The 57,671-nt window shown below is 43.0% G+C and carries 60 protein-coding genes and 1 pseudogene (2 of these 61 cut by a window edge); 7 read left to right on the top strand and 54 right to left on the bottom strand.

Annotated features, from left to right (window positions below):
* The 12 genes from mrdA to murA all read right to left on the bottom strand — a co-directional run.
* Positions 1 to 1,797, bottom strand: partial view of a penicillin-binding protein 2 gene (gene mrdA / locus COU90_04525; protein PJE64107.1) — the 5' portion only. Its footprint begins 165 nt before the window's first position; 1,797 of the gene's 1,962 nt are visible here — the first part of the coding sequence; its start codon is at positions 1,795 to 1,797; the stop codon falls past the left edge of the window.
* A 13-nt stretch (positions 1,798 to 1,810) separates the two neighbouring features.
* Positions 1,811 to 2,299: a hypothetical protein gene (locus tag COU90_04520; protein PJE64106.1), complete on the bottom strand. Its 489-nt coding sequence runs from the start codon at positions 2,297 to 2,299 to the stop codon at positions 1,811 to 1,813.
* 20 nt (positions 2,300 to 2,319) lie between these two features.
* Complete coding sequence (locus tag COU90_04515) at positions 2,320 to 3,081, bottom strand: hypothetical protein (GenBank protein PJE64105.1); 762 nt, start codon at positions 3,079 to 3,081, stop codon at positions 2,320 to 2,322.
* Positions 3,082 to 3,117: 36 nt separating this feature from the next.
* The gene (locus tag COU90_04510) at positions 3,118 to 4,170 is read right to left on the bottom strand and encodes a rod shape-determining protein (GenBank protein PJE64104.1); all 1,053 of its coding nucleotides are present in this window, start codon (positions 4,168 to 4,170) and stop codon (positions 3,118 to 3,120) included.
* Positions 4,171 to 4,187: 17 nt separating this feature from the next.
* Positions 4,188 to 5,432: a prolyl-tRNA synthetase gene (locus tag COU90_04505; GenBank protein PJE64103.1), complete on the bottom strand. Its 1,245-nt coding sequence runs from the start codon at positions 5,430 to 5,432 to the stop codon at positions 4,188 to 4,190.
* 69 nt (positions 5,433 to 5,501) lie between these two features.
* Positions 5,502 to 6,578 carry a hypothetical protein gene (locus tag COU90_04500; GenBank protein PJE64102.1) on the bottom strand — a complete coding sequence of 359 codons (1,077 nt, stop codon included), beginning with the start codon at positions 6,576 to 6,578 and terminating at the stop codon, positions 5,502 to 5,504.
* Positions 6,579 to 6,611: 33 nt separating this feature from the next.
* Positions 6,612 to 7,166, bottom strand: coding sequence for a ribosome recycling factor (locus COU90_04495; protein PJE64101.1), 555 nt, complete (start codon positions 7,164 to 7,166; stop codon positions 6,612 to 6,614).
* 16 nt (positions 7,167 to 7,182) lie between these two features.
* Positions 7,183 to 8,253, bottom strand: coding sequence for a hypothetical protein (locus COU90_04490; protein ID PJE64100.1), 1,071 nt, complete (start codon positions 8,251 to 8,253; stop codon positions 7,183 to 7,185).
* Positions 8,250 to 9,203, bottom strand: coding sequence for a hypothetical protein (locus COU90_04485; protein PJE64099.1), 954 nt, complete (start codon positions 9,201 to 9,203; stop codon positions 8,250 to 8,252). Before COU90_04485 ends, COU90_04490 begins: the two co-directional genes overlap by 4 nt.
* Positions 9,200 to 10,225, bottom strand: a complete 1,026-nt coding sequence (locus COU90_04480; protein ID PJE64098.1) for a rod shape-determining protein — start codon at positions 10,223 to 10,225, stop codon at positions 9,200 to 9,202. Before COU90_04480 ends, COU90_04485 begins: the two co-directional genes overlap by 4 nt.
* Before the next feature lie 96 nt (positions 10,226 to 10,321).
* On the bottom strand, positions 10,322 to 12,496 hold the full coding sequence (locus COU90_04475) for a hypothetical protein (GenBank protein ID PJE64097.1): 2,175 nt from the start codon (positions 12,494 to 12,496) through the stop codon (positions 10,322 to 10,324).
* Between the two features lie 228 nt (positions 12,497 to 12,724).
* A complete protein-coding gene (gene murA, locus COU90_04470) occupies positions 12,725 to 13,993 on the bottom strand; it encodes a UDP-N-acetylglucosamine 1-carboxyvinyltransferase (GenBank protein PJE64096.1) in 1,269 nt (422 codons plus the stop codon).
* 73 nt (positions 13,994 to 14,066) lie between these two features.
* Between murA and COU90_04465 the strand changes: the two genes are divergently transcribed.
* The gene (locus tag COU90_04465) at positions 14,067 to 15,464 is read left to right on the top strand and encodes a hypothetical protein (GenBank protein PJE64095.1); all 1,398 of its coding nucleotides are present in this window, start codon (positions 14,067 to 14,069) and stop codon (positions 15,462 to 15,464) included.
* Positions 15,465 to 15,485: 21 nt separating this feature from the next.
* Here COU90_04465 and COU90_04460 read toward each other — a convergent pair whose 3' ends face one another.
* Genes COU90_04460 through COU90_04450 form a run of 3 tightly spaced genes read right to left on the bottom strand, consistent with a single transcriptional unit; the run spans position 15,486 to position 17,738 of the window.
* Positions 15,486 to 16,760 (bottom strand): UDP-N-acetylmuramate--L-alanine ligase, encoded by a 1,275-nt coding sequence (locus COU90_04460; protein ID PJE64094.1) that lies wholly within the window; start codon positions 16,758 to 16,760, stop codon positions 15,486 to 15,488.
* The gene (gene def, locus COU90_04455) at positions 16,747 to 17,298 is read right to left on the bottom strand and encodes a peptide deformylase (protein ID PJE64093.1); all 552 of its coding nucleotides are present in this window, start codon (positions 17,296 to 17,298) and stop codon (positions 16,747 to 16,749) included. The genes COU90_04460 and def overlap by 14 nt, the downstream gene beginning before the upstream one ends.
* Positions 17,299 to 17,300: 2 nt before the next feature.
* Positions 17,301 to 17,738 (bottom strand): hypothetical protein, encoded by a 438-nt coding sequence (locus tag COU90_04450; protein PJE64092.1) that lies wholly within the window; start codon positions 17,736 to 17,738, stop codon positions 17,301 to 17,303.
* A 22-nt stretch (positions 17,739 to 17,760) separates the two neighbouring features.
* On the opposite strand from COU90_04450, the gene COU90_04445 reads away from it, so the two are divergent.
* Positions 17,761 to 18,726 (top strand): methionyl-tRNA formyltransferase, encoded by a 966-nt coding sequence (locus COU90_04445; GenBank protein PJE64091.1) that lies wholly within the window; start codon positions 17,761 to 17,763, stop codon positions 18,724 to 18,726.
* Here the strand turns inward: COU90_04445 and COU90_04440 are convergent.
* The 17 genes from COU90_04440 to COU90_04360 form a co-directional block, all read right to left on the bottom strand.
* Positions 18,686 to 19,126 (bottom strand): hypothetical protein, encoded by a 441-nt coding sequence (locus COU90_04440; protein PJE64090.1) that lies wholly within the window; start codon positions 19,124 to 19,126, stop codon positions 18,686 to 18,688. The two genes, COU90_04445 and COU90_04440, sit on opposite strands and share 41 nt — an antisense overlap.
* A 99-nt stretch (positions 19,127 to 19,225) precedes the next feature.
* On the bottom strand, positions 19,226 to 19,432 hold the full coding sequence (locus COU90_04435; protein ID PJE64089.1) for a hypothetical protein: 207 nt from the start codon (positions 19,430 to 19,432) through the stop codon (positions 19,226 to 19,228).
* Between the two features lie 363 nt (positions 19,433 to 19,795).
* Positions 19,796 to 21,049: a glycosyl transferase family 1 gene (locus COU90_04430; GenBank protein ID PJE64088.1), complete on the bottom strand. Its 1,254-nt coding sequence runs from the start codon at positions 21,047 to 21,049 to the stop codon at positions 19,796 to 19,798.
* A gap of 78 nt (positions 21,050 to 21,127) precedes the next feature.
* Positions 21,128 to 22,192 (bottom strand): hypothetical protein, encoded by a 1,065-nt coding sequence (locus COU90_04425; protein ID PJE64087.1) that lies wholly within the window; start codon positions 22,190 to 22,192, stop codon positions 21,128 to 21,130.
* Positions 22,193 to 22,220: 28 nt separating this feature from the next.
* Complete coding sequence (locus COU90_04420) at positions 22,221 to 22,736, bottom strand: hypothetical protein (GenBank protein ID PJE64086.1); 516 nt, start codon at positions 22,734 to 22,736, stop codon at positions 22,221 to 22,223.
* Between the two features lie 96 nt (positions 22,737 to 22,832).
* Positions 22,833 to 24,158, bottom strand: a complete 1,326-nt coding sequence (locus COU90_04415) for a hypothetical protein (protein PJE64085.1) — start codon at positions 24,156 to 24,158, stop codon at positions 22,833 to 22,835.
* 89 nt (positions 24,159 to 24,247) lie between these two features.
* A complete protein-coding gene (locus COU90_04410; protein ID PJE64084.1) occupies positions 24,248 to 27,388 on the bottom strand; it encodes a hypothetical protein in 3,141 nt (1,046 codons plus the stop codon).
* Positions 27,333 to 28,964 carry a hypothetical protein gene (locus COU90_04405; protein PJE64083.1) on the bottom strand — a complete coding sequence of 544 codons (1,632 nt, stop codon included), beginning with the start codon at positions 28,962 to 28,964 and terminating at the stop codon, positions 27,333 to 27,335. Before COU90_04405 ends, COU90_04410 begins: the two co-directional genes overlap by 56 nt.
* A 129-nt stretch (positions 28,965 to 29,093) precedes the next feature.
* Positions 29,094 to 29,798 (bottom strand): hypothetical protein, encoded by a 705-nt coding sequence (locus tag COU90_04400; GenBank protein ID PJE64082.1) that lies wholly within the window; start codon positions 29,796 to 29,798, stop codon positions 29,094 to 29,096.
* Positions 29,791 to 30,561 (bottom strand): hypothetical protein, encoded by a 771-nt coding sequence (locus tag COU90_04395; GenBank protein PJE64081.1) that lies wholly within the window; start codon positions 30,559 to 30,561, stop codon positions 29,791 to 29,793. The genes COU90_04400 and COU90_04395 overlap by 8 nt, the downstream gene beginning before the upstream one ends.
* 53 nt (positions 30,562 to 30,614) lie before the next feature.
* Positions 30,615 to 31,301, bottom strand: coding sequence for a hypothetical protein (locus tag COU90_04390; protein ID PJE64080.1), 687 nt, complete (start codon positions 31,299 to 31,301; stop codon positions 30,615 to 30,617).
* Positions 31,294 to 32,436, bottom strand: coding sequence for a hypothetical protein (locus COU90_04385; GenBank protein PJE64079.1), 1,143 nt, complete (start codon positions 32,434 to 32,436; stop codon positions 31,294 to 31,296). The genes COU90_04390 and COU90_04385 overlap by 8 nt, the downstream gene beginning before the upstream one ends.
* 19 nt (positions 32,437 to 32,455) lie before the next feature.
* On the bottom strand, positions 32,456 to 32,746 hold the full coding sequence (locus COU90_04380) for a hypothetical protein (GenBank protein ID PJE64078.1): 291 nt from the start codon (positions 32,744 to 32,746) through the stop codon (positions 32,456 to 32,458).
* A 211-nt stretch (positions 32,747 to 32,957) separates the two neighbouring features.
* Positions 32,958 to 33,392 (bottom strand): hypothetical protein, encoded by a 435-nt coding sequence (locus COU90_04375; protein ID PJE64077.1) that lies wholly within the window; start codon positions 33,390 to 33,392, stop codon positions 32,958 to 32,960.
* Positions 33,393 to 33,403: 11 nt separating this feature from the next.
* The gene (locus tag COU90_04370; protein ID PJE64164.1) at positions 33,404 to 33,817 is read right to left on the bottom strand and encodes a metal-dependent hydrolase; all 414 of its coding nucleotides are present in this window, start codon (positions 33,815 to 33,817) and stop codon (positions 33,404 to 33,406) included.
* 115 nt (positions 33,818 to 33,932) lie between these two features.
* On the bottom strand, positions 33,933 to 34,349 hold the full coding sequence (msrB, locus tag COU90_04365; protein ID PJE64076.1) for a peptide-methionine (R)-S-oxide reductase: 417 nt from the start codon (positions 34,347 to 34,349) through the stop codon (positions 33,933 to 33,935).
* Between the two features lie 96 nt (positions 34,350 to 34,445).
* Positions 34,446 to 34,718, bottom strand: coding sequence for a DUF378 domain-containing protein (locus COU90_04360; GenBank protein PJE64075.1), 273 nt, complete (start codon positions 34,716 to 34,718; stop codon positions 34,446 to 34,448).
* Positions 34,719 to 35,246: 528 nt separating this feature from the next.
* Between COU90_04360 and COU90_04355 the strand changes: the two genes are divergently transcribed.
* Genes COU90_04355 through COU90_04345 form a run of 3 tightly spaced genes read left to right on the top strand, consistent with a single transcriptional unit; the run spans position 35,247 to position 37,014 of the window.
* Positions 35,247 to 35,492, top strand: coding sequence for an NrdH-redoxin (locus COU90_04355; GenBank protein ID PJE64074.1), 246 nt, complete (start codon positions 35,247 to 35,249; stop codon positions 35,490 to 35,492).
* A gap of 11 nt (positions 35,493 to 35,503) precedes the next feature.
* Complete coding sequence (locus COU90_04350; GenBank protein PJE64073.1) at positions 35,504 to 36,223, top strand: hypothetical protein; 720 nt, start codon at positions 35,504 to 35,506, stop codon at positions 36,221 to 36,223.
* Positions 36,224 to 36,252: 29 nt separating this feature from the next.
* The gene (locus tag COU90_04345) at positions 36,253 to 37,014 is read left to right on the top strand and encodes a cytochrome C biogenesis protein (GenBank protein ID PJE64072.1); all 762 of its coding nucleotides are present in this window, start codon (positions 36,253 to 36,255) and stop codon (positions 37,012 to 37,014) included.
* A 5-nt stretch (positions 37,015 to 37,019) separates the two neighbouring features.
* Here the strand turns inward: COU90_04345 and COU90_04340 are convergent, their stop codons facing one another.
* Together COU90_04340 and COU90_04335 are read right to left on the bottom strand one after the other, a co-directional pair.
* Positions 37,020 to 37,415, bottom strand: a complete 396-nt coding sequence (locus tag COU90_04340) for a hypothetical protein (protein ID PJE64071.1) — start codon at positions 37,413 to 37,415, stop codon at positions 37,020 to 37,022.
* 117 nt (positions 37,416 to 37,532) lie between these two features.
* Positions 37,533 to 38,657 carry an AAA family ATPase gene (locus COU90_04335; protein ID PJE64070.1) on the bottom strand — a complete coding sequence of 375 codons (1,125 nt, stop codon included), beginning with the start codon at positions 38,655 to 38,657 and terminating at the stop codon, positions 37,533 to 37,535.
* A gap of 91 nt (positions 38,658 to 38,748) precedes the next feature.
* Here COU90_04335 and COU90_04330 point away from each other — a divergent pair, with 91 nt between their 5' ends.
* Positions 38,749 to 39,024 (top strand): hypothetical protein, encoded by a 276-nt coding sequence (locus COU90_04330; protein ID PJE64069.1) that lies wholly within the window; start codon positions 38,749 to 38,751, stop codon positions 39,022 to 39,024.
* Positions 39,025 to 39,031: 7 nt separating this feature from the next.
* Here COU90_04330 and COU90_04325 read toward each other — a convergent pair whose 3' ends face one another.
* From COU90_04325 to COU90_04265, 13 genes are all read right to left on the bottom strand, one after another.
* Complete coding sequence (locus COU90_04325; GenBank protein PJE64068.1) at positions 39,032 to 39,706, bottom strand: hypothetical protein; 675 nt, start codon at positions 39,704 to 39,706, stop codon at positions 39,032 to 39,034.
* Positions 39,707 to 39,710: 4 nt separating this feature from the next.
* Positions 39,711 to 40,109 (bottom strand): hypothetical protein, encoded by a 399-nt coding sequence (locus COU90_04320; GenBank protein ID PJE64067.1) that lies wholly within the window; start codon positions 40,107 to 40,109, stop codon positions 39,711 to 39,713.
* A gap of 35 nt (positions 40,110 to 40,144) precedes the next feature.
* Positions 40,145 to 40,777 (bottom strand): hypothetical protein, encoded by a 633-nt coding sequence (locus COU90_04315; GenBank protein PJE64066.1) that lies wholly within the window; start codon positions 40,775 to 40,777, stop codon positions 40,145 to 40,147.
* Between the two features lie 30 nt (positions 40,778 to 40,807).
* Entirely contained in the window at positions 40,808 to 41,407 is a 600-nt protein-coding gene (locus COU90_04310) for a hypothetical protein (protein PJE64065.1), read from the bottom strand.
* 20 nt (positions 41,408 to 41,427) lie between these two features.
* Positions 41,428 to 42,159 carry a hypothetical protein gene (locus COU90_04305; protein PJE64064.1) on the bottom strand — a complete coding sequence of 244 codons (732 nt, stop codon included), beginning with the start codon at positions 42,157 to 42,159 and terminating at the stop codon, positions 41,428 to 41,430.
* Between the two features lie 320 nt (positions 42,160 to 42,479).
* Positions 42,480 to 43,466, bottom strand: coding sequence for a GTPase ObgE (locus COU90_04300; protein ID PJE64063.1), 987 nt, complete (start codon positions 43,464 to 43,466; stop codon positions 42,480 to 42,482).
* A 256-nt stretch (positions 43,467 to 43,722) separates the two neighbouring features.
* The gene (locus COU90_04295; GenBank protein PJE64062.1) at positions 43,723 to 44,022 is read right to left on the bottom strand and encodes a hypothetical protein; all 300 of its coding nucleotides are present in this window, start codon (positions 44,020 to 44,022) and stop codon (positions 43,723 to 43,725) included.
* On the bottom strand, positions 44,019 to 44,516 hold the full coding sequence (locus COU90_04290) for a hypothetical protein (GenBank protein ID PJE64061.1): 498 nt from the start codon (positions 44,514 to 44,516) through the stop codon (positions 44,019 to 44,021). The genes COU90_04295 and COU90_04290 overlap by 4 nt, the downstream gene beginning before the upstream one ends.
* Before the next feature lie 34 nt (positions 44,517 to 44,550).
* Entirely contained in the window at positions 44,551 to 45,102 is a 552-nt protein-coding gene (locus COU90_04285) for a hypothetical protein (GenBank protein ID PJE64060.1), read from the bottom strand.
* Positions 45,103 to 45,294: 192 nt separating this feature from the next.
* The gene (locus COU90_04280; GenBank protein ID PJE64059.1) at positions 45,295 to 46,971 is read right to left on the bottom strand and encodes a helicase; all 1,677 of its coding nucleotides are present in this window, start codon (positions 46,969 to 46,971) and stop codon (positions 45,295 to 45,297) included.
* Positions 46,972 to 47,096: 125 nt separating this feature from the next.
* Positions 47,097 to 48,254 (bottom strand): cyclopropane-fatty-acyl-phospholipid synthase, encoded by a 1,158-nt coding sequence (locus COU90_04275; protein PJE64058.1) that lies wholly within the window; start codon positions 48,252 to 48,254, stop codon positions 47,097 to 47,099.
* A 113-nt stretch (positions 48,255 to 48,367) separates the two neighbouring features.
* Positions 48,368 to 48,601, bottom strand: a complete 234-nt coding sequence (locus COU90_04270) for a hypothetical protein (GenBank protein ID PJE64057.1) — start codon at positions 48,599 to 48,601, stop codon at positions 48,368 to 48,370.
* Positions 48,602 to 48,889: 288 nt separating this feature from the next.
* Positions 48,890 to 49,435 (bottom strand): peroxiredoxin, encoded by a 546-nt coding sequence (locus COU90_04265; protein ID PJE64163.1) that lies wholly within the window; start codon positions 49,433 to 49,435, stop codon positions 48,890 to 48,892.
* Between the two features lie 122 nt (positions 49,436 to 49,557).
* On the opposite strand from COU90_04265, the gene COU90_04260 reads away from it, so the two are divergent.
* The gene (locus tag COU90_04260; GenBank protein PJE64056.1) at positions 49,558 to 49,818 is read left to right on the top strand and encodes a hypothetical protein; all 261 of its coding nucleotides are present in this window, start codon (positions 49,558 to 49,560) and stop codon (positions 49,816 to 49,818) included.
* Between the two features lie 69 nt (positions 49,819 to 49,887).
* Here the strand turns inward: COU90_04260 and COU90_04255 are convergent, their stop codons facing one another.
* The 7 genes and pseudogenes from COU90_04255 to COU90_04225 form a co-directional block, all read right to left on the bottom strand.
* On the bottom strand, positions 49,888 to 50,874 hold the full coding sequence (locus tag COU90_04255) for a hypothetical protein (GenBank protein ID PJE64055.1): 987 nt from the start codon (positions 50,872 to 50,874) through the stop codon (positions 49,888 to 49,890).
* A complete protein-coding gene (locus COU90_04250) occupies positions 50,874 to 51,470 on the bottom strand; it encodes a hypothetical protein (protein ID PJE64054.1) in 597 nt (198 codons plus the stop codon). The genes COU90_04255 and COU90_04250 overlap by 1 nt, the downstream gene beginning before the upstream one ends.
* A gap of 75 nt (positions 51,471 to 51,545) precedes the next feature.
* Entirely contained in the window at positions 51,546 to 52,514 is a 969-nt protein-coding gene (locus COU90_04245; protein PJE64053.1) for a hypothetical protein, read from the bottom strand.
* A 182-nt stretch (positions 52,515 to 52,696) separates the two neighbouring features.
* Complete coding sequence (locus COU90_04240; protein PJE64052.1) at positions 52,697 to 54,106, bottom strand: hypothetical protein; 1,410 nt, start codon at positions 54,104 to 54,106, stop codon at positions 52,697 to 52,699.
* 4 nt (positions 54,107 to 54,110) lie between these two features.
* Positions 54,111 to 54,353, bottom strand: a complete 243-nt coding sequence (locus tag COU90_04235; protein PJE64162.1) for an endonuclease — start codon at positions 54,351 to 54,353, stop codon at positions 54,111 to 54,113.
* A 28-nt stretch (positions 54,354 to 54,381) separates the two neighbouring features.
* Positions 54,382 to 56,805 carry a hypothetical protein gene (locus tag COU90_04230; protein PJE64051.1) on the bottom strand — a complete coding sequence of 808 codons (2,424 nt, stop codon included), beginning with the start codon at positions 56,803 to 56,805 and terminating at the stop codon, positions 54,382 to 54,384.
* Positions 56,806 to 57,132: 327 nt separating this feature from the next.
* A pseudogene (locus COU90_04225) lies at positions 57,133 to 57,671 on the bottom strand (hypothetical protein) (it continues 127 nt past the right edge of the window).

Here is a 57,671-nt window from a genome sequence, read left to right as displayed (position 1 = left end):
CATAAACCATGAATGCACACGTCCGGTTTTTCCCAACTCGGCGGTACCGGTTTTTCCCGCCACCGTAATGGGAATCCCGCTCAAACCGCTTGCTGTCCCAATTCGGGCAGATTCTTCCATTCCCTCGTGCGCCACTCTAACCGCCTCCTCACTTACCAACGGAACAGTATTAATGTCTGGCGAAAGCGTATACTTAACGGTTTTTGTTTCTTTATCCGTTATAATACCGCGCAATAATTGCGGCTCTATGCTCGTGCCTCCCCGTGCAATGGTAGTTACGGCGCGCGCCATCTGAAGAGGCGTCACTAAAACACCTCCCTGTCCGATACTCATATTATATGTATCCCCCAAACGCCATGTAGGATCACTGGGATATCGTTCTTTCTTCCAGGCCTCATCAGGAATAATACCCTCCGTTTCCCCCGGTAATCCCGTATTCGTCTTTGTTCCGATACCAAACAAACGAAAATACTGCGCAATTCTTTCGCGTCCCAATCCTTCAATGTTTCCGAACCCACCTCCAACGACATAGAAATAAACATTTGATGAAAAAGCAATGGCCTCTCTCATGGCAATAGCGCCGTGATTACGCCAATCCTTAAAAATACTGGGGTTATCCGGATCATACGGATTAGGAACAACGAGCTGTCCCTCCGTTACAATACTATCTTCCGGACGAATAATATGTTCTTCAATAGCCGCCATGGCAAGAAATGGCTTTACCGTTGATGCCGGCGGATATAAGCCGGAAACCGTCCTGTTAAAGAGCGGATTTCTTTCGCTTTCAAATAAAGCGGCTATTGCTTCGACATCAATACCCTTCGTAAGAAGATTCATATCGAACCCCGGATAACTGACAAGACCAAGAATCTCTCCCGTATGAACATCAAGCGCTACGGCGGATCCTCCGGTAAACCCCCGTTCTTCCACCGTTTCTTTTATCGTCTCATATAATATATTTTGCAGTTCTGCGGAAATGGTAAGTACGATACTTTTTCCCTCCTCCGCTTTTTGAAAAATACCTTCCGATAACACTCGCCCCTCGGAATTTGTCTCGATAATGCGCGTTCCCAGCGTTCCCCGCAACATGCCATCATATGTTTTTTCAAGCCCTGATCGCCCTATTACCCCCCAATCCAAAGCTGTTTCGTTTTTCTCAATGTCGCTAGTATTGACACGCCCCATATAACCCACGATATGGGAAAGTGCCGGACTGTCATAATAAGAACGAATGGTTGTAGCATCAACCGTAACGCGGTCATCATCCCGGAATAGCGCAATGATATGATTCGCTGTATCCCAGTCATAGATCGTATCAATAAAAAGGTCCTTTTTGCTATGGTCGTTTATAAAATGTGTCAGCTCGTCTGTATTGCTCCCTACCGCTTTTGCTATTTCCTGCACTAGCATATCCTCTTCCGTAATTGTTCGGCCATCCATATGAATATAAACACGAAATCCAGGCACATTAAACGCAATGGGCGTTAAATTACGATCATATATAATGCCTCTTTCAGGAACCAATATACGATGACGTAAATGATTCCGATCCGATACGACTGCAAATGCATTACCATTAAAAAGAGTAAGGTATCCGGTACGGGCAATAAGCAATATTCCCACTGCACCAAATAATATACCGAGAATAATAAACAATCCGTGTCGAATGGGGTGCTCTATTGTGCCTTCAAAGCGATTATTATCAAACCCCGGTAGATTTTGAGTATCAAGAAATACTTCCTCCGGACTCACGGTGAACTGTTTTCGTATTGGTGTTTTTAAAAATGGAGTGTTCATTTTGGATATCTTATTAATACATCCTGTTTTTTTGTATACGGGTAAACACGCCCCCCGCTATCGCAAGTATACTTACCCCACATCCTTGCCACAGTAATTCGAAACCGCTTACGGAAACAACGTGCGCATCCACTTGCGGAAGACGTAACAAAAGTGCCGCACCCGCACTGACCGTCAACCCTATAAGAGCAAATAAAAATCGTATCCACCCCTCTTCCATACGTATATATATTCCCGCAATACCCATTATACCCGCGCCCACAAAAAAACTACCCGCATAAAATCCGAAAGGTACCGCGCTTATCACATCAAGCATGCTCCCAAATAGTACTGCAAGTATCATAGGATAAACACCTTTAACGCGTGATAATCCGTAGAATAAGAAGGCCGGAAAAAAGAATATACCTCCTTGCCCCATAGGAATAATGTACGGAGCAATAAGCTGTAGAAAAAATCCTGCAACAATAAAAAAGAATACTGATACCGACGGTCTATGTTTCATGAAAATAAAACGACGAATAATTAATTAAGGATCACAAACACATCTCGCACGTCTCGAACGGAAAAAGGCAATCCCATTTTTATAATTTGAAAAGGGCCTGATTCCACGCGTGACACTGCCTCCACAAATCCTAAAAAATAATCGCGTTGTCCGGCACTAAACACCGGCTCTCCTTTTGTAATGGCAATACTGTCCGGAACATGAAGAGTAATTACCCCCAACCCCTCTCCCTCGGCAACTGAAGACACCGAAGATTCGGGAAGATACACCTCCTGTCTTTCACCGATACGCGAAAAAAGACGGACGCGCGCACTATTATGCGTCACCTCCTCCACAAATCCGATATGTATTGCTCCCTCCGCCAAAACCGGAAACCCTGTCTCAATTCCTTCCGCCGATCCGATATCCAAAACGATAGAATCATCCAGTCCGTTGAACGAACGCCCTATAACGCGCGCCAACACATAGGATTCTTCTTCCGCTCCTCTTCCGGCCATAGAACGAAGAAGGATATTTTCCCGTTCCAAATCCTCTTTATAGGCAAGATCCGCACGCAGAGCGGCAACCTCCATACGCAATACACGTACTTCTTCGCTATTATAAGGAATGCGCGCTATCGTACTTGTAAAAGATCCTGCAAATTGTCCTGTCTTGTCTAACACTATAAGCAACGGACGTACCACACGCAGAGCGCCTGTCTCCACCGGCTTCAAAAAACCTCCTATGGCAGTGAGAAGAAAAAAAACAATAACAAAAGCACTGATGCCGTATTTTTTAAGCATATGTTTTTTTAAAAAAATCTTATGTACATAAAATAACTATTGCGGCACCACCTCGCGTTCATGTTCCAAAAGAACCTCTCGTAGCATATCCAAATCCTCCAAAATAACACCGGTGCCACGCACAACCGCTGTAAGCGGATCATCTGATAATCGTACCGGCATTTTGGTCGCTTTTTCAATAACTCTATCAAGTCCACGTAAAAGAGCTCCTCCTCCTACTAATATAATACCGCGATGCATAACATCCGCCACCAACTCGGGCGGCGTACTCTCGATAACTTCTTTGATAGAGGACACGATTGCTTTTATTGATTTATCAAGGGCATCCCGCGTATCCGTGCTCGTTATTACCACTTCACGCGGAAGTCCGGTAATAAGATCCCTTCCTCGCATGGTCGTTTCAACATCTTCATCTCCTTCCCACGCGGATCCCGCCGTTATTTTAATGTCTTCCGCCGTGCGCTCTCCTATGAGAATTTTAAATTCATCACGGGCAAATTGGATAATATCTTCATTGAGACGATCCCCGGCAACCTTTATATTACGGGAAGCTACAATACCGCCAAGAGAAATAACGGCAATATCCGTTGTTCCTCCTCCGATATCAACTACCATATTACCCACCGGCTCCTGTATCGGCATACGTATACCGACAGCCGCCGCCATGGGTTCTTCCACCAAATGAACCTCGCGCGCACCGGCATTAATAGCCGCATCCCGCACCGCCCGACGCTCCACCTCCGTTGTAGCGGATGGAATCCCAATAACAACCCGCGGACGCGCCAAAAGACCAAAACGCCCCTCCTGTACCTTTCCGATAAAATATTTCATCATCTCTTCCGTAATTTCAAAGTCAGAAATAACTCCCTCTACTAAAGGGCGGACGGCAACAATATGCCCGGGTGTGCGTCCCACCATGCGCTTTGCTTCATTTCCCACAGCAACCACATGTCCCGTTTTTTGGTTAATAGCAACAACGGACGGCTCGTTAATAAGAATACCCGATCCATTTACATAAACCAAAGTATTTGCCGTCCCTAAATCAATCCCAATATCCTTTGAGAAAAAACTAAAAAGTTTATCAAACATATATTATGCATTAGACATTACGAGGAACACTGCCGTATTATTTCTTCCATTTCTGCAATGTGCGCTTTCTCTTCATTGCGCCGTTTTATTTCATACCCGCCCTTTTCACTGGCCCGCTTGCTTACGACGATACGATACGGAATACCTATTAAATCAGCGTCGGCAAATTTTTCTCCGGCTGTCTTATGAGAACGATCATCATACAATACCTCTATACCGGCTTCCTCCAATAGAGACACGACTCGTTCCGCTTCCGCATTTTTATCATCCAGTACAATAACATGCGCCCGAAAAGGAGCCACTGCTTCCGGCCATATAATCCCCCTTTCATCTGCAAATTTTTCCACCAACACACCCATAAGACGCGTAATACCGATACCGTATGAACCAAGCCATACCGGAATTTTCTCGTCGTTCTTGGAAGAATACCATAAACCAAGATCTTCAGACTTTTTGGTTCCGAAATTAAAAATATTCCCTACCTCCGCTGTTTTTACCTTCTCAAGATCCCCACGCTCGATACCAAGACTTTTCAATGTTTGCTCGTTTAACACCTCCTCATTAATTGCAATATTCTTATGGCGGTTGATATAGATAACGTCCTCGCCCGCTTCAGTAATAGTCTGAAACTCATGACTGAATTTAGTGAATGCGCCGCCCGATGCAAACGTGACGAAAGTGTCTTCACCAATACCCACCCGCCTATATACATTTTTATACGCTTCTATTGCAGCATTATAAAATGCGTCATGATCTTCCTGACCAAGAGAAAATGAATACATGTCATTCATCACAAACTCTCGTCCCCGAATGATGCCGCTTTTTGCACGAAGCTCATTCCTCAATTTTGTTTGAAACTGATATACATACACCGGCAAGTCGCGAAAACTTTCAATATGATTTTTCATCATGGTCGCAATCGGCTCCTCATGCGACCAAGCAAACCCAACCTCACCACCCGCATGAAGTTTTGATTTAAACCAAACATCTACACTTTTATCATCCCATCGATCGGTTGTCTCCCATAGTTCTTTTCTCTGGAGTGATGTCATGATAAGCTCTTGCCCGCCCAACGCGTTCATTTCTTCGCGTACAATCTGTTCTATTTTTCTAAGGACACGAAAACCAAGCGGTAAATATGCATACACGCCGGCCATTTCTTTATATATAAAACCACCGCGGGCAAGAAGTTGTGCATTGACCGAGATATCATCATGAGGTGCCTCCCGTAGTGTTTTCGTAAATAATTCTGATTGCTTCACGTGCTTAGTATACGCGAAAACGGGCACAGAATCAAAGAGGCGCCAATATACTAAAGATACTCGCCTCTTTTAAAAAATGCGGACAATATCCTTATAGGTAATAATTATCATAAGAAGAATAAGGGCAATAAACCCCGTAGCATGGGCGCGTTGAGCAAAAAGAGCGCTTATAGGTCTGCCACGCAATTTTTCAATAATGAGAAATAACATACGTCCACCGTCCAATGCCGGAATAGGAAGTATGTTTAATATGGCGAGATTAATGGATAAAAGAGCGGTAAGCTGTAGAAGGTAGATAAATCCAAGCCGTCCCGCCTGCCCGGCAACTTGTGCGATACCCACGGGACCCGCCACTTCTCCCAAAACCTCGCCTGTATGAAATAAATTCGCAAAAAATGACCATAACCCTCCTGTAACGGCAGATGTGAGAGCGGCCGTTGTTTTAAGCCCCTCCCACGGAGCCCGGTACCACGGCACCGAAACGATACCTGTTTTCAGCATAGCGATACCAAGAGCACCTTCTCCTTCGGGCGGATGAGTACGCGGTGTTATTGAAAGCGTAATTTCTTCATCCCCTCGCATGAGACCAAGCGTTATCTGTTCTCCCAGGTGAGACGCTATACCGTCCTGCACATCTTCAATATTCTGAACAGAAATACGTTCTTCATTATATGCAAGATACGTAATAGTGTCTCCTGAAAGTACTCCCGCATCCGCCGCCGGTGATAGAGCCGCTACTTCAATAATCTGCACCTGCACATTACGCGCAAGCGTTTCATCATCAACGGCCGTAGGAAGTCCCGCAATATGTCCGATCGTGAACAGTACATAAGCAAGTAATATATTCATCATTACACCGGCGGCAATGACGATAAACTTACTTCCGGTTCCGTGAGCAATAAAATTACGCATATTGTCCGTTTCTTCCACTTCATCCTCTCCCCAAATTTTTACAAAGCCACCAAACGGAAATAGATTAAATGTGTATTCCGTTTCTCCCCATTTTTTACCGAAGATTTTTGGCGGAAATCCGAATCCGAATTCATCCACACGCATACCCCGCATCTTGGCCGCCATAAAATGCCCAAATTCATGGGATAACACGAGTATTGCTATAACGGCCAAAAATATTAAGACGGTAAACATGATTGTTATGTTTTATATTTGTAATCGCATGTATCAGACCTCCATAATCTCTTTTTCTTTCCTTGCGCGTACATCTTCCAGTACGGTATTAAATGCGTCTACCTGCTTTTGTACGTCATCTTTCGCACGAAATTTATCATCCTCGCCGATTTCTTTTGCTTTCTCGCTGTTTTGAATCTTTTTTAATATTTCATCGCGCCGCACTCGAGATCGCACGCGCGCATCCTCTGTTTTCGTATTTAAAATTTTTACCAAATCCCGCCGGCGCTCCTCCGTAAGAGGAGGAAGTGTAATACGAACCGCATTCGTATCACCCACAGGAGACAATTGTAGAGATGAGTGTTCAATAGCACGTATAATACCTTCCATGGCGCTTTTATCCCATGGCTGAATATAAATAGTACGGGCATCCGGCGTGGAAATGGAAGCAATGTGTTTTAAAGGTGTTTTTGTTTCATATTGATCAACTTCTATATCTTCCACTAAAGCGGGTGTGGCGCGTCCCGTACGCAGAGATGAAATTTCATTTCGAAACCATTCTATAATGGCATCAAGCTCCGTATTATATTGTTTTATGATATCTTGCATATTTTTAGATATAATATTATCTATCAAAACCAATAAGTATCCTATTCGAATCCCGCGGATCAATAGCAATGGCCTTAATTGTTCTTCGTCCACCAAAATCTCTTCCCTGCCATGAATCCCCGCCGTCCGTACTGGTATACAATTGCGCCTCTGCGGCAACATATATGCGTCGAACATCATTCGGATCCACGGCAAATGCCGTTATAGGCAATGAATCAGGTGGTACGATTAACGGAATTTCTTCCCATGTTACACCAGCATCAACAGATGTAAAGAGTCCCTCTTCCGATATCATATATAAACGATCTGTTTTATCAATAAAGATATTTTTTATTGAGTTTGCGCCACGAAATTGGCGAAAACGACTGTTTATGTTTTCCCATGTCACACCATAATCGGTACTATGAAAAAGTTCTCCCCGAGAAGTAATCGCCCAGAAAACACCCGTCCTCCGCGGATGTGCAAGTAAGTACTCCACCGGACGAGTAAACCGATGCACCACTCGCCATGTAGACCCCGCATCACGAGACTCAAAAAATCCGACATCAGATATAAAAAACAAACGACTATCATCCGCCGGATCAAGAGCAAGAGCTGATACCGCCGTTCGATTAAGCGGAGAAAAGTATATTTCCGTAAATCCTTCATCCTGCAAAGTAACAATACGTCCCTTATCGTCGGTAAATACAGCAACATATGCTTCGGGCGGTCTTGATGCGGGAAGCGCAATATCAAATATACTACTATGAGCATCAACTATGGTATTCTTATCTTCAACAAGCGAAAAAGCGCGTCCTCCATTTTCCGATTGCCAGAATCCGTCTCCATTAGTGCCCGTATACAGCACCCTGCCATCACTTGTAAACATAAACTTTTCAACAGAGAACCGAATATCTTCAACGCCCCGCCACTCCATTCCTCCATTCTCCGAAAGAAAAACGGTTGAATCGGGATCATGCGCAATCGGCTCTTTTATAATCTCTTCCTCGCTATTCCGGGAAAAAAATAAGAATGCCGCCAAAAATACAATGATAGCGGAAACAATAGCAATAGAAATAAGAATAATCGTTTTTATGCGCTGATTCATAATGTGTAATTTGTGAGAATATTCGCTTCCATACGCATCTTTTTTTGTATGTACGGAAGCTTAAGATCCGTCTGTTCCGCAAGCTCATTTCTTATCCATGCGGCAACGCGCCGGGCGGAAACACCGGTATATGAACGCCCGCAAAGACACTCCTCCAATGCACGCACGAGAGGTCCTATAGAATCAGTATACCACGCATCGTGCATCCCATCATGTTTAATACGGTCTTCCACGGCGGAAAACTGACGAGAAAGTGGCGTAGTGTGCCTCGCGGCATGTTCATTTTTTCTTTTTTCCCCCTCCGCCATAGCTATATTATTCTCATGAAAAAGACATACCATGCCCGGCCGTCCGTAAGCATATGCGCCCACACTGCGTGCTTTTTCCTCACTCCATCCATACTCATGCATGCTATAGCGTTCAATAGCAGAAGCAGAAACCGGCCAAAATGCCATATGCCAAACACGAGAAAAAATTGTCGGCAGTATTGTATCCTTGCTGGTTGTTATTAATATAAAGATTGTCTTTTCCGGAGGATCCTCCAATATCTTTAAAAATGCATTTGCCGCTTCGCGACCTAAAAAAGAAGCATCATCAATAAAAGCTATATTATACGCACCAAGAAGTGCAGTGCGTCCCATGTGTTTTCGCATATTTCGAATCGCATCCAGACTAATGTAATCGCGTGATCGTTCCTCTGTCATTGAAGATACGGTAAATATATCGGGGTGATTTTTGTTTTCTATAGCACGGCATGTCCGGCATAAACCACACGAAGCAAGAATGCCCGCCGGACGTTTTTCACACAACAATGATGCAACGAACATGCGCGCTATTGTTGCTTTTCCAACATGAGACATTCCCGAAAACAAATATGCGTGCGATATGGTATCACGCCTAATATGTGTGTCCAGTATGTTTACTTGCCGTTCGTGTCCAACAATAATCATACGTATTTTTTTGATACGATACTGCGTTTATATACATCCAGATGATCAAGAGCAACACCGGTTCCGCGTACAACACACAACTGGGCATCTTTTGCAATACGCGCCGGTACACCTGTTGAACGAAATACTAGTTCATCTATATTACGTAAAAGAGATCCGCCTCCCGTCATAATAATACCATGATCAATAACATCGGCTGCCAGTTCCGGCGGTGTTTCTTGAAGTACGGTCTTGGTGGCGCGCACCATTTCTTCCAATTTATCTCCTATAGCCTCCACCACATCGTTCGTTGTAATCTCCGCCGTTCGTGGAAGACCGGTTAAAAAATCCCGCCCACGGATTTCATATGTTATTTCTTCTTCTTGCGGAATAGCGGAACCCACCGCTATCTTAATCTCTTCAGCTGTTCTGTCCCCAATAGCCAGATTCATATGTTTTTTAATATAATCGGCAATAGCCTGATCTATTTTATTACCCGCTACCTTTACCGAAGTAGACGCCACAATGCCGCCAAGTGAAATAACGGCAACATCCGTAGTACCGCCCCCAATATCCACCACCATATGTCCGGTGGGCTCATAAATGGGAATACCGGCGCCAATAGCCGCCAATATCGGTTCTTTTACGACATAAGCGGCTTTGGCGCCCGCTTTAACGGCGGCTTCCACTACCGACCTTCGTTCCGTTGATGTAACGCCGGCAGGAACCGATATCATTACTTCCGGCTTTAATATCTGGAATCGTCCCAATGCCTTTGATATAAAATATCGCAACATCGCTTCCGTTACCCGATAATCCGCAATAGCGCCGTCCCGCATAGGTTGATACGCCGTAATCGCTTCGGGCGTTCGTCCAATCATTATCTTTGCCTCATTTCCCACGGCAAGAACCTTATTTTCAAGAGTAGAAACCGCCACTACGGAGGGCTCGTTTAACACAATACCCTTCCCCGGCACAAAAACAAGCGTATTCGCCGTTCCGAGATCAATGCCCAATTTTCGCGTAAATGAATTGAAAATCATAAAGAGAGTGTATATCCAATCTACACCGTTTACCCTTGAAAATCAAAAAAGCATGTATGAAAAAAGGAACAAGTGTTACTTGTTCCTAATATGGGTCTAGGTCTCATTTCTCATATTATTCCTTTCAAAATCATTATAGTCGTATTTTGCAGAATATAACGACTTTGTTCCATCGGTACCGTTAAGCAAAATACCGGGCACCTTAATCTTCATATGAGCAAGACTGCGTACAAGATTTTCAAAATCAGCATTCGTTATACGCCCGGAGCGTACAACGGGAAACACGTAATCCGTCTGCCGCGCCAATACATGCCAATCGGATAATAGTAATGGAGGTGCATCAATCAATACATACTCAAACTTATCCCGCAAACACCTAAGAAGTTCAACCATTCGCGAACACGCAAGGAGTGATGATGCGTCATGAACATACGTGCCGCAAGGAATAAAAAAGAATCGTATAGTATCCATTTCTCCTAAACAATCCTTAACGGGCATGCTTTCTTGCATAAGAATATCGCTTAATCCCTTACCTTGCTCATTAAACCCCAATATTTCACCGCATCGAGGATGATGAAGATCCGCACTTATAAATGCGATGCGCTTTTCCTGCAACAATAGGGCGTGTGCAAGATTTGCCAATAAAAACGTTTTTCCGGCGGCCGGTTCAACACTTGCAAAAAGAATGGATCCCGGCGGATCTATCTTTTGAAGAATATATGCGGCAAAACCTTTAATAGCCTCTGATGCAGGAGACTGGAAACCGTTTCCCACGATCAATTCATTATTGCTATCCTCCAGGGGAATATCAGCGAGAACGGAAAGATTCGTTACCGTCTCGACATCTTCTCTGCTCCATAAGTACTGTCGATCAAAATATTCCCGCACACATGCAAAAAATATGCCGAAAAGAAAACCCGCACACGTCCACAACACAATAATATTCATCTCGTTGGGAGACGAATAGTAAAAAGGAAATTCCGCCCTTTGCACCACGCGCATATAGGAAATAGGCATATGATACGCCATTTGCAATGTCTGTAATTTTTCCTGCAAACGGGAAAGTATACCTCCGTTAATTTCGATTTCTCTTTCTAGAAACGCAATCTTCGGACCAACCGTATTCGAGTTGGTTTCATATTCCTCCCTCTTCTTTTGTAATGCATCTCGCGCTTTTTCTTCTCGCGCTTTTGCAATAAGAACATCGGAAAGCGTTCTTTCCTTTATTTCCTTTTTTATGTTCTCCAGATAATTGCGCGCAGAAAGAACGGTTGCTTCTGCCTCTTTAAAGCGCGGATGTTCGCGCGTAAGCGAAGAGAGCAATTGATTTCTTACAGACTCCGCCGTGAGAAGATCCTGTTCCGCCTGCCGTATAGTGGGATTATTCATAAATACCGAATTATCCCTTGTTTCAAGCGCTGTATACGCCATCTCCAGAGAAATACGTGCTTCCCGCTCTTTTCCGTAAGAAGACTGCAAATTCCCCATTTCCCTTGTGGCAAGCGTTTCCTTATCGCCCACGAGAATGTCCCCGCTTCGTATACGCAATGCATTAACTTCTTTTTGATTGGCGGCTAGTCTCTCTTTTAACTCTTCCACTTTTTTTCCCAAAAAATTACGGGACGACTCACTCGATGCGAATTCCGTTTTCATGGCGCGATCCATAAAAGCATCGCTATGTGCCGCGGCGAGCAAAAAAGACAATACCGGATCTCCCGTAGTAAACGAGACTGCCACAATATCCGTGTCGGGTGATCCATACCGTTCAACATCCAAAAAACGTGCATACTTTTCCGTGTATGGTTTTTTTTTGCGTTCTTCATTTATTTGCTCATATGCATCATTATCTTGTGCAGTGCCTTCTTTCGGATATCGCTCATTTCCGGAATAATCCGTAAGCATAAACGGCAATGACCGAATATAATAAATGAGACTCTGAAACGGACTTTGGGATTCTTCCAGAAAAGATTCCTGGAGATCAGATAGCATTTCCCCATCAGTATAAAGCCCCTCACGCTGTATCACCTCCCACGCCAAATGAGGATCCTCAAGGAGAATCATTTGGGAAGTGTAAAATGTTTGCTCATTACCGCCCGGAAAAACTTTTTTATCCAAAAGCGAAGAGGTGTCTGCTTTGATCTGAATAAGCGCACGGGACGTGTACATCTTAGGGCTCATACGCGCCTCGAAAATACCGCACACGCATAAAAAACAAACCGTAAAAACAATGATGTGCCATTGTTTTTTAAGAATGCTTATCCATGTTTCCATCGTCCATGGACGCGGATCGTACCCATAAGAACCGTTCACTACGTAGCTCTCTGTACCATATACCGACACAGGATACTGATCCTGCCGATATTCACTACCGTTGTTCATGAGATTCTCCCTCCGGTTTCTGTTTTTAAAGAAATATGTTCATGCTATATGTCACATATTTTTATCTATTTGTCAATGAACATAGTCTTAACCCTTTCGTCCTTGAGTGTACGCGGATCTTTACACTCTCCGAATATCCGCACCGATGGCACGCAATCGTTCATCAAGTGCTTCATAACCACGGTCAATATGATATAAATTACCAATACGTGATTCCCCTTTTGCAATCAATGCCGCAATAACAAATGCAATACCCGCTCGTAAATCCGGACTTTCCATAACACGTCCGTGAAGCAAGGTGGGGCCAAACACAATAGCGCGATGTAAATCACATTGAATAATGTGCGCACCCATACGATTTACATCATTTGTATAAAAAAGACGTCCATCGAACACCGTCTCGTGCACCATAGACACACCGGTAGCCTGTGTAAGAAATACCGTAAACGGCGCCTGATGATCTGTAGCGAATCCGGGATATTCACGGGTACGCACATCCACCGGCATAATTTTTTTGGCACGCGATATTGTAAGAGAATTTTTTTTCTCCGTAATGGAAACACCCGCCGCACGCAAGTGAGCAATAAGAACGGATACATGTGCCGGATTACAATCGGTGATAGTGACAGAACGTCCGATAAGACCGGCTAAAATAGCAAAGCTTCCCGTTTCAATACGGTCCGGAATTATCTCCGTTTTTCCACCCGATAGCAATGTCCCGGCACGTCCTTCAATACTAAGTGTTGATGTTCCTGCGCCTTCAATACGCGCCCCGCAGGATATAAGAAATTCCGTAAGTGCCGTTACTTCCGGTTCAATGGATGCGTTTCTTAAAATCGTGCGTCCACGGGCAAGTATTGCCGTCATCATAAGCCCCTCGGTAGCTCCCACACTTACAAAACGAAATGTATAATCAATACCTTGAAGTCCTTCCTTAGGAGCGGTTATAGTTAATCCCTTTTTTGTCTCACGCACACGAGCACCCATCTTACACCACCCATCCAGGAAAAAATCAATGGGACGCTTTCCCAAGACACACCCCCCCGGAAAAGGAAATGCAACCTCCCCCGTTCGTGCAAGCAAAGGACCTACAAACGCAATAGATGCGCGAAACCGTTCGGCCACCAATGAATACAATTCTTTTTTGACAATTTTCTTTGGAGGATGTATAATATACTCACGCGTTCTTGTGTTTACAACGGAGAATCCCAGATCTTCCAGCAATTCTACTTCTCGTGCAATATCCTCAATATCCGGCACATTCGTAACCGTAAGGGCATCTTTACATAAAAGAGCAGCTGGAAAAACTTTCAAAGCATGGTTCTTGGCTCCTCGTACAGGGATTGTTCCCGTAAGCATTTTCTCCCCCTTTATAATAAATTCACTCATAATTCTACAACTGTATCATTCCCTTCTTGCAAGTGCAAAATAATTACCGCTCCCTTATTATTTATTTTACATCATGTCATTACGATTACGCAGAATACTCGTACTTATCAGTGTTATCCTGTTCATACTTGCATGGGGCCCTGTTTTGTTTTACACATTAGGATATCGATTTTCCTTTGCCGATAAATCAATTCGTACTACCGGAGGGTTATTTATAAACACAACACCCGTACGTACCACTGTTTATATTGATGAAGCGGAAAAAGTAACATCGTTTATCACGGGGGATATATTTGTGCAAAACTTAAAACCCGGATCCCATACCATTATTGTGGAAAAGGAGGGGTTTTATTCCTGGAAAAAGAATCTCATGATAGAACCGCATGCGGTGGAAGAAGCGCATATCGTTCTTGTCCCGGAGGAACCTACTTCGACCGTCATCAAAGAAGGGTTATTTTTTGATATATACGGCTCTCCTTCGGGAAGATATCTCATTCCCATTGAATCACGTCCGCAGGAACGTATGCGTCTTTCTGTTTTTGACACACAAACAAAAACATTCCTTGAGCCAACGCCTCACACAGACCCGTCTCTTCTTTCCTTTTCTTCTCAAGATTCCCCGTCTCTTACTTGGTACAACGGAGATACCTTTGCTCTCCTGGAGCTCGCGGATAATTGGCTTCTCCTAACTCCCAATCTTAATAATACGTTTGCCTTAACATCATTTTATAAAAAATCAAAACTGTCAGACGCTCTTCCTCAAAAACCGGATGATGTAATACCTCATCCATCGTATAACAATGCCTATTTTATTTTAAGCGGTACATCCCTCTATATTTGGCATGCCTCTACGGAAACACTACAGCCTCTTTTGGAAACAATTGCCGGTATTGCCGTTTATAATGACCGCTTGCTTTCTCTCGATGCCGCACATGGAACATTATATACATCCACTCTTTCCGCGGGGGATGCAAAAATTATAAGCACGTCCAGTATTTCTTTACCCGGACCTTCCCGCATTTATGAAACAGAAACAGCACACATCGCACATGCAAAAGAAGATGTATGGCTTCTCCCCAAAAACCAAGGAAATCCTGAACATATAGCGCATGATATTCCTCGGTCACAAGTCCGCACAAACGGATCAAATCTCGTATGGTGGCGTGATAATGAAATCTGGATTCGATGGACGCTTCCGGAAGAAGATCTTCCTTATTTTCAAGATGAATTTGAAAGCCGGCTGTATAAGGGGCAAAAACCCATTAAGCAGGTATTCTACTATCCGGAAGAACACTATATAATTTTTACGGGAGGTGCCGTCATTACCATACTTGAGATGGACGGTCGCTCGGGAAATCATAATATAGCGACTCTCTATGAAGGAATCGATCCCCGAATCTTTGTCCCTCAAAATAAAAAAGTCATCTATGGTACAGATAACGGCATGCTGTTTGAAATAGGACTGGAATAACTCTATGGGATATCCCTGGGGTTATTTTTTTTGGTAGTATGCCCGCACCTCCGCATCAAGATCCCCGGCACTCATATAAATAACAAGTGATGTTTTTTTCTTTTCTTCATTTATTATGTTTTGTACGTCTAAAAAATTCTTCGCGTAATAAACATATTCTTTTTTTATAGCATGTGCCAAATCTTCGGATGTTTTTTCCTCGGGTACTTCCCGCCCCGCCACCGCATAAATTGGCATAATAATTACCCGGTCAGCGGAAATAAATGCTTTCGTAAATTGTGAAAATAATCGATTAAGCCTGTCTTGCTGATGAGGCTGGAACACCGCCGTAATATGTTTTTGAGGATGCGCCTCACGAAGAGCGCCGAGTGTTGCCGCTATTTCCGTCGGATGATGGGCATAATCGGAATATATCCCCTTGGTTATTTGTTCAAGTCGGCGCCATGCACCCTTATATGCATAAAGCGCCGTTTCCGCCACAGATTTTTTCACACCCAAAAGATGTGCCGCTTGCCATGCCGCTTCAGCGTTTACTTGATTGAACCGTCCGGGTACCCGAAGAGTATGGTTTGGGAATGATTTTTTGTTGTACCAAACTATCTTTACTTTCGCGCCGCGAACAACATCCCGTACACCGGCATCTCCCCCGTTTGCCACAATATATCCTCCCGGCACTACACGTTTAAGATATGTTCGAAATCCAGTCTTCACCCCCGCCAACGTTTTATATATATCCAAATGATCCGCCTCTACATTGGTAAGGACGGCAATATATGGATGGTACTCATGGAACGACCGCGCATATTCATCGGCCTCCAATACCAAATATTCGCTTTTGCCTGCGCGCATATTCTTATCTCCCAACTCGCGAAGGCGCGTACCGACAATAATAGTGGGATCGAGACCGGCCTTTATAAGGATAAGGCCCAACATGGCGGTTGTCGTACTCTTTCCGTGTGTGCCGGAAACCGCAATTGTTTTATATACTTTAGTAAGCTCACCAATAGCCTCCGCATACGAAAATATAGGAATATGCTTTTTTTTTGCCGCAACCATTTCCGGATTATGCGCCAAAACCGCAGCCGAATATACGACCCGATCTGCGTCCGTCACATTTCCCGCATCATGCCGTATATATACCTTCATGCCTTCCGCCTGAAGCGCACCGGTAATATCCGAGCCACTGATATCAGAACCACTTACCGTGTGTCCCTTAGCCACATACAAGCGCGCCAAAGCAGACATACCTATGCCGCCAATACCGATAAAATGAATATGATCTTTATACTTCTCCATTATCCTTAATCTTTTGAATATCTTTTGCTTTTTCTATGAACAGCATGCCCTTCAGATGATCCGTCTCATGTTGCATTACACGTGCGTACAAACCGGACGTACCACGCATAAACTTTTTTCCCTGCTCATCATATGCCGTTATTGTTACTTTTTCATGTCGCCTCACCCGCCCATATATTCGCGGAACACTTAAACATCCTTCCATTTCATCCGTAGTTTTTTTTGACGTTCGTGTAATGATTGGATTGATAAATACATAATAATCCCATTTCTTCTTTTTTTTCCGATACTCTTCCTTTTCTTCTTCCTGCAAGCCGTCCCATACAAGCGCTTCTTCGGACGCCAAAAAAATGCGCCATGAATATCCGATTTGCGGTGCCGCAATACCAATACCGTCATCGGTAGAACGCAACGCCTGTTTCATTTCTTTAAGTACGCGTTTTATCTCCCCCGATGTAATATATTCAAGCGGCACATCCCGTGTTTCTCTATGAAGCACGGTGGCGGGTTCTATTACAATAGATTTTTTTTCCTCCATACTTATGTAAAACGCCGCATAATCTTTGCCACGTCCTCCTTCATAGTTGTTATGTCCTGATAAGAAAAAGGTTGCCACATACGCGGTGTTTCCATACGCGGATAATACTGATCCATTAAACTGTCGATCTCCTTCCAAAAACCCGGATGATTCATGTCTCGCATAAGCTCATCGAGCACCGTATGTGAAAGCATGGTACCGATAAGCGGTCGCAGTTTTTTCTTTTTTACAAGAAACCATACGGCAAGTGTTTCCAGCTTACCTACCGGAAATGTACGGAGCGCATACGAAACAAGCATGCCATCCTTGCCACGTACGACATTAGGTTTCTTCCCTAGTATTTTTTCTCCCGTTTTCACAAAAAAATCGATAAATCGATAAATATCCGGATTTGTCTTCTTTTGCACAGAAGACACTTTTTTGGTAGGTTTAGACGGCATGATGCTATACTAGCAATACAGTATGCAAAATAAAAGCATTGCCATAAAAATAGTATTTTTCGGTACACCGGATTTTTCGGTGCGTATATTAGCATCTCTCATACACCATAATCTGACGCCTGTTGCCGTCGTAACCGTACCGGACAAACCCGTCGGAAGAAAAAAGGAATACATGCCGTCTGCAATAAAAGCATATGCTACCGAAAATACTATCCCCGTACTTGAACCGGAAACATTAAGAGATCCTGTATTTTTGAAAGAATTACGCGGTTATCATGCGGATATCTTTACAGTAGCATCATTCGGGCGCTTGCTTCCGAAAACACTCCTGGACATCCCCTTAAAAGGCGTTATTAACGTACATCCTTCCCTGCTCCCCCGGCACCGCGGCGCATCCCCCATACAAACCGCTATTCTGAAGGGAGATGTTAAAACCGGCGTTACTCTTATGCTTACCGATGCCGAGATGGATCATGGACCTATTATAGCGAAAAGTAAACCGTATGACATACAAAATTTTGGTTATAAACAGCTGCATGATGAGCTCGCCAAACAGGGAGGCGATCTTTTAGCGGAAACACTGCCAAAATGGATTGCGGGAGAAATTACACCACAGGAACAGGATCACACAAAGGCAACGTTTACAAAATTATTCACAAAAGAGGATGGTCATATTAACTGGAACCGTTCGGTAAAAGAAATCGATAGACATATACGCGCATTTGAAGAATGGCCCGGTACCTATAGCTTTTATGAGGACGGGTCTCATAAAGTAAGACGCGTGAAAATTTTAAAGGGACACGCGTCCGATCAGCCTTCCCCCGGCAAACCCGGTACTGTGGTGCAAGAAAAAAACGGCTCACTTGCCGTTTGTACAAAAGATAACCTTTTTATTGTAGAGTTTATCCAGATGGAGGGTAAGCGCCCCGTAAGCGGTGACGATTTTCTTAATGGACAATCCCCGACTCTTCGGGATATTTTTCACTAGAAAAATATTTTTGAAACTGTGGCACCGTCACCACTTTCCCTAAAATGCGATATAGCTCTCTTCGTTGCTCAGAGATTCTCCATTCTTGAGGAGTCATGCTTGTGTTGATGTATCGATTACGCAGTTCTACTAGCCTATCCCAATCCTCTTGTCCAAGAACTTCCTTAACTTCTCCATCATGCTCTTCATCTTCCGTAAACGTTAAGACATCTCCAAAGAGACCGCCACGCTGTAAAAGGATTTCGAGCTGTGTTCCTCCCGGATACGGAGGACGCTTTTTGTTCCACTTAGCCAATTCCTTTTCTTCTCGGTCTCCTTCTTGTATTAAGCGTTTCACTACTTCAACCATAACTTTATCACCTCCCTCATTAAGCGGATCGTATATCCCCTTAGGATTCACATTTTCTTTACTATAGTACGAATAAGAATTTATGCAATACCTAATCCCATCACGCAAGGGGCAAAAAAATAAAGGTTCCCAAAGGAACCTTTTTTGTATCTATTCTTTTAAACGGATAACTTTTTTGGGGGGTTCAGCCCCCCGCGCTATATATTCTGCATTAACTCTAACATTTATCTCCCATACTTTTCTCTGACACCATATCTTAAAAGCCTTTTGCCACGAAACGGTCACAGTGTAGCGTTTTTCGCATAAGCCTCTTTGATATGTCCAAAGCATTCTCCACCCCCCCCTTTTATTACTCAAAAAGCTGTTCCGCCTGATTTTTTATGGCGGAATTATAACTATCTGCGGTATCGGCGGTCATTTTTACCATACCGCCAATCCCCCACACCAATATCATTAAAACTGCCATAATTACAAGAATAGTTGCAACTCTTTTACTCATAATACCCTCCTTTTATTTTAAAGAACCTATTCGTATGGGAATTATACATTAGTATTTATAAAAAGTCAATACCTTTGCTTCTATAATAAAACACCCGTGGCGGGTGTAAATTTTGGGAGCGGAGGAGAACAGGGGGTTGTCCTCCTCCGCCAGCGTAAAACGAGCCCGCAAAAGACTCGTCCTTACCGGCGCATAATACTATGAGCCGGTTACAATGTCAATCAATATAAACTGCTCCCCAAAAGATCATGGTATATATCCAGATGTCTGCGTAAGTGCATGGGCAACAAAAACTTTTCACGCACCGTACTGCGCCCATTTTCTCCCATACGTTTACAAAGCGATGCGCTTTCCATAAGATCCACGATGCGCTCCGCCGCTTGCTTTGGCGTATCAACTAAAAACCCATTCTCACCATTTTTAATCTGAAGCCGAAGTCCGCCCACATTGCCGGCAATTACCGGCGTTCCCTTCCACATAGCCTCGGTAGCAGTAAGACCAAATCCTTCCCGAAGTGATTTTTGTAAAATAATATCAACTCCCGTTTGTACAGCATTCACCAGTCTGTTATTGTGTTCCGATATAAGATGTATGTCGGGATCGGATGCCGCATCAGCTTTTATGTTTCGAAATACCTCCTCTGCTTCGGGGTCATCCTTTGCGCTCATACTGCCCAATAATAGAAGTTGGAGACCGGTCATTTCCCTTTTTGCCATACGATATGCCGCCACCACACCCAACGGATCTTTCCATATATCAAAGCGAGAAACCTGCGCTATTATCGGCCTTGCCGTATCTATCTTATAACTTCGAAGTATATCCTGCGCTTCTTTTTTTGACATAAAATTATTTTTTTCCGACAAAGGATCAATCGCCGGCGGATCTATAATCACCTTTTCGATATCAAGACCGTGAGGAACATATTCCTCCATACTGAACAGCACTTTATCATATGTTGCTAAAAATGGCATAAGAAACTCGAGAACATTCTTATCCGGCTTTGAGAGATCGATATGAATACGGCTTGCCCGCGGAATATCCGTAATATCACATCCGGCGAGAAGAGGCTGTGGATCATGAATAATAAGCACATCCGCCTGTACACTCTGCAATACAAGGCCAATATCCTTACTCACCTGTATATATAAATCTTTCTCGTGTGTCCGAAAAGAACTCTCCTTAAACATATGTCCTCCTCCCTGAAGAGCGTTATGTAAATGTTTTGTTACGGAAAAAAATGCGGCACTTCCCCGCAATACGCGCCACGAAGAATCGATTTCCAAACTGCGTTCAAGAGGAATGAGCGAATGCAATAATTCAGCAACTCCTCCCCCCGTATCGGTTGCACTTATATGTACAATGCGTTTTTTCCCGATATGGCGCGCGAGTGCCTGAAGTTCCTCCTCTTCGGAATGATGTAAAAATTTCCGATAATCATCAAAAGATTTTTTTTGCAAAGAAACATTAGTAAGCATATATTCAGTATATCAAAAAAGCGTGCACAAAACACACTTTCTAATATTCTTAAAGCTTATTTACCTTCTTTGCCTTCTTTACTTTTCCGTGCCGGTACTTTTTTCTTCCTTTTTCTCCGGTTTTACTGCATCCGCCACAATAACATCTTCTTCCCCTATAAGAGCCTCAAGATTAAGATCAATGGCAAAATCAGTTTTTGCCTCCGAAAACGTAGACACCGCATGCGCAATACGCAATGCTTTTTGATATGACGTAAACGCCTTTCCATATTCTCCCGCCAAAAGAAAAGCATCACCCGCATCAGCAAGGTCTTTCGCGGTTACCAAAAATGTTTCGGCTTTCCTGCGTAATGCATCATGAAATGAATCCGCTTTGACATGCTTCCATGCGGCAACAAGTGCGCCCTTCAGTTCTTTTGCCTTTTTTTCCACCTCCTCTTTTTGTATATCTCCTTCATCGGAAACATCCTCCGCAATTTCTTCCTCTAAACTTGTGCGTACTTTTGTTGTTTCCGTGACATCTTTTTTAATAACGGCGAGCATGCCTTTCATCGGACCGCTTATATCCATGCGGTCTTCCGTAATCTGCGTTAAAATTTGCCCGCGAAGACGAAGGGACGATTCCAAACGCGAACTGGTATTGGCAGCTGCCGTAATTTGTTTTTCTATCTGCAAATGAGCAATTGTTTCCGTTGCCTCTTCGGTATGCTTCTGCAGGCGTGATGTAAGATCCGCCTCCTTTTCTGAATCAAGTTTTCCCTGTACCGCAAGAAGTGCCGCTTCCTGTAACCGGCGATCAGCACGCGTAACATTCCAGGCACCATTTGCTTCATAGGAAATAGCTGTCCATGAACGTACTCGCTCGGTACCGCCCACTTTTATCGGATAAAGCACATCGCCCGGAAGCGACGATTCTGCCGCATATGAAATCCCACCGGCAATCAACACCATTCCCATTGCTGTACCAAGTGCGCCATAAAACGATCTAAAAAACATAAAAAATGCATGCCATCCAAAACGGTATGTATGTGCGGCGTACGTATTCAAAAAGTGCGCTAACCCGGCACGCATCTCACGGCGCTCTTTTGCGGAAAGAGTTACGCTCTCTATAGTATCAGTTCTGGGTTTGGATATATTCGGCATTACTTTTTTATTATGACCATATGTAATTCTACGCGTGCTCCTGCTGTAATAATAATCGCGCTTTCTCGATTGCCCGGTGAATACGAACAGAAACGACATTGGCGGATTCTCCCACAACAGCGGCAATTTCCTTCGGATGCATATCGTCCACATACCGCATAACTACAACTGCCCGATAAGGTTCTTCCAGCTTATGCAGTAATTCCACAATCTCACTGCTCTCCACTTTTGCATGCACATCCGCAACTGTTTCTCCCACTAGATCACGTCCTTGTTCCTGTAGAGCATCCAAAGATATCATGGGACGACGACGACGAACATGATCAATCACTAAATTATGCGTAATACGATATAAAAACGCCCTTATGTTTTCTACCTCTCCATCGGCAACCATATATTCCCACGTACGCATAAACGCCTCCTGAACAAGGTCCTTTGCTTGTTCGCGGTCGTATACCCGAAAATAACAGTGCCTAAAGAGCGGTTCCGCAAAGGCATCATGAGCTTCAAGAAGTTGTTGTTTCTTCTTTTCCACTGTTACTATATATGACGAATAATGTCTCTTTTCCTTACATACTCAATTGTATACCTCATCCCGTGCACATACCAGAATACCACAACCATCCCCTCGCCTGCTTACTTAAAGTTTGGAGATATCGCGAGGAAGGAAGAAATTAAGTATCCATTCCAGCGTTGTTCGCAGTTTCGCCCGCACGCCAACTATCTTCATCAAATAGGCGCCCCGGTACACAATCCAAGCAACCGTGCCGCCCCACCGCATACCAAATGCTTCCGCTAAAGCTCCTCCCTTTCCCAGAGAAACGATAAACCCCTTATCCCGCCATGAAAATTCTTCAAGAGGAGCTTCTTTTGTGATTATGTTTTTTATGTTTTTTGCCGCCACCACTCCCTCACGCACCGCAAATTGAGCACGCATAGGATATGGCTGTCCGGCCTCTTTATCCACAACATATGCCTGATCTCCTGCTACAAATACATTCGGATATGCCGGTATCTGCATGAATTCATTTACCTTAATACGATTTGACCGCTCATCGCGCAAGACGTCTTTCATAGCCGTTACAATGAGATCGCGTGCGCGTACACCGGCTGTCCATATAACAGTACCGGCCTCTATCTGTTCTTCTCCCACGGATACTCCCGTGCCATATATGTTAGTAATGCGCATATTATAAGAAATACTAACTTTTTTATCCGCAAGAATATCAGCCGCATGTTTTGCAAACCATTCATCAACGGCTCCCATAAGACGGCTTCCTCCCTCATATATACTGACGCGCGCCATATCACACAAACTGGGAAACGCATCTTTCATTTCTTTATTTATAAGATCCGCCATTTCACCGGCAAGCTCAACGCCGGTAGGCCCGCCTCCTACAATAATAAAATGAAGAAGACGTTTTTTTTCTTCCTCCGTTTTTGCAAGCTCGGCTTCCTCAAAACTTTCGATAATACGGTTTTTAAGCCGTTCCGCATCATCAATATCTTTTAATGTAAGGGCATACTCTGCGGCCCCCGGTGTTCCAAAAAAATTCACCTCGGACCCCAACGCACTTATAAGATAATCATAAGGAACTTCTTCCGTAGGTTCCGCGCCCTCGCTATTTTTTACTTCCGGTGCATATGGATTCATATGATGCACCGTGACGGTTTTAGTATCGCAATTAATACCACCGATAATTCCCTCCACAAAACGATATATACAGCATTGCGGGAGCGTACGCGCCGGTTGACGTAAGCTGGATGAAAGAAGCGTTCCGGTAGCCACTTCATGAATCATCGGCGTAAACATAAAATGATCCCGTTCGCTTATAATGGTAATGCGTACTTGTTTCTTTGCATGAAAAAGATTATGTAATTTCAGGTAGGCATACACACCGCCAAAACCTAAACCCATGATAACAATATGAGGAATGCTGTTTTTATTATCCATGTTACCTATCATATAAGAGTAAAAACCTATTGGCAAACAAATAACATCCTACTGATATGGTAGGATGTTATTTGTTTGCCAGAAATTCCCCCATCCGGGGATTATATTTTTCCCGGCCAGCGATCGTATAAAATAGGAATTAGAACAAGCGTTATAAGAACAGCGAAAGAAAGGCCGAACATAATGGCAAACGCCAAAGGAGCCCAAAGAGCCGATGCATACGTAAGCGGTACAATACCTATTACGGTTGTAAGAGTTGTCAGTAAAATGGGGCGCAAACGAGATGACGCTCCTTCCAGAACTACATCCCGTATAGGCATGGAAGGATGCGCAACGCGCAGACGATTCATCACGTCGATTAATATAATAGAGTTATTAACAACAATTCCTGCGAGCGCTATGAATCCCATAATGGACGGGAACGAAAGCGGCAACCGTGAAATTGCAAGACCGGCAAAAATACCGATAAGCGTAAACGGAACAACGCTTATAATATAAAAAGCATATCGAAATGAATTAAACTGAAGAACCAAGATGGCAAGAATAAGGACCATGCCCGCTATAAGGGCTACAAACATATCACGAAACGACTGATCTACATCTTCCGTCTCACCTCCTATATTCATAGTAACGCCAGTAGGAAGAAGAAGTTCATCCTTTTTTTCTTCAAATGCGCTTACAATGGAAGAGGCGACAATACCATCTTCCAATTCGCTCGTTACGGAAGCAACACGTTTTCTATCTTCATGACGAATATATGCCGTACTTTTTTCAACATATGTATCAAGAAATGACCCTAGCAATACCGGTCCGTTTTGCGTTTGCACTTCTATAAAACGAATCGCATCTGCCGTAGTACGTGTCGTATCATGAGGATCAAGATAATCTGCATTTACGTTCAGTTTAACCACAACATCAATATCTTCCCCGTTTTTTTGAATGGTGGTTGCTGTAGTTCCATGAACCGCGGTACGAAGAATACCCGCTATACTGCTCGGACTTTGCCCCGCTTCCGCCGCCTTCGCCCGATCAATGCGAAATACAAAATCAATACCGTCGGATCGTATACTTGAATCAACCTCTGTTGTTCCCGGGATTCCTTTCAATATATCTCGCGCACGTATTGCCACAGCCTCCAGTTCCACCGTATCATCTCCCAAAAATGTAACAAGAACGGGGGCGCCCGCCGGCGGTCCGCCGCTTGGCTGGAAAACGCGCACATCCGCATGAGGAATATTCCGCAAATCGGAACGCAGATCCGTTACTATTTCTAGACTTGTCTTTTTTCTGTCTTCGGACAAAATAAGTGTCATGTTTGCAAACCTACTGCCCGATGAGGATGATTCACTAAAAGAACTAGAGGCTCCCACCGTTGTGGTAAATGATGCAATAACATCATTTTGTATAAGAATATCTTCTACTGCACGTGCAAGTAAATCTGTTTCTCCCAACGTTGTTCCTTCCCTGCCCTCAATATCAACGAACAAAAAATCTTCATCCCCATCCGGAAAGAAAATAACATCTACAATCCCCGTAATGGGAAAAGCAATGCTTACAACTAGTAGTAGCATAATACCAACGATAAAATTTCGCTCTCGCTTTCGAACACCCAATACGGATAATAGTTTTTTCTTGTACCATGTCTGCAAACGCATAAAATAATATTCTTGCGCCGCAGAAAATGTACTTACTTGTCTGTCAGCTCGGAGCACTATGGATGCAAAAAGAGGAACTATTGCAAGTGCCACAAAAAGAGATGCCAGTAAAACAAAGATAATCGTGAATGGAATACTTGCTATAAATTCTCCGGTAACGCCTGATATAAAAAAGAGAGGGGCGAAAACGGCAACCGTCGTCATGGTGCCTGATGTAATAGGCCAATGAAATTCACGTAGCGTATTATATGCGGCGGTAACCTTATTGCCATCCTCTGCAACACGCTTATACATTCCTTCCGTTACCACAATAGCCGAATCTACCAAAATACCCACAGCCAGAATGAGAGAAAATAGGCTGACAAAATTAATAGTATTGCCGGACGCGGAAAGACCGATAAATGCAATCAGAAATGAAAGAGGAATGGCGGATCCGGCAACAAGTGACGCTCGCCACCCTATGGCGAGGAATAAAATAATCATAACAAGAATAATCGTCTGAAGCCCTGTAAAAGAAAGGGTTTTCAGATCATCCTTCACAAATTCCCCCGTATCGAATGAGGAAAGAACTTCAGAATCTATAAGAATAGTTTCCTGCAGATCAGAAAGACGCTCCCGCACAGCGGATGTAAGACGCGTAACATCTCCTCCATGCGTTTTAAAAACAGCAAATGAAACAGACTGTTCAGATAAACTTCCGCCAATACTCGTCCGCGAAAACGACGTTGCCTTACTTACTCCGTCCGAAACGAATGCTATGTCACGTATATATACGGGTCGGCCGTCACCGGTAGCAATAGCTATATCGGCTATTTCGGATGTATTCTCTATATCGCCTTCAAACCGCACAGCATACTCAATGCCGTCTACCTGAATATCTCCCACGGGTATGGAACTATTCGCAAGAGAAAGTGCGCGCACAACATCCGTTATTTGAATGCCGAAATTATTAAGAGCTTCCTTGGAAACAATAACCTGAACCTCTCTTTGAGGAATACCGCTTTTCACCACACGAGACACACCCGGAATCGCTTTTATCTCATCTTCCACCATATCCGCCAAACGAATAAGCTCGGTAATGGGAAGGTCGCTCGAAACAGAAAACAGCAAAACGGGCTGATCAACGAAATTAACCTCCGAAACAACCGGATCCTCCGCTTCTCCGGGAAGTTCCCTTTTAGCAATATCAACCTCATCTTTCACTTTCTGGATTGATTTTTCCAAATCCGCATCCGCATTAAACTCTACCACTATAGATGAAACGCTGTTTCCGGATGTTGATGTGATTTTTTTTACATCATCCAAACCGCTAGAGAGTCGCTCCTCTATAGTATTGGTAACAAGTTTTTCCATGTCATCGGCAGATCCTCCCGGCAGTACGGTAGTTACAATAGCAATAGGTATCTGCACTTCCGGTGCCGATTCTTTCGGGATGGCAATAACGGAAAATAAACCGGCAAAAACAAGAGAAATTACCAAAAGATACGTAAAGCTTTTTTTCTGAACGAAAAAACTCCAAATAGATAACATACTAATATGTTTTTTGAGAAATAATAACGTATTCGCCTTCTTCAATACCACGCGCATCAATCACGATTTCCATATCAGGCGTAAGTCCTTCCTTGATAATAATACTTCTCCCTACAAGAGAACCCTGACGAACGGGATGTGCCACCAAACGCCCGCTCTCATCAACAGTAAAAACGACAACGTCTTCCGAATGCACTTTGAGAGCCGTTACCGGTATAATGATAGTATTAACGTCCTTTAACTCACTTCCGCGCGCTATGCGCTCAACATCCACCCGAACCGATTGTCCGCTTGTAAAATGCGTGTCCGTATCCGTAATGGCAATACTAACTTTAATTTTCCGTGTACGAACATCAAGTGCCGGAGCAATACTTGAAACGATTCCTGAAATTGAACCCTCAATGCGGGCGGGCGATCCTATGTCAATATCGGAACGTTCATCCTCTGTAATAAAAACAATTACCTCCAGAGCTGATTCATTTGATACAACAGCCACCGGCTCAAAAGATGAAACGAAGTCCCCCCGTTCAATATCAAACTGAGTAACGGTACCCGCAATAGGAGAGCGGATAATCGTTTTTCCCAAATTTGCCTCGGCTCCGCGAAGAGATCCAATCATTTGAGTAAGAAACGCTTCTCCGCTTTGAATATCTTCCTCCCGCGTCCCGGTCATACCCTCCTCAAGCCGTTTTCTCGCAACTTCAAATGATGCATTACTCCCCTCTAAACGTGTACGCACACCGGAAACGCTCGCCAAAGATCCTCCTATGGTTGTCCGAGCGCCACCAATACCGGCTTTCCATGAATCAATGGTAAGCTGGGTAAGATTCGAGCTTGGCGCTACGCCATTTACCGCAGATGCGACATCATCAAGAAACGTGCGAATGGTATTAAGATTTTTTTCCGCTTGATCAATAAACAAAAATATATCATCGTCTGATGAAATAGACTGCAAGGATGCTTCCCAATCGGTAAGGATCATTTCGGTCTGCATCCGTTTTGATTCCAAATCCGTTTCAAGTTGAAAGTTTTTTACTAAAAATATGAGGCGTGGATTTGTACGTGGATTTTCATATAATTGATCAACGGTATTGCGTATAATATTATCCGATGCAATGAAAGAGGAATTGAGTGTATTTATAGCGGCGTTTTTTGCTTCAAAAAGATTGTTTTCCGCGTTAGTAAATTCAATTTCCAAAATAGACTGCTGTTCTCCCCGAATACCGCGCTTCGCTTTTAAAAGAGCCGCTTCTGCGGCGGCAACGGCACCTTCCGCGGAAAGAACAGCGGCACGCTGGGATGAATTTTCAATCTCGGCAAGCACAGCCCCCGCCCGCACCATATCACCCAAATCAACAAAAACACGGACAACTTCCCCCTGCGCCTGTGTTCGAATAGAGGCTTCCGCTTCCGATTTTACCGTGCCTAATAAAGGCAAGGGTTCTTTTGCCAGGGAAAGATCTCGCACGGATGCTACTGTTACAAATTGTTCTTCTTTTGGTACATCTTCTGAAAAATCATTGCCATCCGGTAAAAAAACTATGAGTCCGGCACCAAAACCGATGCACAAAAATGCAACAAGAATCATGATGCGTGCGTGAGTAATATATATATTTTTTATCATGGTAATCATAAACGCTACCGTCGTTAAGCAAGAAGTATTATACCCAAAAATACGGAAAAATCAAGAGCGCTCATTGAAAAGCGCTCCGCACAAAAATGTATTATTCTATTACATTATTACGATTTGCACCCTACCGATCTATACTGCGGTTGGCACTTCCTCCAGTATTCGTTTTTTTACAGACTCTTTTTCAGCATCGGATACCCGTATCGTGAGTGAACGATATACATATGCCGTTGCAAGCATTGTCACCGGAAGAGAAACAAGAAGTCCGACACCAAATGCCAGTATGCCCGCTATGTTAATCACCCCCGAGACAAACATAAACCCTGCCAATTCCCAACGTACACCTGTAGATGCTTCCTTCGCCGATCGCAGGGCGTCAAATACCCCCTTCTCGCGATCTACAAGCGTATATTGAAAAAGCCAGTACGTAACAGTCCATATAATCCCGGGTATAATAAGGAGCAAAAATCCGCCGAAAACAATAAGCGAATAAAGTAATGATGCTCCCAGATAACTAAAAAACAAATGGGTAACCGAAAAAATATCATCAAACACCACACGTTCCCCATCTACCGTCCGAAGAGAAACTTTTACAAGCCCAAGACCGATAATAATTTGAGCGATTGTCCCTAATACACCTGCAATAATCATAAGAGTATCGCCCACTTTTTCCTCCTCCAAAAAACTCACCATAAAAGATAACCCTATAGTGATAAGAAGAGCGGGAATAAATATCCGGTATGTTTCCTTAAATGCGTCCCACCCGAAAAAAAGCGCTTCCTTTGTGGAAATTGTTTTTTTATGTTCTTCCGGTGACATAGGCGTATTATCAGTCATAGAATATTGTATTACTTTCCTTATGTCCTGCCGCCTCTCGGTATCGGCAATAATCACATTCCCGGGAAGCGGGCGGCAGTACGTCGCTATCTAAGCATTTTTTTATGCCTCGTAGCGTTTTTTCTATCCATACATCCGTACCGGTATACGGAAGAAGTACCACATCAAACTCAAGCTTCCCGTCAAAAGCTTCTTTATCCGTCTTACCATTACAATACACGAAATAACCGGTAGAAGAAACCGTATGTCCCGCCATACGAAGTAACCATTGATATACTTCCATTTGCCGTTTGTATCCCATTTGCCATTCGGCATCAAGCGTTACTTCGGCGTCCTTTGCTGTTGCTTTATAGTCAACTACTACAAGCTCCCCCGCGGAATTCTCCCAAATATCATCCACGGCTCCGGTAATAAGAAGGTTTGCCGGTGCATACACCACCTGCACTCCCTTAAAGTTCTCACGCCATTCATCCATCATCTCATGCCGGTATGGTACGGCATCAATACCGTACCGCTCCATAAGCGGATGCTTCGTTCCCCGAACACGATAAATATCAAATTCTTTTTTAAGAAGCGTATCTACCGCCGAATTTAAACTAAACGGATATCCGGGCGGACGCGCCACTCCAAGCCGCCGATCAAGATAAAAACACCGCTGACAATCAATAAACAGCTCTATTTTTGAACGTGAAAGCTTAAAGGGTTCCTCGTCATGAGGATTATATATGTTCCGTGTTCTATTGGGATTGTAATACTGACTCATAACACAACTGTAGCAAAAAAGACGAGAAAATACCCCTTATTATCCATCATGATTCATAAAGAAAAATATTTCGCAACCGTCCGCGCGTGCATCACCTCATTTTCCGAAAGCACAAAACCGCTTGCTCCCTGATACATAAGGCGCGTTTTCTCGCCCTGCACATGCTCAAGCCCCAATACATGCCCTATTTCATGCGCAAATACACGAAAATCAGGTACTGTTGTAGTATCCGCAAGCGCAATGATATGCGTATCTCCTCCAAAAGATATTCCGTTAATGCCGTCCAACGAACGAACCATAAATACCGTTACGCCGGCATACGGCATACGCAAAACAAAAAAATGCGGACGTTCCAAATACCCACGAATTTCTTCATCGGATGCCTCTATGAATTGAATCTCCTCGTGTTCCATCACAACACGTGCTTGATTCCATATGGAGTTTGTATTGGCAATTAATTGCCGTATGTGTTCTTCCGTGCGATGCGATCCCAAAAGACCGTCATTCGTAAAAACAATAGTACGAACGGGTATTTGATAAGAAATCGCCTCTGACGGAAGTATGCTTTCGATATTTTTCTGTTGTGAGATGGGCGTCTCGCGATAAAGCAACAAATGATATATGCCTGAAAAATATATAAGCCCCACAGCAACAAGAAGAGCTACCCCTGCCCGGACATAACGGAACCCACGATTATGATGTTCATAATCATTATCTTGACTTTCATCCGTATCATGCATTGACGATACGTTCATACATAAGGCGCGAAAGTGTTCCAAGAGACAAAAGCAACATCAGAAACCCGAAAATCCATCCGACAACCGGAATCATGGTAATAACCGTAAGTGCAAAAACACCGCCTACTATAGACTTCCATTGAACTTCATAGGTATTTGTTTTCATGATTTTTTTCTGCAACCAAGCGCCAAAGATAATGCTTGCATATATTTTAGCAAGACCTACAAGAAACAAAAATCCAAGAAAACCCATACCCCCCAACACCGTTCCTACAAGTGAAACAAGTAAAAGAAAACTTGCAATAGGTACTACAATCAACACAACAAGACCGCGCATAAATTCCTTACCTGTTTCATTCATTGCTATTTTTACCGCCTTTTCGGAAAACTTCGTAAACAAAAGTCCCAGCACAAGCGCCGCAACTAAAAACATAATAAATCGAATGGCAAAAAATACACCGAACAATCCGGCTAAAAATGCCTTCGGTTCTTTTGTTTTTACGGGCGAATGCATACGTTCCGTAAATACAACTTCACCGGCAACCACGGCACCATTCTCTATAACCGCTTCTTCACGCGCCGTATAAGTAAAGTTCCCTTGAATAATCGCCGAACTTCCTAACGTAACCTTATCGGCCTTAATATCGACATTACCCAAAATAACATCATCAATACGCACCTCTCCCGCTACGATGCGAACATCTCCACCAACAGTACCCTCCACTACAACGCGTCCGCCGGCCGCAACAACGTCCCCTCCTATTTCGGCTCCTGAAACAATATGAATCTGTCCGCCAACCGCCGCAACGTCATCCATAACCGTACCGCCTATAAAGACATCTCCGCCAACGACACGCAAATCATCTCCGATAAATCCCGTAAGCGTAAGTGATCCTCCCACTACCGCGGCATCGTCGGAAACATTTCCCACAAGCGAAATATTCCCTCCTGCCGCCAGAAAATCACCACCAATATCACCGGAAGATGAAACATCTCCCCCGGCAATGTATACATCACGAATATTATCCCCTTTTTTAATGGAGACCTGTTCTCCCATACGTAAATCCGCGGCCATACTCGCAAACGGGAAAAAAGCGATAACAACGGCAAACAGAAAAGTACTTATGCGCTGAATCATATTTTTATTATTATTTATATTAAGCAATTACTTTTTTACTTTTCTTTTTCGGCTTTTGCGGGTGTTTTTCATATAAATATTCCCACCAAATAACACCTTCCTGATAACCAATATACCCGCCTATCGCAAAAAGAATCCATGAGAGAACGGAATGAATCGTCACCCATTCCTCCCACGAAAAACCAAGCCCATACGCCGGGAAATTGACAACAAGCCGTGCCACATACCACATTTCAAAAACGGCATGCACAAGAAACTGCACCAAAATTCCCAGGAAGGTAAAGAGAATAATATAGACGATTTTTTTCATAATGCTACATATATAAGTAGAATTACATTTAGTATCACACTCATATGTGCGGGCGTCAACAAAAAAAGTTCTTATGTTTGTGCATAAGGAAACGAACAAAAAACGCATCTGTTTTAGTTGACGTGCGGATATGTGCGAAAACAGATATTTTCCCCACTAAAACATCCTAAAAGTTTCAGTGTAATCTTAGGTATTATATCTCAATCCCAGACTACCGGCTCTTTTGAGTAATTGTATAAAACAGGATAATACCAAAGCTTACTATAAGAAACATCCCCGTAACAAGCCAAACCATAAATTCGGTATCGATATTATATGAATAAATACCGCCATGCGGATCAGATATAAGAATAAGCAGAAGTCCGACAGGCACATAGGCCGCAGAAAAAAGAATCCATCGATAAAATACGCGATTAGGGGAAATAAATAAAAAGAATAACAAACCCAATAATGGAGTACACCCAATAAGAAGAGGTCGTCCGATAGTATTCGCATATAGCGAAACACAACCTTCAACTGTATAAAGAGCACACATACCGAACCGTTGGGGATAGGTAAGAACATATCCGATACTAATACCAAGGATCATAATCCCCATCAAAACAAGCACTGATACCTTATGTCCCCTTATGGAAGGTAATTTCATACTCTTGATTACTATACACGCATCATATCGCCACGCGCATGCAATTCCTGACGTATGCGCTTATAGTCCGGCACCGTTTCCGACACCAACGCCCAAAAACGTGCAGAGTGATTAAATTCTTTCAAATGACATAATTCATGCGCCACCACATACATAGCTATCTGCGGCGGCATAAACAGCAGGCGATAATTAAAATTTAAATTCCCTGATCCGGAACAACTTCCCCAGCAGGTTTTCTGATCCCGAATACTAACCCTCCCAACAGGCACTTGGTAATGCCTATTAAGAAGCGTGATGTTCTTTCGTATGAGCGCGCGTGCTTCCTCTTTATGTTTTATATATTCTGCACGCGTATAACGCGGTATCACCGAAGCGCTATTCATTCGACCAAGAGCTTTCTCAAGCCAACCGGCATGCTCCTTCATAAACAAAGCAAGACCGCGCGCCGTTGCACGCGGCGGTACCGTCACTAAGCATCGCCCGCCGGCATGCACCGTAATGCGAAACCGCCGTGCTCGGGGATGTTTTTTAAATATACAACTATTCATCCTTTTCAAGTTCAAGGGAAGCGGAATTAATACAAAACCGCTTACCGGTCGTTTCCTTCGGCCCATCATCAAACACATGCCCCAAATGTGCACCGCATCGTTTGCATACCACTTCCGTACGCATCATACCCATACTCGTATCCTCCCGAAGCTCCACATTATCATCCTTTGCCGGCTTGTAAAAACTTGGCCAGCCGGAACCGGAATCAAATTTTGTTTCGGAAGAAAAGAGCGGTATTCCACAATTGGAACATACATACATACCGTTTTCCTTGGAAGCATAATACTTCCCCGTAAACGGCGCCTCCGTTCCTCCCTCGCGTGTTATATGATACTGTTCGGGCGTTAATTCTTTTCGCCACTCTTCATCCGATTTGATAATCTTCTTGTTTTCTTCTTTATTATTCATGCGTCCATTATATACCATGCCATTAAAAAAATGCACACATAAAATGACCCTCCGGGGTCATTTTATGTGTTTGAAATTTATGAGACAAAAAGGAAATTACATTCCCGCACCACCCATATTCGAGCCCTGCGGATTTGTTGGCGGCATAGAAGGCTTTGATCCTCCCATTGAACATGCCCGACAATCCTTTTTATGTGTAAATAAAACAACAACGGCGGAAGCTCCCACAAGAACATACACAATGCGGGACAACATACTATCCATACCACCAAGAACTTGCCCAATATCCCACTGAAACAAGCCGACAAGAAGCCAATTAAGACCTCCCACCACAAGAAGGATAAAGGTAACTACATGAAGTGCTTTCATAGACATACGTTAAACAACTGAATTAAAACGACCTTTTTATGTAAGTATATATAAACTATCCTTATTGTAAGCTATTACCATACTCTCTTATAATAGTTATCCACAGGTTTATTGCTTTTGTATCTTGAGTACCGACAGCATATCTTATACCATTATAAATAACAAAAGAACTTTTAAAGATATTTAAGAAAGTTTTGTAGTAACTCCGACTCCTCTCCCCCCTCTAGCAACCTCCCCCCAATCCCGACACCTACCCCCTCCCTCTACTCTTCTACCATTACCCCTACCCCTCAACTGAATCTTACCCACTCCCCGCACATATCCCTACTACAAACCTACAATACAAAACCCTTTAATATCTTCTACCTCCCCCCCTATTTTTACCATGAACTCCCAATAGGGGGTTTTAAATTGCCTATATACATATATTCTCGTTTTATGAATTTTTACTTTTTAAGATCCTGGTGTAGAATACATAAGGAGAATCTTTTTGTTGAGTTATGATTTATTAAGCTAAAACATATTTTTATGAGCGAAGAGCAAAAAAACGTAACAATTTATTCAACCCCTACTTGTGCATTTTGTAATATGGCAAAGGAATTCTTTAAAGAACATGCCATAACATATACCGAATATGATGTTGCGACCGATACTGAAAAAAGAAATGAGATGATTGCAAAAAGCGGACAAATGGGTGTTCCGGTAATTTTTATAGGGGAAGAAATGATCATTGGATTTGACGAAGCAAAAGTACGCTCCTCACTGGGACTGTAATACGTATCCATATGCAAAAAACAGATCAAGGATTTTTAAATGTGCCGGGTGCTATTATCGTAGCGAGTTTATTTATTGCGGGTGCCATTATTTTTTCCGGTAACCGCATATCCTCTCCCGAACTCGGCAAAACTGCTCTCGCCGGCAATGAGAATTCTGTTAATGCAGACGTGCCGCGGGGAGAAGTAACCGTACGCCCCGTCACGGACGATGACCACATCCGCGGTAATCCAAGCGCCCCCATTACCATTGTGGAGTATTCCGATTATGAGTGTCCATTTTGCAGTCGATTTCATCCCACTCTTGCACGTATACTTGAAGATTTTCCCAATGACGTGCGATGGGTGTACCGTCACTTCCCGCTTTCGCAAATTCATTCCAGTGCCCGCGAAGCGTCCGTGGCATCAGAATGCGCGGCTTCCCTTGGAGGTAATGATATATTTTGGGAATTCTCTGATCGCCTATTTGCCAATCAGCAAAATCTTAACACTAGCCTCTATCGACAAATCGCCTCCGATCTTAATATTAGCACCGATGCGTTTAATGCCTGTCTCTCTTCAAAAGAAGCATCCGATGCCGTAGACGCCGATCTACAGGACGCTACTGCATCCGGCGGACGTGGCACGCCTTACTCCGTTATTATTGGTCCCGACGGCAAAGGAACTCCCGTAAGCGGAGCACTTCCCTATGAACAAATTGCCGCTTTCATCGGACAAATAAAACGTGAATAACGCATCATCTGTAATTCCGACACAATAAAATGGGGATCAGTTTTGTTATTTCATCTTTCGTTGCGGGACTGCTTACTTTTCTCGCTCCCTGCACCCTTCCGCTCGTACCGGCATATCTGGGTTTTATCAGTGGTGTTGACCAAAAGGATTTACAAAATCAGAATCATGATATTGCCCGGGCGGCGCGTAGAAAAATATTCCTAAACGGTATTTTTTTTATTCTGGGATTTAGTATTGTTTTTATCGTATTTGGAACACTTGCCGGTCTTTTAGGGCAAACATTGGTGCCTTATCGTATTTGGCTCGCTCGCATAGGAGGCGCGTTTGTGATTTTATTTGGTCTCTTTATGCTCGGCATATTTAAACTCGCTCTGTTTCAAACTGAAAAACATATCCCCATTCCATCATGGCTTGAGCTTGGCAAGCCGTCTAGCTCGCTAATAATTGGAGGCGCTTTTGCGTTCGGTTGGACGCCATGCGTGGGACCCATCTTAGGATCCATCCTTTTCCTGGCATCCGTATCAGCCACCGCCGTTACCGGCGCTCTTCTTCTTACTGTTTTTTCTTTTGGTCTTGCGATTCCATTTATTATTCTTGCCGCCGGATACGCAAAAGCATCCGCGTATATTGCCAACTATACGAGATACCTGGGCGCCGTTTCCATAGTCGGCGGCATATTCTTAGTCCTGCTTGGCATTCTTCTTGTTACTGACCAATTTGGCCTTACTATACAATACGGATATCAGCTTCTTGATTTTATTAATTACGATCGCCTGCTCGATTATCTGTAAATATCTCAACGAAAAAGTACATATGCGCCCGGACCATAGGTAAGAAATACAAGCGTAAGGGCGAGTAGGATAAAATCATATGAAGAATCCGAAAAAGGTTTTTTCCATTTAAATACCTTCATAATTCCTCCCAACGCCATCTGAAACCCAAACAAAAAGGCGACAAATCCGACAAAAATACCCCCGATCATTAACAATCCGCCTCCGAATTCCAATAAAGCAATGAGCGTACCCCAGAACCACCCGGGCTTAAACCCCATCTTGGTGAAATCATCCGCGTTGGCTCTAAGATCACGTACCTTATCCCATCCAAAATACATCATTGCAACACCTAAACTCACCCGAACAAAAAGGAGAACGATATCTTCATATGCCGCGAAAGGTGTAAACGATTCAAACATATCTCCATTGTATCGCTTTTTCTTAATGCATAAAAGCCACCAGAAGTAAAAAGAGAAGAGGAAACGTTACTATAATAGTTCCTGTTATATAATTCGTATTCATACATACATAACTGCTCACAGATACTTTTTGTTTTTTATGGCATCGGGAAGAAGACTTTCTTTCGTATATGCTTCATAATCTTTTCCGTATCCGATCTCTTTCATAAGATCAGTCGGCGCATTGCGAATACTCATAGGTATCGGCAAATTGCCATGCTTTTTCACGTCTGCCGTGGCATGCATATATGCCTCATACGAACTTCTGTCTTTTTTTGCGCCCGCCAAATAAGAAACACCATGAGCCAAATTAATGGCACATTCCGGATACCCAACCGTTTCTACCGCACGAAACACCGCATTCGCAACTACCAAGGCGGTCGGCTGTGCAAGACCAATATCTTCACTTGCGAATATAACCATACGACGAGCAATAAATTTCGGATCCTCTCCGGCGTTTACCATGCGTGCCAAATAATATAAAGCGGCATTCGGCTGGCTTGCACGCATGCTTTTTATAAATGCACTCACGGTATTATAGTGATCCTCTCCCTTTTTATCGTATCGTAAAAATTGTGATTGCAACGTTTCTTTAAGGGCGGTGAGCGTAATATCGCCATACAACGCATGAGTGGCTTCTAGCATAGTAATTGCCTGGCGCGCATCCCCGTTAGACGCTTCTATAAGCCAATCTTGCGATTCATCATCAATCTTAAGCCGAGTGCGTGCGATAATACGCTTCATTTCTTCATGAGAAAATTCATGTAAAACAAAAACACGGCATCGTGAGAGAAGAGGAGCTATAACTTCAAAACTGGGATTTTCCGTTGTAGCGCCAATAAGAGTAATTACGCCCGATTCGACATACGGAAGAAGAAAATCCTGCTGTGCTTTATTAAATCGATGAATTTCGTCCAAAAAAAGAACTTTGGGACGTTCCCCCGTATCTTCCTTTATAATTTTTCGTATATCATCCTTACCGGCAGATACAGCCGAAAGCTCATACATGCAAGCGTCCAGACTGCGAGCATATATGCGTGCAAGCGTTGTTTTCCCTACACCCGGCGGTCCCCACAGCAAAAACGAGAATAAATGCTTTTCTTCCAAAGCTATTCTAAGAGGTTTTCCGGCACCTACCAAATGTTCTTGTCCTACAAATTCATCACGGGTGCGCGGACGTATACGGGAAGCAAGTGGTTCCATACACACTTACTGTACCTTTTTTTAAAAATGAAGAATAATATTGACATAAAATTTATATTATAGTACTATATGAATCAGAAAAGGAGACCACATGCTTAATTGTGAGCAAATTGTTACCGCAGTATTGTCTTTTCTGGAACAATATTCTGAAGATGCCTCTTTCTCATCCTACAACCCCAATTTTCAGGATATAATATCAGCAAAAATTTTCCTCGGAAAACTACCTCATCCCATAACAAATAACGGCATCAGAGAAACACTAAAAAACCACCCTCTTCTTCTTAAATGGCTACAGTCATTCGAGAATACGCATAACATCAGAGAAACACTGCGCATCACATCTGCCATCATCCGTACCACCACATAGGTGGTTTTTATTTTTCCGAAATCTCTTTATAAGCTCTTTCTGTTTTTTCATCAAATTCGTGTATATTAATTTTTTCAATTATGGATAATTGCGTAGAACGCCCCCAATTGTTAGAGAGATCTCTTTTATGAGATGTACGTTCTCCCGTTTCGGCACGCACAAGATATAAATACTTTCCTGATTTTTGACGATATACATTTCCATAATCCAAACTGTAATACGCCATAGGAACCCCGTCTCTATCATCAAGCTCATACCCTTTAATATTCCATTCTTTCTTTTTTGCGTCCGTTGAAACTTGAGGCTCCAAATCAATATTGGAAATATGATATCCTATCGTAAACCCGTGCTCTTCTGCTAACGTATTTAAATCCTTCACCATACGACTAGGCGTACTGTCTCCTTTCTCTATACGTTTTTTATACATATTAAAAACAACGCCGCGCAATTCATACGGCAAAGAAAGAACTCCTTTTATTTCTTCCGACGATAAACCGACAAGAGCTTCCTTAAACTCTTCTATCTCATCATCTTCATAATCAGCATCCTCTAACGATTTTTCGGTAGTTGTAAGCAATTGATCTATTATCAAAGAGGAAAATATTGCCTCTCGTACTTCCCGCTCCTTTCCCGTCTCCAAACCATTTTTGATATTTTCGGATGAAAAATGCATACTCTCCATATACTTACATGCTATTTCTTTTAATAACTCCTGCAAGTGTTGCACCGCCGGCGATACCGGCAAGTATATCGGTCAGGGCATCACTCACAGACGGCGTATACCACCCAACCATGAATGCCATATCTCGTGCGTAGAGCGTCATACCAAGCTCAAAAAGTTCCCACAGAAAACTACCTCCCAGTGCTATTAATATAATCAGCAGTTTCATTATAAACAACGACGGACTTCCCGAAATCCTTGCGCCGTATGATGTGCCTAGAAACCATAACCAGACAAAACCGAAAAAAATACCCCCGCCAATATGAAGCGGTATATCAATCCAAATAAATGACATCTCATATAATCCGGCAATGAGAGCAAATGCATGTACTGCTAATATAAGAAATAATGTAAGAACCGCCATGCACGGATAGCATATTTTCATACTCAAACGTTACTTTATATTTTAAGGGGAGGGACTTTCATTTCCCGCCGCATCTTATACATATACGGACGCAAAAATATAAGGAGCAAGCTCGCAACCATAGCAAGCGAACCGGATACCATAAAAAGCATGGAAAACCCGAACATGTCGGCAAAAATTCCTCCAATTGCCCCTCCGATTGCCGTTGAGATAGTAAGCCCTCCTACACTGAATAAACTCCATTCAAATCCTTCCGATCCCTTATCTACGTGACGCGCAAAAATACCATAATATCCCGCCATTAAAAGCGCCGCGCCGACACCTCCGAAAGACGATAAGAGGTAAAGATGCAACGGTGTCGATATGATAATAAACCCGAAACTATATATAGCCGTAATAAGAGACCCCGCCAACATGATATAGAAATCATCATACTCTCCGTCATGCGTATCGGTATAACGCGCCACCGGCACTTGCACAATGGATTTTGCAATGGAATAAAGTGCTACCGCAAATCCCACGGTCGTTAGCGTCGCTCCCCCTATCATCTCCGTGATAAATACCGCAATAATGGGTAAAAACAATCGCGAACTAACATTATGAATAAATAAAAAGGCTAAGAGAAGCTGTATGGCGCGATTTATAATAAGGGATATTTCTATTTTCATTTTTATTATGTTCTCACGCTACCAATAACGCTACTGAAGAAGTGCGGTTGAAAATACAACATGAAACGGCTTGCAGTAAATAACAACACTTTGATATGCCGTAATATCTATGTCAGCTGACAGTTCATAATTCTGATTTCCCTTATTCCCTTTCAAGTTATCAAGCTCTACATAGTCCCCGTCCATAACATCATCTCGCGTTTTCGGATCCGTATGCCCAACCAGCAATACCCGCAAATCGGGCCCGTTTGTCACTGAAAAATTCTCAAACCGAAGAATACGGCTTCCATCCGGTAATTGATATATAACCGCATCACCGGAGCCTCTATGAAAACCATCGGCATCCTTAAACATCCCTTTAGCAAGAATTACCGGTTCCGTTTCATGAGGCATATCCTCCTCCATTATCGTATCGGGCATCGCCGCTGTTTCCGCCATTACATTTTCCTTTATAGCATCCAACTGTTCAGGCGACATTTCCGCAAGTTCTTCCGATGTTGGCATTGATGTGGGAACGGAAACATCCGGAAACTGCTCGTCGATCTCTTTGTTTACCACCAAAGGAGAAATAAAGTACCATCCGGCACCGAAAATAATAAGAGATACTGCGATGAATAAAAATGATTTCATGGTGTTATTTTAAAAGAAAATTAATATTCACAAGTAAAAGCGCAAACGCTTGTACATACCTCCGCATTTGGCGCGCATGTAGTACCGCAATCGTTAAATGTGCCTTCTCGTAGACGACAATCTGCTTCAAGCGGCTCCGGATCCACAGCGGCGTCCACCGTATATACCACCTTTCCTTCATATTCCTGCATAATCGGCACCGACGACACACCCTCCTCTCCGGCAAGCATCGATATAAGATCCGTAATGGATGCTTCATCCCGTATGTCTTTTTCCAGTCTGGCAGAAACATTGTTCAAAAGGATAACATATCCCTCATTTGATATTGTACGCTCCGCGGAAGAAACGGGACTTTCCTGGTCGCGGATAAATGCAAGCGTGCCGTCCGTAATTTCATAATGCCCCTCAAATGACTTCACACCATCAAAATCCCTTTCTTCCAGGCGAGGAAATGCCTGCAAAAGAAGTGTGGCATCAAATCCCTCTATTGGAAACCCGATACGCTCTACCGATTTTACAACGAGTGTTTCCTGAAAAAATGCCTCTAACGCTTTTTCATCAGGCATTGTTTCTTCCTCGGTCATATCACTATCGGTAAGCACGCGCCCCTGTTGTTGATAAACATAATATCCTCCCCCTCCGATGATAAGAATGACGAGCAATATAAAAAGTCCTTTCATGAACGATAGTATTAATCTAATATTTTCCACGTTTTCTCCGACACATTGTTTTAACGGAGCCACACATATCATACAACTCCCCACATTGCCATTATATCGCATGTTGCGTTTCTTTCACAAACATTATAATGCCTCCCATATATACGTATAATCGGGAGGCATAGTCGCCCTACATATTCCATCTTATTTTTCCTCATTTCCGTAAAGAACCTTCGTAGGCACAACTAAACTGCCTCGGCAATTCCCCTTGTTAAACTCTTCCGAATGAACGGGAATAACATCAAATCCCCTTTCTCCCTTCACGAGCTTAAACACCCTCTTGCATTTACAACAAACTCCTCTTGCCATAGGAATATCCTTTCCGAACAATCTTTCTTAACTATATATATTCACTAACTAGCGTCAATAGCTGTTTTTACTTCCTGCAAGAGAATGTCATTAAGCGCTTTAAGCGATGCATCATCATAAACGGATACGGTGTACACGAGCGGCGAGATTTTTTTCATTTTTGTCATAATTTTTTCTACTTCTTTTCTATCCGATAATATATCCGTTTTTGTAAGAACAATAATTTCTTTCTTTTTTAAAAGATCGCTATCATATTCTGCAAGTTCATTGCGTACGGTTGCATAGGTCTTTACCGGATCCTTATTTTCAAGAGAAATTAAATGTACCAAAACGGAAAGACGCTTTACATGCCGTAAAAATTTATGTCCCAGTCCGCGTCCCTCCGCCGCACCTTCTATTAGTCCGGGAACATCGGCAATAATATATCCATAACATTCTCCCAAATTAGGCTCCAATGTGGTAAACGGATATGCGCCCACCTTTGCATGCGCATTTGTAAATTCATTCAGCAAACTTGTTTTCCCGGCATTGGGAAGCCCTATGAGGCCGATATCGGCAATAAGCTCAAGTTCAATATGATAAAATCCTTCTTCTCCCGCACGTCCCCGCGTTGCCTGGCGCGGCCGTTGGTTACGCGAGCTTTTAAATGATTCATTTCCGCGTCCGCCGTTCCCTCCCTCCAGTAAAAGCACTTCCTCTCCTTCGTGTAAAAGGGAAATATTTTTTTGTGTTTCCACATTAGTGACAACGGATCCTATGGGAAGATCAATATATAAATCTTCTCCGTTTTTTCCTTCCAGAGAATCACTTCCTCCATCCTGTCCGCGCTTTGCAATAAATTCTTTCTTCACACGATACTTGGAAAGCAAATGCACGTCCCGAACAGCGCGAAGGTACACTGCCCCTCCGCGTCCGCCATCCCCGCCGGACGGCCCGCCAAATTCTATGTTCCGCATCCGGCGCCACCGAACAACGCCGTTTCCACCGTCGCCCGCACGCGCATATATGTCTATTTCATCAACAAATGCCATGTAGTATTACTAGCACATTTCACCCCACACAACAAAAACACCGCTCGTAATTCTCTTCTGTATATAAAAAATCCTTCATACATAAAGAAGGATACTATACACACCCCAACAAAATTCAACCAATCCCGCTGTGTCCTATTACGCCACCGCTTTCATTCCAATTTTTGAGGTGTTGTTGGAACGGATTTAACATCACCTATTGCTTTATTGAGTAGGGTGTGGAAAAATCCCTTGTCTGCCGTTGTATTATCTTTTTTCATTTTTTATTACTCTTCCCTTTAAAAAAGAACCAAACAATTATGGTGGCTAATCCTATAATTTGACCAAAACTTTCCCCAATGACAATATAAAGGAATACTCTATAATTTTGAAAATCAACCTTACCAAAGCCTATTAAGTAGGTAGTAATAATTTGGAATATAACTAATACCCACAAAAGTCCCAATATTCCTCTAGCCCATTCTTTACGAAGTTTAAAAAACTCCTCAAAACCTTGAATTCGCACCTGATTTTTTCTGTTCTCAAGAATTTTTTTGACTGTATCATACTCACTCATATTTTCTTTTTCGTATCTTCCAATCTGTACCCAATAACTTCCTCTGATACTTTAAAACGCCCTGCTAGATAAGTAGGGTCTTTATTTTCTTCCTTATCAAGCAATTCTTTAGGGACAAGTAATGTCGCTGCAAAGAAATTTGCTTCAGCTTCTATCGGATCTTTATTTGCTTTACCAAGTGGTTGTCTATAAAGAATTGCATAATCAGGGTTTGTATCTAATTTTTCTCTATGAAGTAACCAGTGCCCCAACTCATGTGCAACAGTAAATGTTTTACGATTTTCCGAATCGTTACTATTTACATATATTTTCTTTTTTTCTATATCTATAAAACCAGATATATTATTTGCCTCTTCTCCAAAATCAAATTCAATTACTTCCAATCCATAATTTTTAGCAAGTTCTTTTATATTAACTGGTGGAGAAAGCACAAAATTCTCCTTGAGTACCTCAGAAGAATATTTTTCTGCCTTTTTATAGTTTGCAATCGTCATAATATTTATATTCAACAGTAATTATATTACCTTTTCAAGGAATAAGTTTTAACCGCTTATAACACCAAACAATACCTCTAATTATTGGCGGTTTGTTATATTTCTTAAAAATATCATCAACAGATGTTGTAACGTAAAAGTAATATATATCATTCATGTTCAATTCTAACGGCTTTCCTTCTATATCACTATAGAAAGATAATTGTTTCCTTGCATCATTTGGTTCAAATTTTTTATATAGCTCTACATGAGTAACTGGTTCTTTAACCTTTTCACCATTCCATTTTGTAAATCCATAATATTCTAGATATACTCCTTTTGCACCAACATTAGAAACACTTAATATAACCATCGGTTTTCCACTTCTACTTTTCCAAATAGGTTCTATTTTAAGTTTTTTCCCAGATTGGAAAAACTTTACAATAGTAATAACGCCTACAGTAGGAGTAATTACAAACAAAAGTACAATTACGAAAAAATACAGAAAAAGAAAACCCCACTCTCCATTATTAAAACCAACCAAAATCTGCTCAAATAAGTTCATGGCAGATTCTTTGAATGTTTGATATTGGAAAAAGTTGCTCATACCCATAATATATCGAAAAATCCCCTACTTACAAACAAGGTATACTTACCAAAAAGTTTAAATTAATAAAACCTTCGTGTTTGAGTGCAGTTCAAGGCACGGGGAAGCGAGTGACGGAGACGTATTTAAACATACGGCGGAGGAACGAGCGGGGCCCCGTAACGCAGAAATATGCCGAACACGGAGGTTTTACTAAAGAAAGAGACGGGCAAGCCGAATAGTCTCATACGAATACTTTCCGCGGAGTTTACCAAAAACCGGACCCAACTTATTATCTTCCACACCCGCGAATGCCGCGGCAATTTTTTCAAAGCTCTCATCTTTTGGCTTAAATTGCTCAAAATTAACGGGTACTTTTTTCTCTTTTAATTTCTCCAGGTGAGTAATAATAGTTCCTATTGCCATACCACGCTCTCCGGCAATTTCGGAAAGAGATAATCCTTTCTCCATGAGAATACGGGTTTTTTCATATGTGGACTGCTTTTCTTTCTTGGGTTTTTTTTCTTCCAAAACCTTTTCTTTATTCGCCGCAATATCTTTCGAATCGAGTGTGCCGCCGGATATTTTTATAAAATTATCCTGCATTGCACATATTTCCCTATCGCTTAATCCCAAAAACATTTCCTCCCATTTTTTTGATTCTTTTTTAAGAATCGCATCTACCCGCGCCACGTCCGCATGTACCCGAAATGCCATGGCATTAAGTCCCGTCAAGATAAGGCCCTGCAAAGACCGAAGCCGTGAAAGCGCAACATATCCCTGCCCTTCCACAAATGATCGGGAAAGATCTATTTCCGCGGCATCCATACTCATCCCCTGGCTTTTATGGATGGTAATGGCCCATGCAAGACGAATTGGCAGTTGTTCAATCCGTGCACGCATCTTACCGTCCTCTTCAATAGCCCACTCCGCCGGATGTACCCATATTTTTTTTCCGCTAAATGTGCGCACAACCGGAACATCCCCGCGAATATCTTCCACGACACCCAATGTTCCATTTACGTATCCTTCCTCAAAATTATTTTTCACAAACATGACTTTCGCGTTCTTTTTTAAACGAAGAGTTCGGGGCGCTAATACGCTTTTTTCCAGTGATGCAACAAGCGGAGCACGTCCGGTTGTTTTCATTTCATACGATTTTTCCGAACCGGAAAGATCACAAAGCTCTTTATCGTTGAGTGCGTCAACATCCACGTTATGCGTAAAAAGCCGCGTGGGCGTCATGCCATTATCAAGCGTGCGTTCTTTGCATTCTATAAGTATATCGCGCGATTCCTCCGATACTTTTCCGTCGCGTATTTCATGCAATATGCGAAGAAGCGTCTCGTCATCCTGTCGAAATTGTTCGCCCAAATAGCATACGCGAATATTCATACCCTTCCATGCGTCCGATGCGTATGCAAACCGTACCGGTTCATTGCCGCGCGTAATAGGAGGCAGTTGGAAAAAATCTCCCGAAAGAACCACCTGCATACCTCCAAATGGCATATCCGAGCGTTTTACCGCCCTGCATACCTGATCCACCATATCCAAAACACCCGCCGGCAACATGGATACTTCGTCTATAACAAGTACGCGCACACTCTGCATGCGCTTTACAACATGTTCTTTTTGCGTTATGTCATCAATATCCCGTGCACTTAAAAAATCACGAATACCGATACCCGCCCATGAATGAATGGTACTGCCGCCCAAGTGTGTTGCCGCAATGCCGGTGGATGCCGTAATCGCAACGGACACGCCACGCTCTTTTAAGTAGGTAATATAGCTATTAAGAGCATACGTTTTACCGCTTCCCGCGGCTCCGGTAAGGTATACATTGCGTCCCGTCTTTAATATGGCAAGCGCCGTTTGCTGATTCATAGTCATCGTATTGTACCATATGTATTTTACTATCAATATTAGGAGGTCTCACTTTCCAATATCGATAATGCCCATAATAAAAAAGGACCTTATGGTCCTTTGGTAAAGCTTGCACTATACAAGCCAAAAATCTACCGTACTTCTTCTATATGCCCTTGTTCCCTGGAAAATAAGATCTGCCACAGTAGGATTTTCTCCGCCTCAAACGCCCCGGCGAATGAAAGCAGATAAAACTCCCACATGCGATAAAACGCATCATCATAACCACCATCCTTTTTGATTTCATCCCAATTGGCGGAAAACTGATTAAACCATGTCCGAAGCGTTTTCGGATAATAGTCCTGATCAAACGTATGCCAATCCTTCATATAGAAGGTGTTACCGTTTGCTCTTTCAATCTGACATCGAGAACCAAGAGAGCTATTGGGAAAAATACGTTTTCGCACCCACGGATCCCCGGTATGAAATGTCTTTGCCGACCCCATAGTGTGAAGAAGAAAACGTCCGTTGGGCTTAAGTATGCCCGATACGATCCGAAAAAATTTCCTATAATTCCTCCATCCGACATGTTCAAACATACCTATGGAAGCAACGGCGTCATACCGTCCGCCACTGAAATGAGACCAATCCCCCACATGCGCTATCATTCTAAGGTTATTCCTTTTAGCAATGGTATTAATATAGGAAGCTTGCGGTTTTGATACCGTCAAACCTACACATATGGCATCATAGCGTTCCGCGGCATATGCCATAAGCGATCCCCAGCCACAGCCGATATCGAGCAATATTTGTCCGTTCCGTAAATCCAGCTTTCGGCAAATGAGATCCAGTTTTGCTTCCTGCGCTTCATTCAATGTTGTCGCGTTTTCCCAATATCCGCACGAATACACTAAACGTTTATCCAGCATGAGCTCATAGAGTTTTATTCCGAGACTGTAATGCCTATTAGCAACTTCATACGGCCGCCATCTACTCCAATTAATAAGCTGTGGCAGATAATACATGCACCATATTCGAAATCCCTCAAAGTGTTTTCGAATGTCCCCCGCAAGCAATCGCTTTATCATTCCGGCTATATCTTCGCACTCCCACCAGTTCTCCATATATGAATCCCCCAAACCCACGGATCCGTGTCTTTTTATTCGCTGGTAAAAACGCGAGTCCTTAATTGTTGGATCCCACGGATTTTGACCGTTAGTTATGACACCACATTCCTCAAATGCTTTTCTGGTAAAATAAGCATCCGTGGAACGAAACGGAAATATACCATATTCCTGCATATCAGGCATTGTCGTATCTTCTCCTTTTTAAGATGTTAAAATCATCACTACTATACAAATAAAAATGCAATGCGTCAAATATTACTCGCCCACAAAAAATGCCACATGAAGTGACATACATTTTATTGCATAATACTTTCTAGCTCCATACAAAGAGCGGCCCATTCCTCCTCCGAAAGAGGTGTCGTCTTGTCTATATCAGGAAGATCACTCGAAGAGCAATTGTCGAATGTGAGGACCGCCATATGATTGATTTTTTCGAGAAAATAAAGGTGTTCCAACTTTAACTCCCTTGTATTTGAAGGAAGCTTTCCGCGAGCATATTCCTGAAAATCCCGAAGCACATACTTAGGCATACCTGGTCCTCCTTTTTCAGAATTCTTCCTTTCGTTATACGCTCTTTTAAAAAATATATCAACATTACAACAATCCCCCCGTAAGCGTGCTTAATACGCGCGGTAAAACGATAACGAGCCCCAAAAGAGGCAGTGCAAACAAAACAAGACTTATAATGAGCGTCCAAAGGAAATACTTTCGTGTTTTTTCAACGGAAGCATAGATTGCATCAATCTTTTGTTTTGTTTCTTCGTCCATATGGCAATCATAGCAATAAAAAAGGAGCCGGTATACCGGCTCCTTTTTTATTATGCGCCTTTTTCTTCTTTTAAATATTTAATCATAGTATCCGCATCGCTCACTTCAAACGGATCGTCCGGACAGTCATTCATAAAACCGGGCTCTATGAACATTTTTTTAATGTTTCCATCATCGACATACATGCTGTACCGCCACGAACGCTCCCCGAAACCGAGGTTGTCTTTCTTAACCATCATGTTCATCCCGCGCGTAAAATCACCGGAACCATCAGGGATAAGTTTTACCTTTTCCACATTCTGATGCTTCCCCCACTGATACATAACAAAGGCATCATTCACGCTTAGGCAATATACTTCATCAACTCCCAATGCTTTTAGTTCGTCGTACTTTGCTTCATATCCGGGCAAATGCGTAGATGAACAGGTTGGTGTAAACGCACCCGGAAGCGAAAATACCACTACCTTTTTTCCCTTAAAAAGCTCATCCGTAGTAACGTCCTGCCAACGAAACGGATTATCACCGGGAACAGATTCGTCCCGTACGCGCGTCTTGAGCGTTACATTTGGTACTGTTGTTGGATGTTTTTGTTCCATAACCATTTTATTAGTTTCTAACCACACATCCATTATACTAGAAATGAGCGGTAGAGAAAATTGACATACTTAATATTGTGTGCTTTTATCTTACTTGAGAAAAAGGAGGTGTTATGAATTATATGCTCGTCATCGGAATATCTTGTACCTTTTTGGGCTTTCTATTACTTATTATGTTCTCTCTATTAAAAAGTACCGCCCAAAAACGGTTTGATCTTGTACTAAAGTCATACGGTAAGAACTCCGAAGATAGAAAAAAAACAATGGTTAAAAAGGAACAAGCTATAATAGACCACCTTCACACCTACATAGGCATCTCATGCATTCTATTGTTCTTAGGAGTTATTACACTGGTAGTCCTCTGGCTTATTTCGCTCACATAATCACAGTCTACCGAAGGAAACATATATGTTTCCTTTTTTCTTTGGCATATTTGAGAAATATATTTACTGCTATTTCGCCGTTCCGATATACTTCTTATTGATGCTAATGGAAACATACCCAAGCCCGATAAAAAGAAGACCAAGTATAACAAGAGAAATCGGCCAACCAATTGAATCGGCAAAATATTCACCGGTAATATACCCGAAATGGCCTATCAAGAATAATGTACCTACCACAAGTATGCTCCGGCTTCGTACCCGAATAGCGAGCACAAGGGCGCCCGCCGCCAAAGCAAAGAATATTATCTGCCAGAAAACGGAATCAAACACGCGCGAAAACGCACCGGCTAAAAATCCCGCACTCCCCAGAAAATTAAGAGGTCCCGTAAGGTAACTATTCCACGTACCCTTAAACGATTGACCAAATAAAAGATAACTCGCCCCTATCACCATGGTCAGATAGGCATATATATCATCCGGAAAATAAAGCGTGTTATCAAGAATGGCGGCAAAAAGAAGGTACATAAAAGCCGTACCGTTTGCAAATGCAAAAAAGGTAAGAATGGCGTTTTTATGATATGAAGCAAGGAGCAGATAAAACAAAAAGACCGTGCCGATAGTAAAAGTAACCGGCCATATATCAGGGTTTTTCCCGCCCAATTCATAAAGCATAACAAGAGCGCCTCCCGGAACCAGCATGCCGCCAATACCATGAAAGACCTGCCCTAAATGACTCTCCGGCTTGGACGCAAATAAAAACGAGCCGATACCCGCAAACATAATTCCCAGACCAAATGTTACGAGAATACGCCCTAAAGAACCGATATCATCCCAGAGCTGTCCCACTAAAAACACAATGCCCAATATAACAACGGCAGAACCTAATATATATAATACTTTTGAAAGAGAAAAATGCCCGTCTTCTTTCAAAAAACCATATTCCGGTCCCGGCTCTTTTACCGGCATGGAACCGAGATGCGCTAAAACATCTTCTCGAGCTATTGCGCCGGAAGCAATTTTTGCCGATAATTCCTCCAATAATTCTTGGTTTTCCATTATGGCGTTATCCAACCGATAAACTTAATATTATTCTGATAGTAATATCTATCGTCTTTATTTACGATATTAAGCGGACTTCGCCTGCTTCCTTTCGTAAGATAATATCCGTACCGCGAATTATTATCAAAGAAAGGGAAAAAACTCGGACCGGTATCATACACATTATCAACCGTTACGCCATCGGGAGACGTAAGCAGTCCATATAACGTCAATGCTTGCGCTTCTTCGATGGCTATTTCATGACTCTCATTTTTGTCCGTATCATGAAAGAAAATACGTGCTACATATAACTGTTCGCCATCCAACGGCATATCCGAAACGGGAAACGGTCTTTTCTCGTTTAATATCTGTTCGTTAACATCGACGTTACGCACCTTAAGCTTTCCATCTTCCACCACATAAAGACTGTTCAAATAAAGCCCGCAATCATACGGATATAATTCACTGGCATTATCACACGTAGCATATATAAAATCATATTCCGTTGATACATGCGCGCGAGGCATATATGCCATCACAAGGACCCCTGCCAAAAGAAGGAGTGGTAAGGCAAATGCGAGTATAACAACAGCATGCTTTTTTATGGTTTCCATAGTGCTATATAATTAAGGTCATTATAGTGCATATAATCGTTCAAAACAACTACGCACAATCGGATTAAATAATAATTAATCAAAGATAGAAACAAGATATGCATCTATTTCACGCTGTTCAAGATCATAAAAATGCTTGCCTTTGGTGAAGAGATCGGTAGCAAGCTTTATCCCGACAAACCGCCAATGCCATGGTTCGTACTGATAATAGGAATTATTTTTATCATAGGAAAGAGTAAAACCGTATGTATGGGCATTTTGCGTAAGCCAGCGAAATGTTTGCGTGGATTCAAATGAATCAATATCCGCCCCCTTATTTCCTACGGTAAAATCGACTGTCGTACCCAGTTGATGCTCGGAGTATCCCTGATCGGCGGAAAATTGATTCGCCGTATTGGCTCCGTATGAGACAACGTAACTTGATTTAAGCCGCGCCTGCGTACCAAATGAACGATATGCCGACGCTATAAGAATATCTTCTCCGATAGCGGCATCCGCGGCATCCATCATAGCCTTCATATGCGGCCATACACTTGTATGGATTTGAAATTCGCGTTTTGGTACCTGCACATCAAACGTATATGGTGCCGGTATAAGAGAAAGGCGTGCCGGTATATAATGTTCGTTTAAAAAGTAAACCTTGGAATATTTTTGTAGAAGCTCTTTATCCGTATTGGTTAGCTTCTCAAGCGTTGTAACGGAACCACTCACCTTTCCCAATTCGGCTTGAATGATACTCGCTTTTTGTTTTTCTGTTTGAATATCATTTTTTAGACTCGATATAACAACTTCCTGTCCAGATCTCGTTTCTTCCAGATTTGCCCCAAGAGATACAAGCGCACGGCTATGCTCCAATGTGCTTTCCAGGTACTGTTCGCGAAGCTCAAGTAATTGATGCGTAAGTTCATCATTTTTTCTTTCTCCTTCCCTATACAAAAAGCCAAATACGCCCGCTGTTGCAAGAATGAGTAAAAATATCAAAAGATCAATCTTATTTTTGGGAAAAATATTGACCTTAAAAGAAACCGGCAATTTCGTCTTCATATTTATGTGATACTTATGCGTGTTATACGTCTATTATATACCTATTTTCAAACAAAAAGAAAAGCCCTTTCATGCAAGGACTTTAAAAAAAACGGGCGGAGAACGGACCAGGTAGGTGAGGAAACTCCGCCCGCACATGGCCTCTACAAAGATTCTATCACAAAAAATATAAAAAGCAAGCCCTATAAGGCCTTCATGGCACTTCGCGTAATCGGACCAAAATACCCCACTGCCGGCTGTATACCCTGCGCCTTTTGAAATCGAATAAGAGCCGCTCGCGTTGCCGGTCCAAAAAATACGGTTTCATTTCCTGCGGATCCTCCGCCAACAGAAGCTACGGCATATCCCTGCTTATTTAAAAACATTTGTAATAATCGCACGCGCTCTGTTCGCATGCCATACATAAGATCCGCACCGCTTAACAGCGCCTCATATGACGATTCGGCGGAAACCGAAACGTTCTCTTTCGCTTTTTTAAGAACGTCCCACAATCCGGGATCCTGCTCGCCGTCTATTTTAAAAACAGCAACTCCGCGAATGCCTAATTTTTCCGCAAGATCGATTTTCATTTGTGCCGTTTTAGCATCTCCCCATGAAAGAATGCGCACGCGGGCGGGCGAAAGCGCGCCTTTATTTTCCGGCAGTTCCGCTGTCGTATACAAAATAAATAACTCGCCGGCGGAATTACGTATCGGCGTTTTGTTTAGTTTCTCCGAAAGTTCTTGCGCATAAGCGGGATTAAATGATGTCACGCGTTCATAAGATATGCCGTTGGTTTCCGCATTAAAAACCATATTATATTCATAGCCGTATGTGGGAATACCCAACACCATCTTGTCGGCCGAAATATCCTTAAGCGCAAGACGTATTACCTTTTCCGCCCACGCCGTATCCGCAACAGGTATGTAAGGTCCGGCGCTTTTTTTGTTTAAGGTAAGATCAATACGCCCCTGATCATACGCCATAATACGCACGCGATCGCAATATCGGTTGATATCACTGTATTCATTAGCATATTCAATATCCGGCGGGATGGATTCCGGAGATGAATACCGGTCCTCCAGCGGTGTCCGCGCTTCTATGGTACATTGAAGCATTTTTGTTCCGAGCGCTTCATTAAGTTCCTTTAAAAACAAAGAAAAATATGGTCGCGTGGAAGCATACTTTCTTTCGTAGTCGATATCAATACCATCCAGACCATATTGCGACACCTCCGCCATAATACCTGCAATATGCTTTGCACGATTTCCACTGTCGCTCAATGTTGCATGAATCGCATCCGCATCGCTCCAAAGAATAGTCGGCACAAAATATACCTGCTGTTTTTGCACTTCTTCCTTAAGCCGTACCCATTCCGGTTTTTCCAGGGAAGATTCTGCACGCAATGTTCCGTCTTCACGTACACCGTACATAAAAGGATTTACCTCCGTCACGGTTCCCAGGTTGGGAAGAATGTTTTCAACGCCCTGTTCTGATCGCCAATACGGAATCCATCCCGATATCTCAAAAACATCTGCCGCAAAAACACCCCCGGGAAATATTATTCCGGCAAAGACCGCCATAGAGAGCATGTTATACCGCAAAGATTTCATATATTTAATGTGTCATAATTAATGCTACTTTCTTTCCCCGCGGCCATGATTTAATTTCTGCTTCACGCTTCATGGCAAGACTGCGCGTAGAAAATGATTCGGTGTGTACAAGTTTGCGAGGTCTGTGTACTCCGGTATATTTACTTCCCATTCCCGCTTCATGTTCTTTAAAGCGACGTGCCGGATCCGTAGTAAACCCGGTATAAAGACTTCCGTCCATACATTCAATTATATACACATAGTACATCATCTTTCCGTTAGCGCATTCTCGCTGTTTAACATCCGTTTAATATCACCGAAGCAACATGCTTCATATTAAGTACGTCCAACAACCGCGCGCCCGCTCCATCCAAAATCCCCCGCGCCGCCGTACATACATCTTGCGTATCAACGGCAGGTGCACTGAATGGCGCACTAACATTTCCTATGGTATTGAGATTAATGGCAATCGGATCTCCGCTCATATTTCCACTGGTATAACCATACGCCAGTGCTTCTACCGGCAAACTGCTGGCACAATTATACGGACACACGCCAAGCGCCTCCTTTTGATCCGACAAAGAGCTATTAGGCGAACTGAAATAATTATTCACAAAATTGGCGTTAGCACCGTACCACGCAAGACTACCGTATCCCGGACCCCATCCCCAAACGATATTATTACGCATATCCAACGTTGTCTCTTCTGCCCGTACTCCGAAGTCGTCATTGTGAGCTTGGGGATTTCTCTGATTGGAATCAATAAACAAATTATGATGAAGAGTTACTCTTGATGCATTGTATTTAATAAGCATATTTTTATGACTTGCCGCTGTTAATCTATCTCCGGCCAAAATACTGTAAGAAACGGTAACGTCATGAGTGGAAACAGACGCATCTCTCTCATCTCCCGTAATGTCTATATTTCCATCCTGCGAATTATAAATCGATACATGATCAATCACTACATTATACGCCCCGTATGCGATCTGAATACCATCAATAGAAGAATTTTTAATCCGAATACCCTGCACAATCACATCATGAGCTCCCCGATTTCCCCGAATTACCAGCCCCTTGTTTAATAACGTAATGCCCGGAGCCGGAGCACTTAATCCGTCGATAGTTACAAAAGACCCTTCCACATATATAAAATCGTTAAGATTAATATCACCCGCAACATCAAACACTACCGTCCGATTTCCCCCTGAAAGAGCCTCGCGCAATGATCCCGGTCCGGAATCATTCAGATTGGTAACTCTGACAATACTTCCTTCCGATCCTCCCCGCGTATTAGCTCCAAATCCCTGGAATATTACTGCCGGAATATTCTTTTTCTCAACACCCACCGTCGCCGTATCACTATCTTCCGCCTGCCCGTCAGACACCGTTAACGTTACCGTATACTTACCGACTGACTGGTAAACATGATCTGCGCGTACACCCGTATCCATTTGTCCGTCTCCAAAATCCCATTTGTATGTAAGCGCATCATTGTCCGGATCGTTACTTGCGGAAGCGTCAAAACTTACCACATCACCAAGAAATACTGCCTGATCAGAACCGGCATTGGCGGCGGGAGGCGTATTTGTCGGTACTGTAATTCCCCCACCCGCTACAACGACTGCAACATTATCCGCTTGATTAACACGTCCTTGCGCGTACATATATATTCCCACGGCGCCGTCCGAAAATTGATCATCGTCATAAGAAAGCATCTCTACACCATCAATAAGGAGAGTTATACGCGTACCCTCCACCGTACCCGTTAACGTAAAAGGCAGTCCTTCAGGCTGTGAATCACCGAAAACGCTTTTCATTATCCTTAACTTTCCATTAACCTTTCGGGCAATACGAAAAAGATCCCGGGACGTATTCATCTGACGGTATACGAAATAGTAGTTATTACTATCCTGATATCGAAGCACAACACCAAATCGCGGCTTGGACGCATTATGAAACGATGTAAATTCGGCAGATACCTCTTCGGTTTCTCCCGTTATGCCAAGCTGTATCGCCATAAATTCTTTTTTCGCCGGCACATGTTCCACATGATGAGATACGATAGACAAACCGCCATAAATATCCGTCCAGCCATTTCCCAAATCAATTGCATCCGAACGATCGAAGGTATCGGTAAAATACATATCTTCGAAAGAAGGTACCGCCTCTTGAAGAACCGAAGCAATGTTTTCTTCTACTGCCATTTCCTCCTCCGGTACTGCAGTAACCGATAGAGCTTCCGGAATGGTTTTTTTCTCTTTTATCCGTAGCGTTAAGAGTTCCCTGATTTTTGCGCGAGTTTTTGGCCCAACTTCACCGGCCTGCTCTATGCCATATTTTTTCTGAAATTCAAGAACAGCTTTTTTAGTAAGCGATCCAAAGTATCCCGTTACCAGCCCTTTCGGATAAATATCGGGATACTCCGCCAATACTATCTGAAGTTTGCGAACCTCCTCATTCTGCATGCCTTCCTGTAATTGTTTTTTAAATTCATATATCGCCTCGCGCTTTTCAACGTTCGATAATTCGGTATTTTCATGAAGTTCATCAATCTGATCCTGCAACGTGCTTATTTCCGCAAGCAAAGATTGAATGGCGGCCCGTACATCATCCAATGAAGAGGACGGTCCTGTTTGTCCGTATGCGGGCAAAACAAATGCAGACATTCCTCCAACTAAAACAAAAACTCCGGCAACAATATATTTTTTAAAACTCATACCATAACATGTTATTGTATAATAAGGTACGCTTATTCCCGCATATGTAATCTTTTATATCGTATCAAAAATATCATTTTTAAATGCCAAAATCTACAAAGCAACAATGTTACTCTTTATGCGATGACTATGCGGTTTGGTAACCCGCCACCACCACCATTTTGCCTTTCGGTCTTTGTAAATAAAAAATGATCAATAATCAACGCACGTATATAACCACTGTAGTACGTTCGGTCCATGAAAGGAAATACTCTATGAGGATATCTTTCTGTAAGGCAAAATAAAAAGGTGTCCTTGTTACGGGACACCCATATGCGAATCTAACGCTTACTTACTCCATAATTCCAGTTCTGCTATCCTCTCCCTAAGAAGATCCACTTGCTCTTGCAGAGTGAGGATACCATACGATTCAGCTAAAGACTTATCATTGCAAGAACATACACCGTCCTTGCCGTCTTTACCATTTTTACCGTCCTTGCCGTTTTTTCCGGGCTGACCAGCAGGACCAACCTTGCCATCTTTGCCGTTCAGACCATTCTTACCGTCCTTTCCGTTTTTGCCATTCAGACCATTCTTACCGTTTTTGCCATTTTTACCATCTTTGCCGTCATGACCATCTTTGCCGGAAGGACCGGCATCACCTTTGTCACCCTTGGGACCGACGTCACCCTTATCACCCTTGGGGCCAATATCACCTTTGTCGCCTTTAGGACCGGCATCGCCTTTTTCACCCTTACCGGCGTCGCCCTTATCACCTTTGTCGCCTTTAGGGCCAGTAGGACCAGTGTCGCCTTTGTCGCCTTTAGGACCGGCGTCACCCTTAGGACCCTCAGGACCAACTTCTCCTTCAGGGCCGGCAGGACCAA

Source organism: Candidatus Ryanbacteria bacterium CG10_big_fil_rev_8_21_14_0_10_43_42, assembly GCA_002793915.1.
Lineage (GTDB): Bacteria > Patescibacteriota > Minisyncoccia > Ryanbacterales > 2-02-FULL-48-12 > 1-14-0-10-43-42.
The sequence above is the reverse complement of the archived record's forward strand: the minus strand, read 5'-3'. Positions and strand labels throughout refer to the sequence as shown.

Excerpts from the sequence above, each read along its gene's own strand:
- COU90_04520 (PJE64106.1), bottom strand. The coding sequence starts at position 2,299 with ATGAAACATAGACCGTCGGTATCAGTATTCTTTTTTATTGTTGCAGGA.
- COU90_04515 (PJE64105.1), bottom strand. The coding sequence starts at position 3,081 with ATGCTTAAAAAATACGGCATCAGTGCTTTTGTTATTGTTTTTTTTCTT.
- COU90_04510 (PJE64104.1), bottom strand. The coding sequence starts at position 4,170 with ATGTTTGATAAACTTTTTAGTTTTTTCTCAAAGGATATTGGGATTGAT.
- COU90_04500 (PJE64102.1), bottom strand. The coding sequence starts at position 6,578 with ATGTTTACCGTCTTAATATTTTTGGCCGTTATAGCAATACTCGTGTTA.
- COU90_04495 (PJE64101.1), bottom strand. The coding sequence starts at position 7,166 with ATGCAAGATATCATAAAACAATATAATACGGAGCTTGATGCCATTATA.
- COU90_04490 (PJE64100.1), bottom strand. The coding sequence starts at position 8,253 with ATGAATCAGCGCATAAAAACGATTATTCTTATTTCTATTGCTATTGTT.
- COU90_04485 (PJE64099.1), bottom strand. The coding sequence starts at position 9,203 with ATGATTATTGTTGGACACGAACGGCAAGTAAACATACTGGACACACAT.
- COU90_04480 (PJE64098.1), bottom strand. The coding sequence starts at position 10,225 with ATGATTTTCAATTCATTTACGCGAAAATTGGGCATTGATCTCGGAACG.
- COU90_04475 (PJE64097.1), bottom strand. The coding sequence starts at position 12,496 with ATGGAAACATGGATAAGCATTCTTAAAAAACAATGGCACATCATTGTT.
- murA (PJE64096.1), bottom strand. The coding sequence starts at position 13,993 with ATGAGTGAATTTATTATAAAGGGGGAGAAAATGCTTACGGGAACAATC.
- COU90_04465 (PJE64095.1), top strand. The coding sequence starts at position 14,067 with ATGTCATTACGATTACGCAGAATACTCGTACTTATCAGTGTTATCCTG.
- COU90_04460 (PJE64094.1), bottom strand. The coding sequence starts at position 16,760 with ATGGAGAAGTATAAAGATCATATTCATTTTATCGGTATTGGCGGCATA.
- def (PJE64093.1), bottom strand. The coding sequence starts at position 17,298 with ATGGAGGAAAAAAAATCTATTGTAATAGAACCCGCCACCGTGCTTCAT.
- COU90_04450 (PJE64092.1), bottom strand. The coding sequence starts at position 17,738 with ATGCCGTCTAAACCTACCAAAAAAGTGTCTTCTGTGCAAAAGAAGACA.
- COU90_04445 (PJE64091.1), top strand. The coding sequence starts at position 17,761 with ATGCAAAATAAAAGCATTGCCATAAAAATAGTATTTTTCGGTACACCG.
- COU90_04430 (PJE64088.1), bottom strand. The coding sequence starts at position 21,049 with ATGCTTACTAATGTTTCTTTGCAAAAAAAATCTTTTGATGATTATCGG.
- COU90_04425 (PJE64087.1), bottom strand. The coding sequence starts at position 22,192 with ATGCCGAATATATCCAAACCCAGAACTGATACTATAGAGAGCGTAACT.
- COU90_04415 (PJE64085.1), bottom strand. The coding sequence starts at position 24,158 with ATGATAGGTAACATGGATAATAAAAACAGCATTCCTCATATTGTTATC.
- COU90_04410 (PJE64084.1), bottom strand. The coding sequence starts at position 27,388 with ATGCGCGTGGTATTGAAGAAGGCGAATACGTTATTATTTCTCAAAAAA.
- COU90_04405 (PJE64083.1), bottom strand. The coding sequence starts at position 28,964 with ATGATTACCATGATAAAAAATATATATATTACTCACGCACGCATCATG.
- COU90_04400 (PJE64082.1), bottom strand. The coding sequence starts at position 29,798 with ATGACTGATAATACGCCTATGTCACCGGAAGAACATAAAAAAACAATT.
- COU90_04395 (PJE64081.1), bottom strand. The coding sequence starts at position 30,561 with ATGAGTCAGTATTACAATCCCAATAGAACACGGAACATATATAATCCT.
- COU90_04390 (PJE64080.1), bottom strand. The coding sequence starts at position 31,301 with ATGCATGATACGGATGAAAGTCAAGATAATGATTATGAACATCATAAT.
- COU90_04385 (PJE64079.1), bottom strand. The coding sequence starts at position 32,436 with ATGATTCAGCGCATAAGTACTTTTCTGTTTGCCGTTGTTATCGCTTTT.
- COU90_04380 (PJE64078.1), bottom strand. The coding sequence starts at position 32,746 with ATGAAAAAAATCGTCTATATTATTCTCTTTACCTTCCTGGGAATTTTG.
- COU90_04375 (PJE64077.1), bottom strand. The coding sequence starts at position 33,392 with ATGAAATTACCTTCCATAAGGGGACATAAGGTATCAGTGCTTGTTTTG.
- COU90_04370 (PJE64164.1), bottom strand. The coding sequence starts at position 33,817 with ATGAAGGAGCATGCCGGTTGGCTTGAGAAAGCTCTTGGTCGAATGAAT.
- msrB (PJE64076.1), bottom strand. The coding sequence starts at position 34,349 with ATGAATAATAAAGAAGAAAACAAGAAGATTATCAAATCGGATGAAGAG.
- COU90_04360 (PJE64075.1), bottom strand. The coding sequence starts at position 34,718 with ATGAAAGCACTTCATGTAGTTACCTTTATCCTTCTTGTGGTGGGAGGT.
- COU90_04355 (PJE64074.1), top strand. The coding sequence starts at position 35,247 with ATGAGCGAAGAGCAAAAAAACGTAACAATTTATTCAACCCCTACTTGT.
- COU90_04350 (PJE64073.1), top strand. The coding sequence starts at position 35,504 with ATGCAAAAAACAGATCAAGGATTTTTAAATGTGCCGGGTGCTATTATC.
- COU90_04345 (PJE64072.1), top strand. The coding sequence starts at position 36,253 with ATGGGGATCAGTTTTGTTATTTCATCTTTCGTTGCGGGACTGCTTACT.
- COU90_04340 (PJE64071.1), bottom strand. The coding sequence starts at position 37,415 with ATGTTTGAATCGTTTACACCTTTCGCGGCATATGAAGATATCGTTCTC.
- COU90_04335 (PJE64070.1), bottom strand. The coding sequence starts at position 38,657 with ATGGAACCACTTGCTTCCCGTATACGTCCGCGCACCCGTGATGAATTT.
- COU90_04330 (PJE64069.1), top strand. The coding sequence starts at position 38,749 with ATGCTTAATTGTGAGCAAATTGTTACCGCAGTATTGTCTTTTCTGGAA.
- COU90_04325 (PJE64068.1), bottom strand. The coding sequence starts at position 39,706 with ATGGAGAGTATGCATTTTTCATCCGAAAATATCAAAAATGGTTTGGAG.
- COU90_04320 (PJE64067.1), bottom strand. The coding sequence starts at position 40,109 with ATGGCGGTTCTTACATTATTTCTTATATTAGCAGTACATGCATTTGCT.
- COU90_04315 (PJE64066.1), bottom strand. The coding sequence starts at position 40,777 with ATGAAAATAGAAATATCCCTTATTATAAATCGCGCCATACAGCTTCTC.
- COU90_04310 (PJE64065.1), bottom strand. The coding sequence starts at position 41,407 with ATGAAATCATTTTTATTCATCGCAGTATCTCTTATTATTTTCGGTGCC.
- COU90_04305 (PJE64064.1), bottom strand. The coding sequence starts at position 42,159 with ATGATATGTGTGGCTCCGTTAAAACAATGTGTCGGAGAAAACGTGGAA.
- COU90_04300 (PJE64063.1), bottom strand. The coding sequence starts at position 43,466 with ATGGCATTTGTTGATGAAATAGACATATATGCGCGTGCGGGCGACGGT.
- COU90_04295 (PJE64062.1), bottom strand. The coding sequence starts at position 44,022 with ATGAGTGAGTATGATACAGTCAAAAAAATTCTTGAGAACAGAAAAAAT.
- COU90_04290 (PJE64061.1), bottom strand. The coding sequence starts at position 44,516 with ATGACGATTGCAAACTATAAAAAGGCAGAAAAATATTCTTCTGAGGTA.
- COU90_04285 (PJE64060.1), bottom strand. The coding sequence starts at position 45,102 with ATGAGCAACTTTTTCCAATATCAAACATTCAAAGAATCTGCCATGAAC.
- COU90_04280 (PJE64059.1), bottom strand. The coding sequence starts at position 46,971 with ATGACTATGAATCAGCAAACGGCGCTTGCCATATTAAAGACGGGACGC.
- COU90_04275 (PJE64058.1), bottom strand. The coding sequence starts at position 48,254 with ATGCCTGATATGCAGGAATATGGTATATTTCCGTTTCGTTCCACGGAT.
- COU90_04270 (PJE64057.1), bottom strand. The coding sequence starts at position 48,601 with ATGCCTAAGTATGTGCTTCGGGATTTTCAGGAATATGCTCGCGGAAAG.
- COU90_04265 (PJE64163.1), bottom strand. The coding sequence starts at position 49,435 with ATGGAACAAAAACATCCAACAACAGTACCAAATGTAACGCTCAAGACG.
- COU90_04260 (PJE64056.1), top strand. The coding sequence starts at position 49,558 with ATGCTCGTCATCGGAATATCTTGTACCTTTTTGGGCTTTCTATTACTT.
- COU90_04255 (PJE64055.1), bottom strand. The coding sequence starts at position 50,874 with ATGGAAAACCAAGAATTATTGGAGGAATTATCGGCAAAAATTGCTTCC.
- COU90_04250 (PJE64054.1), bottom strand. The coding sequence starts at position 51,470 with ATGGAAACCATAAAAAAGCATGCTGTTGTTATACTCGCATTTGCCTTA.
- COU90_04245 (PJE64053.1), bottom strand. The coding sequence starts at position 52,514 with ATGAAGACGAAATTGCCGGTTTCTTTTAAGGTCAATATTTTTCCCAAA.
- COU90_04240 (PJE64052.1), bottom strand. The coding sequence starts at position 54,106 with ATGAAATCTTTGCGGTATAACATGCTCTCTATGGCGGTCTTTGCCGGA.
- COU90_04235 (PJE64162.1), bottom strand. The coding sequence starts at position 54,353 with ATGTACTATGTGTATATAATTGAATGTATGGACGGAAGTCTTTATACC.
- COU90_04230 (PJE64051.1), bottom strand. The coding sequence starts at position 56,805 with ATGAGTTTTAAAAAATATATTGTTGCCGGAGTTTTTGTTTTAGTTGGA.